General features: G+C 27.3%; 40 protein-coding genes and 1 pseudogene. 8 read left to right on the top strand and 33 right to left on the bottom strand.

The genetic code is table 11. From position 1 onward, the window contains the following. Positions 1-223, top strand: a pseudogene (locus BT993_RS02300) (hypothetical protein); the annotation flags it as partial. Positions 224-283: 60 nt separating this feature from the next. Here BT993_RS02300 and BT993_RS02295 read toward each other — a convergent pair. Continuing rightward, entirely contained in the window at positions 284-2,080 is a 1,797-nt protein-coding gene (locus BT993_RS02295) for an endonuclease/exonuclease/phosphatase family protein (protein WP_072593042.1), read from the bottom strand. Between the two features lie 157 nt (positions 2,081-2,237). On the opposite strand from BT993_RS02295, the gene BT993_RS02290 reads away from it, so the two are divergent. The 6 genes from BT993_RS02290 to BT993_RS02265 all read left to right on the top strand — a co-directional run bounded on the left by BT993_RS02290 (position 2,238) and on the right by BT993_RS02265 (position 9,616). Then, positions 2,238-3,191 (top strand): alpha/beta hydrolase fold domain-containing protein, encoded by a 954-nt coding sequence (locus BT993_RS02290; RefSeq protein ID WP_072593041.1) that lies wholly within the window; start codon positions 2,238-2,240, stop codon positions 3,189-3,191. Positions 3,192-3,193: 2 nt separating this feature from the next. Further along, positions 3,194-4,624: a UDP-N-acetylmuramoyl-L-alanyl-D-glutamate--2,6-diaminopimelate ligase gene (locus tag BT993_RS02285; RefSeq protein ID WP_072593040.1), complete on the top strand. Its 1,431-nt coding sequence runs from the start codon at positions 3,194-3,196 to the stop codon at positions 4,622-4,624. 1 nt (position 4,625) lies between these two features. Further along, positions 4,626-5,678: an extracellular solute-binding protein gene (locus BT993_RS02280; RefSeq protein ID WP_072593039.1), complete on the top strand. Its 1,053-nt coding sequence runs from the start codon at positions 4,626-4,628 to the stop codon at positions 5,676-5,678. 143 nt (positions 5,679-5,821) lie between these two features. After that, on the top strand, positions 5,822-6,448 hold the full coding sequence (locus BT993_RS02275; protein ID WP_072593038.1) for a hypothetical protein: 627 nt from the start codon (positions 5,822-5,824) through the stop codon (positions 6,446-6,448). Positions 6,449-6,456: 8 nt separating this feature from the next. Further along, complete coding sequence (gene recJ / locus BT993_RS02270; protein WP_072593037.1) at positions 6,457-9,108, top strand: single-stranded-DNA-specific exonuclease RecJ; 2,652 nt, start codon at positions 6,457-6,459, stop codon at positions 9,106-9,108. A gap of 10 nt (positions 9,109-9,118) precedes the next feature. Further along, positions 9,119-9,616 (top strand): flavodoxin, encoded by a 498-nt coding sequence (locus BT993_RS02265; protein WP_072593036.1) that lies wholly within the window; start codon positions 9,119-9,121, stop codon positions 9,614-9,616. Positions 9,617-9,699: 83 nt separating this feature from the next. On the opposite strand, the gene BT993_RS02260 is transcribed toward BT993_RS02265, so the two are convergent. From BT993_RS02260 to tsaE, 7 genes are all read right to left on the bottom strand, one after another. Beyond that, complete coding sequence (locus tag BT993_RS02260) at positions 9,700-10,773, bottom strand: hypothetical protein (protein WP_072593035.1); 1,074 nt, start codon at positions 10,771-10,773, stop codon at positions 9,700-9,702. A 585-nt stretch (positions 10,774-11,358) separates the two neighbouring features. Continuing rightward, a complete protein-coding gene (locus BT993_RS02255) occupies positions 11,359-11,883 on the bottom strand; it encodes a hypothetical protein (RefSeq protein ID WP_072593034.1) in 525 nt (174 codons plus the stop codon). Positions 11,884-11,933: 50 nt separating this feature from the next. Continuing rightward, positions 11,934-13,127: an acetate/propionate family kinase gene (locus BT993_RS02250; protein WP_072593033.1), complete on the bottom strand. Its 1,194-nt coding sequence runs from the start codon at positions 13,125-13,127 to the stop codon at positions 11,934-11,936. Between the two features lie 11 nt (positions 13,128-13,138). After that, positions 13,139-14,164 carry a phosphate acetyltransferase gene (gene pta / locus BT993_RS02245; RefSeq protein WP_072593032.1) on the bottom strand — a complete coding sequence of 342 codons (1,026 nt, stop codon included), beginning with the start codon at positions 14,162-14,164 and terminating at the stop codon, positions 13,139-13,141. A 73-nt stretch (positions 14,165-14,237) separates the two neighbouring features. Beyond that, a complete protein-coding gene (ftsY, locus tag BT993_RS02240) occupies positions 14,238-15,131 on the bottom strand; it encodes a signal recognition particle-docking protein FtsY (RefSeq protein WP_072593031.1) in 894 nt (297 codons plus the stop codon). Then, complete coding sequence (gene tsaB, locus BT993_RS02235) at positions 15,118-15,789, bottom strand: tRNA (adenosine(37)-N6)-threonylcarbamoyltransferase complex dimerization subunit type 1 TsaB (protein ID WP_072593030.1); 672 nt, start codon at positions 15,787-15,789, stop codon at positions 15,118-15,120. The genes ftsY and tsaB overlap by 14 nt, the downstream gene beginning before the upstream one ends. Beyond that, entirely contained in the window at positions 15,758-16,228 is a 471-nt protein-coding gene (gene tsaE / locus BT993_RS02230) for a tRNA (adenosine(37)-N6)-threonylcarbamoyltransferase complex ATPase subunit type 1 TsaE (RefSeq protein ID WP_072593029.1), read from the bottom strand. Before tsaE ends, tsaB begins: the two co-directional genes overlap by 32 nt. Before the next feature lie 210 nt (positions 16,229-16,438). Here tsaE and BT993_RS02225 point away from each other — a divergent pair, with 210 nt between their 5' ends. Then, positions 16,439-16,816 (top strand): hypothetical protein, encoded by a 378-nt coding sequence (locus BT993_RS02225; protein ID WP_072593028.1) that lies wholly within the window; start codon positions 16,439-16,441, stop codon positions 16,814-16,816. A gap of 128 nt (positions 16,817-16,944) precedes the next feature. Here the strand turns inward: BT993_RS02225 and dnaJ are convergent, their stop codons facing one another. From dnaJ to ulaG, 25 genes are all read right to left on the bottom strand, one after another. After that, entirely contained in the window at positions 16,945-18,096 is a 1,152-nt protein-coding gene (gene dnaJ, locus BT993_RS02220; protein ID WP_072593027.1) for a molecular chaperone DnaJ, read from the bottom strand. Continuing rightward, positions 18,096-18,962 (bottom strand): aldose 1-epimerase family protein, encoded by an 867-nt coding sequence (locus tag BT993_RS02215; protein WP_158007923.1) that lies wholly within the window; start codon positions 18,960-18,962, stop codon positions 18,096-18,098. Before BT993_RS02215 ends, dnaJ begins: the two co-directional genes overlap by 1 nt. Before the next feature lie 40 nt (positions 18,963-19,002). Further along, positions 19,003-20,811: a molecular chaperone DnaK gene (gene dnaK / locus BT993_RS02210; protein ID WP_072593025.1), complete on the bottom strand. Its 1,809-nt coding sequence runs from the start codon at positions 20,809-20,811 to the stop codon at positions 19,003-19,005. 33 nt (positions 20,812-20,844) lie between these two features. After that, positions 20,845-21,405, bottom strand: coding sequence for a nucleotide exchange factor GrpE (locus tag BT993_RS02205; protein ID WP_072593024.1), 561 nt, complete (start codon positions 21,403-21,405; stop codon positions 20,845-20,847). An 8-nt stretch (positions 21,406-21,413) separates the two neighbouring features. Then, positions 21,414-22,445, bottom strand: coding sequence for a heat-inducible transcriptional repressor HrcA (gene hrcA / locus BT993_RS02200; protein ID WP_072593023.1), 1,032 nt, complete (start codon positions 22,443-22,445; stop codon positions 21,414-21,416). Between the two features lie 52 nt (positions 22,446-22,497). After that, entirely contained in the window at positions 22,498-25,020 is a 2,523-nt protein-coding gene (locus tag BT993_RS02195) for an ATP-dependent Clp protease ATP-binding subunit (protein WP_072593022.1), read from the bottom strand. 139 nt (positions 25,021-25,159) lie between these two features. Continuing rightward, a complete protein-coding gene (locus tag BT993_RS02190; protein ID WP_072593021.1) occupies positions 25,160-25,789 on the bottom strand; it encodes a bifunctional 2-keto-4-hydroxyglutarate aldolase/2-keto-3-deoxy-6-phosphogluconate aldolase in 630 nt (209 codons plus the stop codon). Between the two features lie 2 nt (positions 25,790-25,791). Next, positions 25,792-26,616, bottom strand: a complete 825-nt coding sequence (locus BT993_RS02185) for an SDR family oxidoreductase (RefSeq protein ID WP_072593020.1) — start codon at positions 26,614-26,616, stop codon at positions 25,792-25,794. A 2-nt stretch (positions 26,617-26,618) separates the two neighbouring features. Further along, complete coding sequence (gene uxuA, locus BT993_RS02180) at positions 26,619-27,662, bottom strand: mannonate dehydratase (protein WP_072593019.1); 1,044 nt, start codon at positions 27,660-27,662, stop codon at positions 26,619-26,621. A 3-nt stretch (positions 27,663-27,665) separates the two neighbouring features. Next, the gene (gene uxaC, locus BT993_RS02175) at positions 27,666-29,066 is read right to left on the bottom strand and encodes a glucuronate isomerase (RefSeq protein ID WP_072593018.1); all 1,401 of its coding nucleotides are present in this window, start codon (positions 29,064-29,066) and stop codon (positions 27,666-27,668) included. Positions 29,067-29,081: 15 nt separating this feature from the next. Next, a complete protein-coding gene (locus BT993_RS02170; protein ID WP_072593017.1) occupies positions 29,082-30,071 on the bottom strand; it encodes a LacI family DNA-binding transcriptional regulator in 990 nt (329 codons plus the stop codon). A gap of 87 nt (positions 30,072-30,158) precedes the next feature. Next, positions 30,159-31,601, bottom strand: a complete 1,443-nt coding sequence (locus BT993_RS02165) for an MFS transporter (RefSeq protein WP_072593016.1) — start codon at positions 31,599-31,601, stop codon at positions 30,159-30,161. Positions 31,602-31,613: 12 nt separating this feature from the next. Beyond that, entirely contained in the window at positions 31,614-33,380 is a 1,767-nt protein-coding gene (uidA, locus tag BT993_RS02160; RefSeq protein ID WP_072593015.1) for a beta-glucuronidase, read from the bottom strand. 13 nt (positions 33,381-33,393) lie between these two features. After that, the gene (locus BT993_RS02155) at positions 33,394-35,118 is read right to left on the bottom strand and encodes a glycoside hydrolase family 3 protein (protein ID WP_072593014.1); all 1,725 of its coding nucleotides are present in this window, start codon (positions 35,116-35,118) and stop codon (positions 33,394-33,396) included. 11 nt (positions 35,119-35,129) lie between these two features. Beyond that, the gene (locus tag BT993_RS02150; RefSeq protein ID WP_072593013.1) at positions 35,130-35,921 is read right to left on the bottom strand and encodes an HAD family hydrolase; all 792 of its coding nucleotides are present in this window, start codon (positions 35,919-35,921) and stop codon (positions 35,130-35,132) included. 245 nt (positions 35,922-36,166) lie between these two features. Continuing rightward, positions 36,167-36,715 carry a hypothetical protein gene (locus BT993_RS02145; protein ID WP_072593012.1) on the bottom strand — a complete coding sequence of 183 codons (549 nt, stop codon included), beginning with the start codon at positions 36,713-36,715 and terminating at the stop codon, positions 36,167-36,169. A 15-nt stretch (positions 36,716-36,730) separates the two neighbouring features. Then, positions 36,731-37,267, bottom strand: coding sequence for a hypothetical protein (locus BT993_RS02140; protein WP_072593011.1), 537 nt, complete (start codon positions 37,265-37,267; stop codon positions 36,731-36,733). 153 nt (positions 37,268-37,420) lie between these two features. Beyond that, entirely contained in the window at positions 37,421-38,455 is a 1,035-nt protein-coding gene (locus tag BT993_RS02135) for a VCBS repeat-containing protein (protein WP_072593010.1), read from the bottom strand. 17 nt (positions 38,456-38,472) lie between these two features. Further along, on the bottom strand, positions 38,473-38,895 hold the full coding sequence (locus BT993_RS02130) for a helix-turn-helix domain-containing protein (protein WP_244147534.1): 423 nt from the start codon (positions 38,893-38,895) through the stop codon (positions 38,473-38,475). 6 nt (positions 38,896-38,901) lie between these two features. After that, a complete protein-coding gene (araD, locus tag BT993_RS02125; protein ID WP_072593008.1) occupies positions 38,902-39,597 on the bottom strand; it encodes an L-ribulose-5-phosphate 4-epimerase in 696 nt (231 codons plus the stop codon). Beyond that, on the bottom strand, positions 39,591-40,460 hold the full coding sequence (locus BT993_RS02120) for an L-ribulose-5-phosphate 3-epimerase (protein ID WP_072593007.1): 870 nt from the start codon (positions 40,458-40,460) through the stop codon (positions 39,591-39,593). The genes araD and BT993_RS02120 overlap by 7 nt, the downstream gene beginning before the upstream one ends. A gap of 22 nt (positions 40,461-40,482) precedes the next feature. Beyond that, positions 40,483-40,935 (bottom strand): PTS sugar transporter subunit IIA, encoded by a 453-nt coding sequence (locus BT993_RS02115; protein WP_072593006.1) that lies wholly within the window; start codon positions 40,933-40,935, stop codon positions 40,483-40,485. Beyond that, complete coding sequence (locus BT993_RS02110) at positions 40,936-41,217, bottom strand: PTS sugar transporter subunit IIB (RefSeq protein ID WP_072593005.1); 282 nt, start codon at positions 41,215-41,217, stop codon at positions 40,936-40,938. Between the two features lie 51 nt (positions 41,218-41,268). Then, positions 41,269-42,726: a PTS ascorbate transporter subunit IIC gene (locus BT993_RS02105; protein ID WP_072593004.1), complete on the bottom strand. Its 1,458-nt coding sequence runs from the start codon at positions 42,724-42,726 to the stop codon at positions 41,269-41,271. A gap of 19 nt (positions 42,727-42,745) precedes the next feature. Next, on the bottom strand, positions 42,746-43,807 hold the full coding sequence (gene ulaG, locus BT993_RS02100; RefSeq protein WP_072593003.1) for an L-ascorbate 6-phosphate lactonase: 1,062 nt from the start codon (positions 43,805-43,807) through the stop codon (positions 42,746-42,748). Positions 43,808-44,032 lie beyond the last annotated feature (225 nt).

Genomic DNA, 44,032 nt, shown 5'->3' with positions numbered 1-44,032 from the left:
AGATGACTTAGCTAAAGCAATCCATTCATTAACAGTTAAGCCAAAGATATCAACAAAATTTAGTTATGCAAATGGTAAATTAATGGTAATGCCATGGATAGGAGCAGAGTTTAACTTAGAAAACAAACCAACTACTACTAATGGTAATCAAAACAATGACAACAAAGACTTCGTTTTAAGAAAGATTGTTGGTAAGGCTGGTCTTGGGATTAATCTAATTTAGACTTTTTTCACACTAGCTAAAATATAAAAATGTTCCTTAAATTAAGGAACATTCTTATTATTAATCAACTTTAAATTGTATGAATATAGGGTCATGGTCGCTAAATGAACCTTGTTCTTTTAGAAATTCTGAATTTACCCTAATAACATCAATATTTACATTATCTTTATATTTCTTATTAATCATTATATTATCAAGAGTTTGAGATGCACCTTGATATACATAAGTGTATCTTTCATTTTTAGGTAATTGTGATATTACATCTATTAACTCATCACCATTAATATTTTTTGTAGTCTTAGAAAATTCAAAATCATTCATATCTCCTAAAACTATTACTGTAGCCATATCATCTTTAGCTAAAATATCTTTAACAAAATTATTAATATATTTACCCTCCGGTATTCTTACATCTTCTGATTTTCTAATAACCGGGTGATTAACTCCATATATTTTATCATCTGATCTCTTAGATTTTAAATGATTAGCTATTACAAATATATTTTTACCATTATATTCAAATTGAGCTACTAAAGGTTTTCTAACTTCTTGCCATATTCCATCTTGATTTCCTATTCTTCCAGGATTATATGTTAATCTAACATTATCTCCATCTTTTATTACTTCTGTATCAGTAATTGCATCTCCTTGATTAAATCCAACTACATTTAATCTATCTTTTCTATATAATATTACATTACGTATGTGCATTTCAGGCCAACCACCATCTTTACCATGAATAGGGTCTACACTAACGAATCCATAATCTATACCTGTTTTATCTTTTATTGCCATAACAAGTGTTTCCATATTTTCATTTGAAGATACTACATCACTTCCTTTTGAGCCATCATCATCTCCAACTTCTATTAACCCTAAAACATCTGGTGTTTGAAGTATAGTTGCAACTTGATTTGCAAGTTCTCCTATTCTTTCAGGATTATCTACATGTGAGAAGTTTTCTATATTATATGAAACTACATTTAATAATTCTTCATTATATGAATATTTATTTTTTTCAGGTTTAGTATTTTTATCTAAAATTCCAGGGAAAGGTGATGTTGGGTATAATCTATATTCTCCATGTTCATAAAATACTATTCCCTCTATATCTCCTTTAAATTCATCTCCAGGATTTGGACTTAAATTATCTTTATACTTACCGTTTTCAAATATATTCCATGGAGTTATATTTACAGTTATTCTTTGAGTTTGTTCTGTTTCATAATTATTATACACTACTCCACCATTAATACTTCTTAATCCTGCATACATTCCCTTACTTGGAACTACTGTAATATCTCCATATTTTTGATTAGCTCCTGTTACAACTGGATTTTTAATTTTTATTAAAACTCCCTCAAGTGCTTCATAATAATCCATAGCATTTGTTTTTACATTTAACACTGGGTTATTATCATCACGAACTTTGATAGGTATATTTTTTCCAGTATGCTCTAAAGGTTTAACTTTTTGTTTAGATTTCATAACCTTTACAACATTAGCTTGTATAGAAGTAATAGGTGGTTGAGTTTTATCAGGTTTATTTAAATAAATTTCTTTTACTTTTCCATCAACAACAACTAAATCACCAACTTTAACATCAACACCGTTAATATTTTCTACATAAATTCCCTCAGAAGTTCTCATGTCTTTATCATGTTTTATTGATTGCATGAAGAAACCATTATTATACTTAGTTTTTCTAATAGCAGTTACTACTCCTTTAACTTTAGTTACATCTTTATCTTGAAATTTAGAAAGCATTTCATTTCCTTGTATTTGAGAAATTGTTTCTGAAATTGAAATTCCAGATAATGCCATAACTAACGATAAAAATAAAAATTTTCTTTTCATTTATGTTCATCTCCCTTTAAATTAACTATAAATATTATATCTTATTTTTTTTATTTATCAAGACTATTTTACACACTATTATATATTAAACCTTTATTTTTTGTTCTAAAAATTGTATAATACACATGATATAAATGTAACAAGAAAGGAACTAAATATGAAAAAAATTATTTTTATTTTTTCTACTTTAGCAATTGTTAGTTGTTCATCAATAACTACCACACTTTTAAAAACTACCAATTTCATATATAGAGGAGAAAAAGAAACATTTTTAAAAATAGGTAGAACTGGAGCTTATTATGAATTGCCTTGGAAACATAAATCTGACATAACTCATGAAACTATATTATATAACGGAAATGTAAAATTAGAGTTGATTAAAAAAACTGAAAAGAAAAATGATTCAGTAATTTATTATGCCCATGGAGGTGCATTTATTTATCCTCTATCTAATATTTATAGAAATCTTGCAGAATTTATGCTAAATATTAATGATAATTATGATATTATTTTCGTTGATTACAGACAACTTCCATATAGTTTCTATCCTAGTGGACATGATGATTATGATAATGGTTTAGAATATGCATTTGAAAATTACAAAAATGTATATACTTTTGGAGATTCTGCTGGTGGAAACCTAATAGTTTCTACATTATTAAAAAGAAGAGATGAGAAAAGAAGATTACCTGATGCAGTAGTTCTTTTATCTCCATTTTTAGATATATCAAATACTTTAGAAAGTAGAAAAACAAATGTTAAGACAGATCTTTTAATAGGTTCTTCTGTTGAAAATTATGATCTTTCTAAACTTCTTAAAGATAATGAATACTTTAAATATGAGAAGGATAAAAAACATCCATATATTTCACCAGTTTTTGGAGATTTCAACGGATTCCCACCTACTTATATAGAAGTTAATAATGGCGAACTATTATATGATGATTCTAAAATAGTTAAAGAAAAACTTGATAGCGAAAATATAGAAAATAGGTTTGTTACTGTAGATGGGCTTTACCACGTTTATCACTTATTAAGATCAAGTGAAGCTACAACATCTATAAAATCAATATTTGATTTCCTTGATGAAAAAAGACTTGGAGGAAAATAATAATGAACCTACAAAAATTATTTAAAAATGTAGATTATAGGGTGCTTACATTAGTTGAAGAAGATAATTTTAAAGATATGTCATATAATTCTAAAGAAATTAAAGAGGGAGATATATTTATTGCGTTAATTGGTAATGTTGTAGATGGACATAACTACATACCATCAGCCATTGAAAATGGTGCTAAAATGATAATAGCAGAAAGAGAAGATTATCCTTATCCTAAAGATATTACAGTGGTTTTAGTTAAAAATTTAAGAGATAATCTTGGATATATTTCAAGTAATTTTTATAATCACCCTCAAAATAAATTGAAAATTATAGCTGTTACAGGTACAAATGGTAAAACAACAACAACTTACATTTTAGAATCTATATTCAAAAATTCTGCAAGAATAGGGACTACAGGTTATAGGGTGCTTGATACTGAATACGAAGCAAAAAACACTACTCCTGAATCTTTAGACTTAATAAAATTAATGAAAGAAGCAGTAGATAAAAATGTAGAATATTTTTTAATGGAAGTAAGTTCTCACGCATTATGCCAAGGTAGAGTTAAGATGTTAGAATTTGATAGTGCAATTTTTACTAATTTAACTCAAGATCATCTTGACTTCCATGAAACTTTAGAAAAATATTTTGAGGCAAAAGCTTCTATAGTTAATCATTTAAAAGCTAATGCACGGCTTATAATAAACAAAGATAATGAATATTGCAAACGTTTATTAAATATTTCTGATTCTTTTTCATTAAAAGAAAATGCAACAATTAATGGAGAAGTATTAGAATATACATTAAAAGGAATGAAAGTAAAAATATCTAAGGATAACAAAGAGTATATTTTTACAACAAAATTAATGGGAGAGTATAATTTACAAAATCTTTTAGGAGCTATACTATCGGCATATAACTTGGGGATAAGTTTAGATGACATTATTAAATCAATTCAAGAAATAAAATCTATAGCCGGAAGATTTGAAATAATTGACAATGATAAAGATGTTATGGTTGTAGTAGATTATGCACATACAGCAGATGGATTAACAAATATATTAAAAACACTTTCAGTAATGAAAAAAAATAGGCTTATAACCCTATTTGGTGCAGGTGGAGATAGAGATAAAACTAAAAGATCAAAAATGGCTAAAGCTGCTTGTGAATACAGTGATTTAATATATTTAACTTCAGACAATCCAAGAACTGAAAATCCAGAAATGATATTAAATGATGTAGAAAAAGGCATGGATTCTTCTATTCCATACTTTAAAATTTGTGATAGAGAAATTGCAATTAAAACCTCTATACAAAACCTACAAAAAAATGATATACTACTGATTGCTGGAAAAGGTCATGAAGATTACCAAATTATAGGTAGAGAAAAAATACATTTCGATGACAGAGAAATGGCTAGAAAATATTTAGGAGGTAGATAAATTGAAAAAAATACTATTTACAATTTTTACTTTTATTATGTTATTAAGTTGCTTTGGAAATAATGAAAGCGATGAAAATGTTTTAAACATTTATACTTGGACATATTTTGTTCCTGATAAAATTATAGAGGATTTTGAAAAAGAAACAGGAATTAAAGTTAATCTTAGTTACTATGATAATAATGATACTATGATAGCTAAATTAATGATAGGGAGTGGCGATGGAAATTACGATATAGTTTCACCATCAACTGACTATATACCTATTATGATACAATCAGGATTATTAGAAAAATTAGACAAGTCTAAATTAGGGCAAACTTTTGAAAACATGAATGAAAAACTAAACTTAATGGAAATTTCTAAAATATATGATGAGGGATTAAATTATTCTATTCCTTATTCATTCATGGCAACAGGAATAACAGTAAATAATGAGATTGTTGGTAGTGATTTTGTTAAAACTCCTGATATATTTTTAAATAAAGAATTTAAAGGTCGTATGACTATGTTAGATGATGGACGTGAAGTGATAGGTCTTGCTTTACAATACTTAGGTTATTCATCTGATTCAAAAGATATTAATCAATTAAAAGAAGCAAAAGAAAAAATACTTTCTTGGGCAGAAAATTTAGCTAAATTTGATTCTAATGCTGCTGGTAAAGGAATAGCAAGTGGAGAATTTTCTATAGTTCATGGTTATCCAGATGTATTTTATGAAATTGAAAAAGAAGAAGAAAATAAATTTACTTACTTTATACCAGAGGGTGCTATGATGTATATAGATTCAATGGCTATACCTGCAAATTCTAAACATAAAGATAATGCTTATAAATTCCTTGAATTTTTATACAGACCTGAAAACTTCATAGAAGTGTTAAAAGTATTAAGAAATCCAAGTATAATTAAAGGTGTAGAAGAAAACTCTGAAATTAAACCAATAATTTCTGCTGAAGAAATAGTTAATAAATCTAAATTACCTAGTGCTTTAGATGATGAAACTAAGGAATTACACGATAAAATATGGACAGAAATTAAATCAAGTGGAAAATAATAGCTCTTTTAGAGCTATTTTTATTTTCTTGATTTTACCTGTTATATAATATCATTTTACAATTCTTTTATAACACTTAGTTCTGTTGATTTTTTTCATAATTTAGTATATACTTAATATATATCAAACGAAGAGGTGTAAAGATGAAATCAATAAAAAAATTATTCATAATTAGTGTTCTAGCACTTGGATTTTCAACTATTGCTAACGCTAGTTTTACTTTTAATGGTTATTCATACGGAAGTGAACCATTATTAACTATAACTCAAGAAACAAATGAAAAATTTGGAATATTAAAATTTACTGCTAAAGAAACTAAAATTTCAGATAAAATAAATGCTAAAATAGAAAAAACTATAAATGATTTAATTAAAGATGAAAATACTAAAGCTAATGTATTTTTAGCTGCAAATAATTCAAAATTTATGTCTATAGTAATTATTTCATCTAAAACAAATCCTGATAATAGTAGTGTAGAAAATTCATACAGAGGTATGGTATTTGATAGTAATACTGGTAAAGAATTAAAATTATCTGATATTTTCGTTGATCAATATAAGGATATATTAAGACCAACATTAAATGATAAAATAAGAGCTTTTGGAATGAAAGTAAATAAAAAATATGCAGATTGGGATTCTGTAAGTTCATTTTACTTAGAAGAAGATTCAATTACATTAATATTTAATAAAGGAAAAGCAACTGATTCATTTGATGGTGTACTATTTATTCCATTTTTATTACCATCAATACAACAATTACTTAAATAGGAGTATTTATGCAAACTAAATGGATACTTTCTGAAACTAAGTCTAAATTAACTAACTTTGATTTACCTATAGATAATAATATACTTAATATATTAGCAAACAGAGGTATAGTTGATGAAAAAGATGTAGTTAATTTTATTAATCCAAGTCTTGAAAATCTTGAGGATCCTTTAAGACTAAAGGACTTAGGATTAGCTGTTTCATATATATTAGATGCTATAAAAGAAAATAAAAATATATGTATATATGGTGATTATGATGTAGATGGTATTACCTCTACATCTCTTTTGTATTTAGCATTTAAAAAAATTGGAGCAAAAAATGTAGACTACTATATCCCCCTAAGAAATGAGGGTTATGGTTTAAATAAAGAGGCAATACAAGAAATTAAAGATAAAGGTACAGACCTTATTATAACAGTAGATTGTGGTATTAGTTCTTATCATGATGTTGAATTTATTAATTCACTATCTATGCAAGTCATAATAACAGACCATCATGATTTACCTAGTGATAAAAAACTTCCAAGAGCCTTAGCTTGTATTAATCCCAAAAGATTAGATAATGAATATTCATTTCCAAATATTGCTGGAGTAGGTGTTGCATTTCTTTTAGCATATGAACTTTTTAGAAGACTTAATATGAAAGATGAAATTTATACATATTTAGATATAGCTTCTCTTGGAACTATAGCTGATATTATGCCTATAATAAAAGAAAATAGGATTATAGTAAAATATGGTTTAGAAAGACTTAAAAATAGTTCTAATCTTGGTTTAAAAACTATACTAAATAAGTTAGAATTAAAAGATAAGGACCTTACTACAGGAGATATATCATTTAAAATCGCCCCTATATTTAATGCAGCTGGTAGATTATCTGATGCAAAACTAGGAGTAAAATTATTAATCAGTAATAATCAAAATGAAATAAATGTACTTGCAGATAATCTAATTTCAAATAATCTTGATAGAAGAAAAATACAAGATGAAATTATTGAAAATGTATTAGATGAAATGAAAAATAAGGATTTAAGTGATAAATATATATTAATATCACATTCTCCTAATTATCATCATGGTATTATTGGAATAGTGGCATCAAAAGTTCTTGAAACATATTATAAGCCATGTATAATTATGGAAGAAAATTTAGAAGAGGGAATAGCTGTAGCCTCTTGTAGATCTGTTGATGGATTTAATATTACAAGAGCCTTATCATCCGTTTCTAATCTTCTTATTAAATTTGGTGGTCATGCTAATGCAGCAGGATTTACAATTAAACTTGAAAATCTAAATATTTTTAAAGAAAAAATAGAACAGTATGCAAAAGAACAATTAGAAAATATTAAACTAACTAAAAATATTAAAATAGATATGAAAATTCCTGCTCAAAAAATTAGCTATGAATTTATACAAAGTTTAAATTTATTAAAACCATTTGGATTTGGTAATCCTACTCCTCTTCTAATGACTGAAAATTGCATAATACATAACCCAAAAACAGTGGGAAGTAATGAGCAACACTTAAAATTTGATATGGATCAAAAAGGATTTTCTGTTAAAAATGCAATTTGGTTTAATGGAGGAGATAATTTAAAAGAATTAAGAAAAAATCATATATTTTATGATGTAGTATTTAAACTTGAAACTAATGAATATAAAGATAGATTTTATCCTAGTATAATGATAGAAGATATGAAACAATCTAAATTAAAAGATGATAGATTCCAATATTATCATTCTATGTATAATACTTCTTTTCCTATGAAATCAGTATTTTACACAACTATAGATTTAGATGATATTGAACTTGATAAAATATATCTTAAAAGAAGTTTTAATTCATATTCTATTATGTCAGGTCAAAAATCTATTTCAAAACTTGATTCAAATGTATCTACTTTATTATGTAATTTAAGTGATTTTTATGGTTTTAATTTTGATATTAAAATTGAAAACATTGAAAATAGAGAAAATCACAAAATAGTACATATACTGATAAAAAGAAACTATAATATATTAAATTATTCTAATCAAGATAAAGTCCAATTTAGAAATATTAAAAACTATATTCTTGGTGCTCAAGAATACAATGATGTTACTAAAGAAATATTATCTAAGTATTATAAAGAGAATAAGTCTGTATTTATTTCAAGAGAAAATATTTCTTACTCTATTGAAAATGAAAAAATAAGGATAAAAGATAAATTTTTCTATTCTCTATTTTTAACAATAGGTATTAAATATTATTTTGATAAAAATAAGAAAATGATTTTCTATACTAAGAATAAATACTTTATTAAAAATCCTCATTTAAAAAACTATTTTGAATTTAAAAATAGGGTAGATATTTCAGATAAGATTGATAATTGTATTTTTGATTTTAATAGTATAGAAATGCCTATATTTAAATTAAAATATGAAAAAGCTATATTTTTTTGTGATAAAAACTATACAAAAGGCAAATTATATGTTATAAAAAAAGAGGTTGAATTACCACCTAATATATTAAAATTACAAAAAAATTTACTAAGTAATTTAAATTATGATAAAATATTCTTAGAATATTTACCAATTAATAATAAGCTAGCATTGATAAAAGAAGCTAAAAACAATCAAGTTATATATACTGATGAAAGTATAATTGAATATTTTTAAGGAGGATACAATGAAAACGGGAATTTATTTTGGAACTACTACTGGTACAACTGAAGATATAGCTAATAGAATTTCAAATAATTTTGATGATGTCGATGTTATTGAAGTATCAGAGGGTATAGATACATTTAGTGATTATGATTTATTAATCTTAGGGTCGCCAACTTGGGGTCTTGGAGATTTACAAGATGATTGGATGGCATGTGTAGATGAAATCGATGACATGGATTTAAGTGGAAAATATATAGCTTTATTTGGAACAGGAGATCAGGCATCATTTGCTGATTCATTTATAGATGCTATAGAAATACTTTATAAAAAGGCTGAAAAATCTAATGCTAAAATCATTGGATTTACTGATACAGATGGATATGATTTTACAGATTCATTAGCTATAAGAAATGGAAGATTCGTTGGTCTTGCAATTGATGAACTAAATCAACCTGAATTAAGTGATGAAAGAATAGAAAATTGGTGTAATCAATTAAAAGAAGAGTTTGGAAAATAAGGTATATAAAAGGGAGTGTATTACAAAATTACACTCTCATTTTTTTAAATATATAAAAATATAGATGACAGTTTAATATTAAACTACCATCTATACTCTAAATTTAATCCCATTTTTAAGATAATTTTTTTAAATACAATACTGAAACGAGCTACTTTTCTTGGTATTTTTCTTGTTGGTTCAGAATTACTTCCTGAATTAGAATTCTTCATACTATCACTATTAGATGCTGTTTCAGATTTTTCAGATTTTTCTGTTGTTGAAGTCGATGATTCTGTTGTTGAATTTGCTGTATTTACATTATTAAGTCCTGGAACTTCAGTTGATATATCAATTTTTAACATATGATTTATACCTAGCTCTAAACTTGGTTTTATTAATAATTTATCATCAATATATCTCATTTCTGTTTCTATTCCTGTAGCTATTAAAAAGTTTTCATCATTAAAACGTTTAGTTTCTTCATCTATAATCTTAATATCTTTAGAACTAAATTCTCTTATTCCATTTTCATCTATTTGTTCTCTTTTTAAATCTTTTAAGCTATTGTATAATTTATCTGATTTTAATTGACTATATCCTATAGATAATTTACCTTTAATGTCTATATTATCTTTTATTTTATAAATTATTTCACTTTCATTATATAGCTTAAGTATATATTGTGAATCTATTTTTAATTTATCTGCAATTTCATTTTTACTTGATTTTGCAGAGCTTGGTTGTGAACTTTGATTCCCTGCTCCCGAATTAGCTACACCTGTTTCTTCTGGAAAATAAGAAAACAAGATAATATTTTTCATTTCTAACTTATTATTAAATGTAAGTTTAGGATTTATATGATACTTTAAAATTCCTTTAGCATCTAATAATAGTAATAATTCATCTTCTTTAGAATTTCTATTTAATATTCTAAATCTATTTGAACTAGTTAAGTTAAATTCACCATTAAGATATAATTTTTCATTCAATTTATGTTCTATTTTATTATCAGACCATATATTTATTATTGAAAATGGTTTTTTATCTACATATCCAAATACATATCTTAAATCTGAACTATGCTTTATTTCTGCATTTAGATAATTTTTATTATAGTCTATACCTACACCTGTTGAAAGTAAGTGTTCTAATCCACTATATTTGTCTTTTTCCATATGTGCCGATATTCTATATTTTGATATACCTTTTATATCAAAGTCATTAAATCTATATACTAATTTATTATCAGTATAAACTGATGCTATATCTGTATTTATTTTTTTAGATTTATCATATCCATCTTCATATATTTTTGAATCTTTTATATATAGTCTTCCTTTTACCTTATTACTATTTTCTAATAATAATTTATCTTTATCATATTTTATACCAAAAGCTAATTCTGGTTTATATAGTGTTTTTAAATTTTTAGAATTTTCTACTTCCTTTAAAGCTACTTCACCATTTATTCCAGCCTTATACTCTATATTACCTTTTTTAGTATTTAATTCATTCTTACTTATTACTAAATAATCTTTTTTATCTGGTAATATTGTTGTTAAATAAGTTCCAAGTTCATTATATGTTTCTATATCATTTATTTTACCTTTTACTTTTATAGATCCTTTTAATCTTCCACCTTTATCATAATTATTTTGATTTTGATTATTATCTTTCTTTAATTTATGATTTAAATCAAATTCTATATTATAATTTAATCTTTTAGTGGCTAATTTTATGAAACTTTCTAACCTTAATTTTTATATATTAAATCCTTCTGAAGAATATATTACTCCACTATATCCCTTTACTTTGTCATCATCATAATTTACTATACTTGAAAGTAATAAATTCTCTTTTCCTTTAAATCTTAAACCTTGAGTATGATAATATTCTTTTAACAATTTTTTATCTTTTTCAAATCTACTATCCCATTCTCCTCTTAGTTTAATTATTTCCTTTATATTATCCTCATATCCCTCATTATATTCATAACCTGTATTTAATATTATACCTATATTATCTGATAATTTTTTCTTAAAATTAAATCCTAAATTACCAGAACCATCTATTGTATGTTCAATACTAGGTTTTACTTTACCTCCTAAAAAAGTAAATATTTCATTTTCTTTAAATGATGCTCCAAAATTTGCATCTATCGTGCTTTTAACCAAGATGCTACTTCCATTATGATAAGGCTCAAATGTATTATTTGATTTAAAATAATACTCTGCTCCAAAACTATATAGATTTATCATCGACAATATTAATAATTTATTTCTCAACTTGTATTTTTCACCTCTTATTTTATTACATACTCTTAATTATTATCATATTATTTTGATAATCTATATGTATCCATTGCTATCATTAATTCTTCTGCTGTTTCAATTTTAAATACTTTAACTTTTGAAGTTGGTAAAGAATAATCAACATTTCCTGAAATTCTTTCCATATTCTTAACTTTATCAAGTTCTACTCCTAAAAACTCTAAACCATCACATATTCCTTGACGTGCATAGGCTGCATTTTCTCCTATTCCTCCAGTAAATGCTATAGCATCTACTCCACCCATAGCAACTGCATAAGAACCTATATAGCTCTTTACTCTATAGCAGAACATGTCATATGCAAGTTTAGCTCTTTCTTTACCTGATTCTACACCTTTTTGTATATCTCTAAAGTCTGAACTTTCTCCAAAAATTCCTAAAAATCCTGATTTTTTATTCATTCTAGTATCTATTTCTTTAGGTGTTAATCCTCTTTTTTCCATGATGTATAAAACTGCTGCTGGATCTATATCTCCACAACGAGTTCCCATCATTATACCTGCAAGTGGAGTAAGACCCATAGAAGTATCTACTACTTTACCATTTTTAACTGCTGATATTGAGGCTCCATTTCCTAAATGACACACAATAATTTTAGATTCATCTTTACCTAACATTTCTTTTGCAACACCTGAAACATATTTATGACTAGTTCCATGGAAACCATATTTTCTAACTTTTAATTCCTCATAATCTTCAAGTGGTAATGGGTAAGTATATACATGTTTTTCCATAGTTTGATGGAAAGCTGTATCAAATACTGCAACATTAGGTTTACCAGGTAATAATTCTCTCATTACCTTAATTCCCATAACATTAGCTGGATTATGTAATGGTGCTAATTCTGAAATATTTTCTAATTTTTTTATTACTTCTTCATCTACTAAAACTGAATCATTAAAGTATTCTCCACCATGAACTACTCTATGACCTATAGCATCAATCTCATCTATAGATTTTAATACTCCGTTTTCTCCTACTAATTCTTTTAATACTAAATCTATAGCCATTTTATGATTAGGCATTTCTTCTGGTCTTTCTTCTATTTTAATTCCTGTAATTAAATTTTTTAAAGTAAATATTGAATTTGAAATCCCTATTCTTTCACAAATACCTTTGATTAAAGTATTATTATCTATTGTATTTATTAATTCAAACTTTAAAGACGAGCTTCCACTATTTATTACTAATACTTTCATTTTTCCTCCTATTATAATGTTAAAATTTCACAAAATACTGCACATTCTGCACATGTTATTGCAACTACATCAACTATATCTTCTACATTACATCCTCTTGATAAATCATGTACAGGTCTTGCAAGTCCTTGAATTAAAGGTCCTAAAGCTTTTGCTTTTGCAAATCTTTGAACTAATTTATACCCTATATTTCCTGAACATAAATCAGGGAATACTAATATATTTGCTTTACCTGCAACATTAGAATCTTTAACTTTTTGTTCTGCAACGGCTGGAACTATAGCAGCATCTAATTGTAATTCTCCATCAAATTCAAAGTCTACTCCTCTTTCTTCCAGTATCTTATATGCCTCTCTCATTTTAGTTACTTGTTCTCCCTCAGCAGAACCTTTAGTTGAATAAGTTAAAAGTGCTACTTTAGGGTCAGTAAATTTAGTTATTAATCTTGATTTTTCAACAGCTGATATTGCTATATCTGCAATTTGTTGAGCAGTTGGATTTGGAAGTACTCCACAATCTGAAAATAGCAATGTTCCATCTACTCCAAATTCTTTAGTTTTTGTTTGCATAATAAATGAGCTTGAAATTGTTTTTAGACCTTTTTTAGGACCTATTACTTGTATTGCAGCTCTTAATACATTAGATGTTGGTGAATTAGAACCAGCAACCATACCATCTGCTACACAGTTTCTAACAAGCATAGCTCCAAAAAATCTTACATCATTTTGAATTATTTCACGTGCTTGTTCTTCTTTCATTCCTTTTTTAGATCTTAAATGTACAAATTGTCTAATAAATTCAGGTGTCTTTTCAAAAGACATAGGATCAATAATTTGTACACCACTTAAATCTACACCTATTTTTGCAGCATGTTCTCTTACTTGGTAATCTTTACCAACTAATATGATATTAGCAAAACCCTCTTTAGTTATTTGTTCAGCAGCTCTTAATACTCTTTCATCTTCAGCTTCTGGTAAAACTACTGTTTTTTTATGCTCTTTTTCTTTCTCTTTAATTTGTTCAATTAAATTTGACATTTTATTCATCTCCTCATTTTTTTTAACTCCATTTTTATTTTAACATAAATAAATTAAAATTCAAGTAAAACTATCAATTAAACATTTCACTAATAAATTCTTTAGAATCAAAAACTCTTAAATCTTCTACTCCCTCTCCAACTCCTAAAAATTTAACTGGTTTATTAAGTTCTGAAATTATAGAAAATATTATTCCACCTTTAGCTGTACCATCAAATTTTGTAAGTATTATACCTGTAATATTAGAAATACTATTAAATATTCTAGCCTGTTCTAAACCATTTTGTCCTGTAGTAGAATCAATTACTATTAATGACTCATATTCTTCAACATTTTGTTTAATAATTTTATCTATTTTTTCTAATTCTTTCATTAAATCTACTTTATTATGTAATCTTCCAGCTGTATCTATTATTGCTACATCAACATTTTTAGATTTAGCAGTGTTTATTGTATCAAATACTACAGCTGCTGGATCTGAACCATGTTTTTGTTTAATTACTTCTATTCCTGCTCTTTGTCCCCACATTTCAACCTGTTCTATAGCTGCTGCCCTAAAAGTATCTGCTGCACCTATTATTACAGATTTCCCCTCTTTTTTTAACTTCATAGCAATTTTTCCTATAGATGTAGTTTTTCCTACTCCATTTACACCTATAACTAAAATTACATTTAATCTTCCTTTTTGTATATTTAAGCTATTATCCTCAAATACTTCCAACTTTTCTGAAAGTAATAATTTTAGTTCCTCATACATTAATTCCTTACTTTTAATCCCCTTATTTCTTACATTTTTTTCTAATGTTTCAACTATCTCCATAGTCATTTTCATTCCTAAATCAGACTGTATTAAAAGTTCTTCTAATTCCTCATACATATCATCAGTAATAGCTTCACCAACAAAAAAATCTTTAAGTTTCGTAAAAAATCCTTTTTTAGGTTTAATTAATAAATCAGATATTCCCATTTTTCTCCTTTTCTGCCTGTGATTTTTCTAAATAATCAGGCACTAAATTAAATAAGTCTACCTCTTTTAGTAAATCCTCTTTAAACATTGCATAGAATATACTAGAGTTTATTCTTAAAAACACATCTGGAACTAATATATTTATTCCATTTTCCTTTATTTTTTCTCCATATGATATTACGGCATCTCCTATTAAATTATATCCCTCATTTTTAACTAAAGATATGACATCATCTAATTTTCCAACTAAAAGTTTATCAACTCTTTTACCATTTTCATATTTACCATAATATATTTTTTCATTATTTGAATCTATCATAGCTATCAACTTGTCTGTGTATATCTTATTTCCTTGATATCCTAGGGCATCTAATTCATTAACTTCATATATTTTAACATCTCTACCTACAAACATTCCCTTAACAACTGAAATAGCTATTCTAACACCAGTAAATGACCCTGGTCCTATAGATACTAATACATTTTGTATATTTTCTATTTTAGTTCCTGTCCAAGATAATAAAGAGGAAATTTGATCTATAATATAGCTTGAATGTGTTCTTTTTACATTAACATTAATATTCCCTAACATATTTCCATTATCATAAATTGAAAGAGAGGCAAGTTTAGTTGAAGTTGTAATTATCAATGTCGACATATTTAACTTCTCCTTTCTTAATTTCATATAATGAAACAAATCTAGTGGTTTCATCATTATGTTTTAATTCTATGTATAAAGTATTACTTGGTATTGCTTCAGGTACATTATTAGCCCATTCTATTAAAAATATATTACCATCTAATATATAGTCCTCATATCCTATTTCATATAGCTCATCTATATTTGATAATCTATAAAGGTCAAAATGTACTATAGTTCTATCTCCTAAATCATATTCTAAAAGGTAAGTAAATGTAGGACTTTTAACATTTTCCACAACACCTAAATTTTTACATATTCTTTTTGAAATATGAGTTTTACCTACTCCTAAATCCCCTATTAAAGCTATTGATTTAAATTTATTATCTTTTAAAATTTTTTCACTAATCTTATCTGCTAGTCTATCAATTTCTTCAAATTTAAGTATTTTATTCATTGTACCTCCATTATAATAGTATAGCATAAAAAACATTTTTTAGTAAGAAAAGAGGTGTACAATATTTGTTATTGTGATAGATTATCTATTAAATTTTAAAAATAAAAAAAGAACTTTTGACACCTATAATTTTATGAGTTATAATTATCTCAGAAAGAATAAGTAACCACTTTATTCAACTCAAATAATAAAGGAAGGAGTTTATGTAGGATGAATATAAAAAAATATAATTTTTTAAACATTATACTCTCTATAATAGGAGTTGTTGGTATAACATTATCTAATACTATTATTAACTATAAATTTAGTCATGGATACGACATTGTACACAAAATACTAATAATATTAGCAATTGGTATTTTATTCGGTTTAGCTGAATTATTAATATTAAAATTAATAAAAAAATTTACAGAAGAAAATGTAACAATTGTACTTTTTTCTATTGAAATTGTTATTGTTTTACATATTTACAATGAATTAAGTCATGGTTATAGTGCATTATACAAACTATTAATACTATTAGCCCTTGCTATTTTAGGTGGTTTAATATTATCATTAATAACAAGAGTTATATCTACAGATAAATAGAAACTGGGTTTCTATAAAAGTTGTAGTTTATAAGTTGTTATGTAATAAAATAAAAATAGAGAGAATTTCTGAAATTATATGAATTCTCTCTTTTTTAAATTCTATTTTTTATGACCTAATCATTCTAACTAATCTTTAAAAAATTCTTTTATCTTATCAAAAAATGAAGCAGTTTTTTCTTCATTTTCTACACCTATTGTTCCATAAAACTCTTTTAACTTCTCTTTTTGTTTACTATTAAGATTTTTAGGTACTTCTACAGTAATTTCAATAATTTGTGAACCTTTATATCCATTATGTTTTATACCAGCATCTCTTATTCTCATCTTAGTTGAATTTTGTGTCCCCTCAGCTATTTTAATCTTAGTTTTACCTCTTAATGTTGGAACTTCTAACTCTCCACCTAAAGTAGCAGTTAAGAAACTAATAGGTACTTTACAATATATGTCATATCCATCTCTTTGGAATAATTCATGTCTTTTTTCTCTAATTTGTAAGTATAAATCTCCAAAATCACTACCAGGACCATCATAGTTTCCACCATCTCTAATAACTAATCTTTGTCCAGATTCTATACCAGCAGGTATTTTAATTTTTTTCTTTACTTGCTCTCTCTTATTTCCCTCTCCATGACAAACATTACATTTATGTTCTGGTATTTCTCCTACTCCATGACAACTAGAACATTCAGCTCTAACATTACTCATACCAAATATTGTTCTTTGTGTTTTTGTTACATAACCTCTACCATTACATGTGCTACATTGCTTAGTTTTAGAATCCTTAGCACCAGTACCACTACAACTAGAACATTTACCTGTTCTACTGTATTCTATTTCTTTTTCAACTCCATCAGCTATTTCTTCCAAACTTAAATCTAAAGTGTATAAAAGATCTTGACCTTGTTTTCTTCTTTGATTAAAGCCATTTCCTCCACCAAAGCCTCCAAAATCAAATCCTCCTCCACCTCCGAAAAAGTTTGAGAATATATCACTAAAGTCAAATCCCTCAAAGCCTTGTCCACCAAAACCTCCTGCACCTTGTTCAAATGCAGCATGACCATATTGATCATATAGTTGTTTTTTTTCTGGATCTGAAAGAATTTGATATGCTTCATTTAATTCTTTAAATTTCTCTTCTGCTTCTTTTTTTTCTTTTTCATCAGCATTTGCCATTCTATCAGGATGATATTTCATGGCTGATTTTCTAAATGCCTTTTTTATATCTGCTTCACTTGCATTTTTATCAACACCAAGTAATTCATAATAGTCTTTTTTCATTAGTTACCTCTCTTAAATTCAAATACTAATTTAGCTCTAAATTCTCCCTTAGGAGCTAATCTTTGTATTCCCTCTTTTAATGTAATGTCCTTACTTGCTCCAACAATATCTGTAATACCAAACCATGGCTCAATACAAATAAATGGTGCATTAGACATTTTCCAGAAAGCTATATATGGAAAATTTTCAAATGTTACTTTTACTTCTTTGCTAGTACTTCTTGATTTAAGATAAACTGATGAGGAATTAGTATTTTTAAATGCTATAGCATCTTCTTTAAAATTATCTTCTGTAATATTTATTATCCTATTATCTATTAAATTAAATTCTACTCTATCTTTTCTAAAAAATCCTGTTTCATCCAATTTATATTTAAGACATTTTTCTTCTTTTTCAAATTCTAAATAAGCATCTTTTTCATAATTTTCATTGATAATAAAAGCAGGGTGTGCTCCTATAGAAAAATACATTTCATCATCTTTTCTATTTTTTACAGAATATTCTAAAGTAAAACCATTTTCTATTAACCTATATGTTAAATATAGTTCAAAGTCAAAAGGATATTTTTTTACACTTTCATCATTAGAATAATATCCAAGTTTAACAAAATTTTCATCTTGCTCCACTATTTCAAATATATTATCTCTTGCAAAACCATGTTTAGTTAAAACCGTATATTCTTCCCCTTTATATTCATAAGTTCCATCTCTTAAGCCCCCTACAAAAGGGAATAAAATAGGAGACGTTTTAGCCCAAAATTCTTTTCTATTCCAAAAAAATTCTTCTTGATTTATAGTAAATGATTTTATTTCTGCTCCAAATTCCTCTATTTTTAGTTCTATTAAACCTTTTTTTAGTACTATCACAATTTCCTCCTTACATACACGAAGAAAATAGGTCATAGACCTATTTTACTTCTTCTGCTTCTACTACATCTTCATTATTACTTGTGTTTTCAGAAGCAGTTTGTGCTTGAGATGCTTGTGCTGCTTGATATATTCTCATAGCAAATGCTTCACTTGCTTTTGATAGTCCCTCTATTCCTGCTCTAATTTCTTCAATATTTTCACTATCTTTAACTTTTTTAAGTTCTTCTATAGCTTTTTCAATATTTTCTTTTTCATTACCCTCTAATTTATCTTCATTTTCTTTTATAGTTTTTTCTGTAGATATTATTAAATGGTCAGCCATATTTCTTGCTTCAATTAATTCTCTAAATTTATTATCTGCTTCTTCATTTGCTTCAGCTTCTTTTTTCATTCTTTCTACATCATCTTTACTTAAGTTAGATGACCCTGAAATTGTAACTTGATTTTCTTTACCTGTTCCTAAATCTTTAGCTGTAACATGTACTATACCATTAGAATCTATATCAAATATAACTTCTATTTGAGGTATACCACGTGGTGCTGCTGGTATTCCCTCTAAATTAAATTGTCCTAAAGTATGGTTTTGAGAAGCTTGTGCTCTTTCCCCTTGTAATACATGTATAGTAACTGCTGTTTGATTATCTACTGCTGTTGAGTATACTTGAGATTTTTTAGTAGGTATAGTTGTATTTCTTTCTATCATCTTAGTAAATACTCCACCCATAGTTTCTATTCCTAGAGATAAAGGTGTAACATCTAATAATAGAACATCTTTAACATTTCCAGATAATACTCCACCTTGAATTGCAGCTCCAACAGAAACTACTTCATCTGGGTTTATAGATCTATTAGGTTCTTTACCAAAGTATTCTTTAACCCATTCTTGAACTGCTGGTATTCTTGTTGAACCTCCAACTAATAGTACTTGTTCTATATCTCTAACTGTATATCCAGCATCTAATAAAGCTTGTTTTACTGGTTCTTTAGTTTTTTCTACTAAATGTTTAGTTAATTCGTTAAATGCTGCTCTAGTTAATTTCTTTTCTAAGTTCTTAGGACCAGTAGCATCCATAGCTATAAATGGTAAAGAAATAGTTGTTTCTAAAGTAGAAGATAATTTTTTCTTAGCATCTTCAGCTGCATCTTTAAGTCTTTGATAAGCTTGTGGCTCATTTCTTAAATCAATTCCTGTTTCTTTTTTAAATTCATCAGCAAGCCAGTTTATAATAGCAGTATCAAAATCATCTCCACCTAAATGGTTATTTCCAGCTGTTGCTTTAACTTCTACAAGTCCTGACCCAACTTCAAGTACTGAAACATCAAATGTTCCTCCACCTAAGTCAAATACTAATATTTTTTCTTCTTTTTCTTTATCCATTCCGTATGCAAGTGCTGCAGCAGTTGGTTCATTTATTATTCTTTTAACTTCTAATCCTGCAATTTCTCCAGCATCTTTAGTAGCTTGTCTTTGTGCATCAGTAAAGTATGCTGGAACTGTAATTACAGCCTCTTTAACTGTTTCTCCTAAATAGCTTTCAGCATCTTTTTTTAATTTTTTTAATATCATAGCAGATATTTCTTGTGGAGTATAATTTTTTCCATGAATATCTACTTTATAATCTGATCCCATGTGTGTTTTAATTGAAATTACTGTTTGTTTAGGTTCTGTTATAGCTTTTCTTTTAGCAGTAGATCCTACTATAATTTCACCATTAGATTCAATTGATACCACTGATGGAGTAGTTCTTTCTCCCTCTGCATTTGGTATTATTGTAAATGTTCCACCCTCCATAACTGATACACATGAATTTGTTGTTCCTAAATCTATTCCTATTATTTTACTCATTCTATTTTCCTCCTAAAATTCTATTTTTTCTTTTTATTCTTCATTTTTGTTTATTTCTTCATCATTCTTTGTTTCTTCAATTTTATTTATTACTACCATAGCAGGTCTTATTACTCTACCTTTAAGCTTATATCCTTTTTGAAGTACCATTAATACTTCATTATTAGCTTTTTCTCCATTACTCATAACTTGAACTGCATGTTGCTCATAAGGATTATATTCTTTTTCTAATGCTTCTATTTCTGTAACTCCCTCATTAGTTAGCATTTCAGAAAAATTCTTAATAGTCATTTCTAGTCCCTCTACAAGTTTATTATAGTCTTGTGTAGAACGAGAAGCTTCTATTCCTCTTTCTAAATTATCCAAGTTTTCTAAAACTTTTAATATTATATCTTTTGAAGCATATTCTTTATACTCTTGTAATTCTTTTTCTTTTCTTTTAGAAAAATTTTGAAATTCTGCAAGTTTTAATGTATATGCTTTTTTATAGTCCTCTAATTCAGCATTGAGTTTTTCTATTATTACATCAGTTTCTTCAATGTTTTCTTTATTTTCTTGTTCTTTTAATTCCTCTTCTCTAATTTCTTCTGACATTTCATCTCCTAATCTTTATAACCTATAAATTTATTTTCATAATTTTGATTTAACATTTTCTTTAACATATCTATTACTAAATCAAGTAAAGCTACTGTTTTTGAATAATCTATTCTAGTTTGAGCAATAATTGCTAAAACTCCTTTATCTTCTCCAAATTCATAACATTTAAATATAAAGACGGATTCTTCAAACCCTTTTATATCTAAATCACTTCCAAAAACAATATTACTTTCTAAATCATACTCAACCTTAGATATTAAATGTTTAAATAAAGCATTCATTTCATTTTCATTATTTATCATTTTAATATTGTCTATAACCTTTTCAATAGGTATGTCCTCTCTTGAAAGAAAATTTTCTGCACCATCTACAAAGACCTTATTATTCTCAAATATTCTTTTTTCTTCAAATCTAAAGTCATTGCTACTAATGTTTTTTAAAAATCTTTCCATATCCTTTAAGGTAAATCTTTTGTGAGTAGTATTCATCAAATCAGATATATATGAATTTAAATTATTTACATTTTCTTCTGTTACATATGTATTCATAAGTAAAGTAGATGTTTTTATAATATTATTTTTCATCACTACTACAACAAATACTTCTTTTTCAGTAATTCTAATAAACTGTATTTTTTTAATACTTTCCTCATCTGATGATGGTTCTATTGCTATTGCAACAGCTCCAGATAATTCAGATAAAAGTTTAACGGTTTCCTTAAATATTATATCTGTCTTATTTATCCTTTTTTGATAATGTAAATATATTTGTTCTTTAGTTTCCTTATCAACCTCACTTACTTGAAGTAACTCATCTATATACTTTCTATATCCATCTAAAGTTGGTATACGCCCAGATGAAGTATGTGTCTTAGTAATTAGTCCCATTTCCTCAAGATCAGACATAACATTTCTAATAGTAGCCGATGAAACCCCTATATTATATTTCTTCTCTAAAGTTCTTGAACCAACTGATTCTCCACAACTTAAATAGTGATTTATAATCATACTAAAGATTTCTCTTTCTCTCTCATTCATATACTTCACCTCCTGTTAGCACTCCTTGTGTTATAGTGCTAGTATACATCATTTACTTAATTAAGTCAAGTCTTTTAAATACCAATTTATCTTCAATTACATTAATAACTATATCAACATTACCATTCATATTTTCTTTTAATATTAATTTAGATAAATCTGTTTCTATTTGTTTTTGTATAAATCTTTTTATAGCTCTTGCTCCATAATTTTCATCATAAGCATTTTTAAACACATAATCTATTACATCTTCTCCATAAACTATATTTATCATTCTATCCTTAAGCTTATTATTCATTTTTTCTAATTCTAATCTAACAATACTCTTAATTGCAGTTTCTCCTAAAGAATTAAATGTAATAATCTCATCTACCCTATTTAAAAATTCAGGCTTAAATCTAGCTTTCAATTCTTCCATTACAAGCTCATTTTTACCCTCAAGTATAAAATGGCTCCCTATATTTGATGTCATAATGATTATAGTATTTTTAAAATCTACAAGTCTTCCTTTACCATCAGTTAGTCTTCCATCATCTAAAACTTGAAGCAATACATTAAATACATCAGAATGTGCTTTTTCTATTTCATCTAATAATATTACTGAATAAGGTTTTCTTCTAACCTTTTCAGTTAATTGTCCACCCTCTTCATATCCAACATAACCAGGAGGTGCTCCTATCAGCCTAGCGACTGAATGTTTTTCCATATATTCACTCATATCTATTCTAATTATCGCATTTTCATCATCAAATAGATTTTGAGCAAGTTTTTTAGTTAAATATGTTTTACCAACACCTGTAGGCCCTAAGAATATGAAAGAACCTATAGGTCTATTAACATCTTTTAAACCTGCACGTGATCTAAGTATAGTATCTGAAACAGCTAAAATAGCTTTATCTTGTCCAATAATTGATTTTTTCATATGTTCTTCAAGTAAAAGTATTTTTTCATTTTCACTTTGAACAAGTTTACCCACAGGTATACCTGTCCATTTACCAATAATTTCAGCTATTTGTTCTTTTCCAATAATTTGTGAAACAAGAGAATTTTTTTCTGATTTTTCTCTAATTTCATTTAATTTTCTTTCTATTTCAGGAATAATCCCATATTCATATTCTGCTGCCTTAGCATAATCTGCCATTCTTTTAGTTTCCTCTAACTTAATCTTAGCATCATCTAATTCTTGTTTTAACTTCTTAAGTTCTATAACATTTTCTTTTTCTGCATTCCAATTTAAAGTTAAAACTCTTTTTTCTTCTCCTAATTCTTCTATTTCTTTAATAATATCTTTTAATCTTTTAACAGAAATATCATCTTCTTCTTTTTTTAATGCTTCTCTTTCTATTTCAAGTTGTGCATATTTTCTATTAATCTCATCAAGTTCTACAGGAACTGAATTAATTTCTGTTTTCACCTTTGCACACGCCTCATCTATTAAATCTATAGCTTTATCAGGTAAAAATCTATCTTGTATATATCTATCTGACATAGTAGATGCTGCAACTATAGCATTATCAGATATTCTTATACCATGATACTTTTCAAATTTTTCCTTAAGTCCTCTAAGTATAGAAATAGTATCCTCAACAGTAGGTTCAAATACTTGTATAGGTTGAAATCTTCTCTCAAGTGCAGCATCTTTTTCTATATATTTTCTATATTCTGCTAAAGTTGTTGCTCCTATAACTTCTATTTCTCCCCTTGCAAGCATAGGTTTTAATAAATTAGAAGCATTCATAGCCCCATTATTTCCACCAGCACCTACAATATTATGTATTTCATCTATAAATAGTATAATTTTACCCTCATTTTTTTCTAAAGTGTCTACTACACCTTTTAATCTTTCCTCAAACTCACCTTGATATTTAGCTCCAGCAATCAATGCTCCCATATCTAAGGAAAATACTGTTTTATCCTTTAAATTATCAGGTACATCTCCACTAAATATTCTTTGAGATAATCCCTCAACTAGAGCTGTTTTACCTACTCCAGGTTCTCCTATTATCATAGGATTATTCTTATTTCTTCTCGATAATATTTGTATAAGTCTTCTAATTTCATTATCTCTCCCTATAACAGGATCAAGTTTTCCTTGAGAAGCTAATTTAACTAAATCTCTACCATATTTTTCTAAAGATTCTAAACTTTCCTCAAAACCATCACTATTTACTTTTCTTCCCTCCATCATATTATCAAGTATTTCATTAACTTTTTTTACATCTAATCCAAAGTTATTTATTTTTAATATAGCTTTTAATAAGAAAATTACTGAGATATATTCATGTCCACCATTACTTGCCATATTAGAGGCATCATTTAACATAGTAGAAAATTCTCCAGAATAACTCACGTCTCCACCACTCATTTTAGGCATAGAATTTAATTTAGAATATATATCTTGTTGTAATTCATTTCTATCTACACCCACCTTATTTAATACCGATATTGTAGTATCATCATTAGAAACTAACTCTAACATTAAATGTTCTAATTTAACATTAGAATTTTTAAAGTTCATTGCAAATTTTATTGCATTTTCTATTGCTAACATAGCCTTTCTTGTAAAATTTTTCATATATATTCATCTCCTTTAATTTTATTGTTAGCACTCTATCATATTGAGTGCTAATTGTATTATATATTAAAAAAATTTATTTGTCAATAAAAATGTTATAGGAATTTAGGGGCAAATAAAAAGAAGACCCTTAAGTCTTCTATTTCTTTAATTCCATGTATTTATCTACAAACTTTTTAGTTTCCTCTTTTACACTCTCATATCCTCTTGTTGGTATGTGCTTTGTTAAGGCACTACCTATGCCTAAAGCATAGGCTCCTACCTCTAACCACTTATCCATATTCTCTATACTTACTCCTCCTGAGGGCATCATATTTGCATGTGGCAATGGTCCTTTTGTGTTTTTTATAAATCCTGCTCCTAACATATCTCCCGGAAATAGTTTTACTAAGTCTACTCCACTTTCTAATGCTTTTACTATCTCTGTTATTGTTGCACATCCAGGTAAATATGGTACTTTATATCTATTACACACTCTTGATATATCTTTATCTAAATGAGGAGATACTATAAATCTTGCCCCTTTCATTATTGCTATCCTTGCTGTAATATCATCTAGTACTGTTCCTGCTCCTATTAATACTCCAGATATATTCTCTTTACTTAATCTCTCTATTGTATTTTCTACAAATGGTGTTGAAAAAGTTAATTCTATTATCCTTATTCCACCCTCTATAACTTTCTTTGATATTAAATAAGCATCTTCTTCATCTTTGCCTCTTATTACTGCTACCAGTTTTTCATCACCAATTTTCTTTAATATGTCCATAACTATACCCCTGAATAAGCTGAAAATCCACAATCTACTGGTATACATATACCTGTAACAGCACTTGATTTATCGCTATCAACTAAAAATTCTAAAGCTCCATTTAATTCCTCTGGTTTTACAAATCTACCCATAGGAGTACTATTTAAAATCTTTTCTGTTCTCTTAGTTGGATTTCCATTATCATCAAACAGTAATTTTTCATTTTGCATAGTTCTTAAAAATCCTGGAGCAATAGCATTACATCTTAATCCAACATGTGAAAAATATACAGCTGTCCATTGTGTAAAGTTACTTACAGCAGATTTAGCTCCTGAATATGCAGGTATTTTAGTTAAAGGAGTATAAGCATTCATACTTGAAATATTAATAATATTAGCTCCTTTTCTTCCTATCATATCCTTAGCAAATATTTGTGTTGGTAATATAGTTCCTAGAATATTTAAGTTAAATACAAATTCTATACCTTCTTTTTCTAAAGCAAAAAAATCTTTAGTTTCATCTGGAAGATTTAATTCATGATATTCATTTTCTGTTGTTGCCTTAGGACTATTTCCTCCTGCACCATTAATTAATATATCACAACCTCCAAAGTATTTATCAACTTCTTCTTTTGCTTTTCTTATACTTTCTATATCTAACACATTACACTTAACAGCTAAGGAATTTCCACCACTTCCATTTATTTCATCTGAAACTTTTTTAGCCATTTCAAAATTTAAATCAAGCAATGCAATTTTGCACCCTTTATTTGATAAAAACTTAGCCATTTCTGAACAAATTATTCCACCTGCCCCTGTAATAACTACAACTTTATTTTCTAACACTTTTATTCTCCTTTAATTTTTTTACACATTTCCCATAATCCATTAATATATGTAGCCCCTAAAGCCCTATCATAAAGTCCATATCCTGGTTTTGCTTTTTCTCCCCATATTTCTCTACCATGGTCAGGTCTTACATATCCTGTAAATCCTGCATCATAATATGCCTTAACTATTTCTGCAAAATCAAGAGAACCCTCACTAGATAAATGTGCTGATTCTTCAAAACTTCCATCTTCTAAAATTTTAACGTTTCTCAAATGTGCAAAAGGGACTCTTCCCATTCCAGCATATTTTTTAACCATCGCAACAAAATCATTTTCAGCATTGCAACCAAGAGAACCTGAACATAATGTAAGCCCATTATTTTTAACATCATAAAGAGATAAAAATCTATCTAAGTCTGCTTCATTTTTAATTATTCTTGGTATCCCAAATATTGGCCAAGGCGGATCATCTGGATGTATACCCATATCTATATCACATTCAATTGCAACAGGAATTATTTCATCTAAGAATAATTTTAAATTACTCCATAATTCCTCTTCACCTAATTTTTGATATGCTTCTATTAATTCTTTCACTTGCTCAGGACTATATGATGAATCCCAACCAGGAAGTGCAAGTTTTGTTGGGTCAAGTTTTTCTATTTGTGATTTATAGTAAACCAATGCTTTTGAACCATCATGTAAAACCTTATCTAATTGACTTCTAGTCCAGTCAAATACTGGCATGAAGTTATAGCAAATAGTTTTAACTCCAACTTTTGCACATCTTCTAATATTTTCTTTGTAATTTTCTATATATTCTTGATATTTCCCTCTTCTTAACTTAATATCCTCATGAACAGGAATACTTTCAATAACTTCCATATCAAGATTATGACTATTTACCATTTCTTTTAATTCTATTAAATCCTCCATAGGCCAAATTTCACCTACTTGAACAGTGTATACTGCTGTAACTACACCTGTCATTCCCGGTATTTGTCTGATATTTTTTAGTGTTACAGGATCATCTTTCCCATACCATCTAAATGTCATTTTCATTTCTTACTCCAATCCAAAATACTCTAAAGCGTTTCTATATGAAATATTTTCTATTAATTTTGTAAGTAACCTATCATCATTAGGTATTTCACCCTTAATTACTAAATCACCAATAAATTCACAAAGTATTCTTCTAAAATAGTCATGTCTAATATATGAAACAAAACTTCTTGAATCTGTCAACATTCCCACAAAATTCATTAATAATCCTTGGTCTGCTAGTGATTTAAGTTGTCTTAACATACCCTCTTTAGTATCATTAAACCACCAACCTGAACCATATTGTAAATATCCTTTTGGAAGATTTGAACTAAAATTAGCTAAACTACATGCTACCATGTTATTTTGACTAGGATCTAAGTTATATACTATAAATTTAGGTAATGTCCCATTTGCTTTCATCAATGAAATTAAAAGGTTTAGATTTTCTGCAACATTTCCTTGATCCATTATTGAATCAGAACCTGCATCAAATCCTATAGTGTCAAGTAATGTTGCATCATTATTTCTAATTGCACCAAAATGAAGCTGCATTACCCACCCATATTCCTTATATTTCTTAGATAAGTCTACTAAAAATGATGTTAAATATTTTTTATACTCATCATTAGTAATATTTTCTCTATTTAATATCTTATTAAATATTTCTTTTACTTCTTCTTCACTATATTTACTAAATTCTAATTTAGATATTCCATGGTCAGATACAGTACAACCCTTATCATTAAAATATTTTATTCTTTCATACATAGCTTCAATATATTCTCTATATGTACTAATATTTTTTCCTGTAATTTCAGAAAGTTTATTAACTAATGATAAAAAGTTATCGCTATATATATTAAAAAACATATCAGGTCTAAATCCAGGTTCTACCCTAACATTAAAATTAATATCTTTTTTAATTTCATCATGATATCTTAAATCATCAAGTGGACCATCTGTTGTACAAACATATTCTACATTTGACATTTCTATTAATTTTTTAGGACTTAATTTTTTTTCCTTAATTACCTTATTTGATTTTTCCCATATTTCTTCCCAATTTTCTTTATTCAACAAATCATCTATATTAAAATATTTTTTCAATTCCATAGCTGACCAATGAAATAAAGGATTACCTACTGTATTTTCTAAAGTATATGCCCATGCTTTAAACTTTTCCTTATTACTCACATTACCAGTAATATTATTTTCATTTACTCCATTTGCTCTCATGGCTCTCCATTTATAGTGGTCGCCTAATAACCAAATTTCTGTAATATCTTCAAATTCTTTATCTTCAGCTATTAATTTAGGATCTAAATGACAATGATAATCTATTATCTTTTTATCCTTTGCAATGTTATATAGCTTTTTTGATATGTCATTATGTAACATAAAATTATGATTTATAAAGCTCATTTTATGTTATCCTTTCTATTTTTTTGTAGATTCTCTAACTATTAACTCTGATGCAATTTCAAAGCTTTTATCTATTTTATTTTCATTTTCTATTTTATCTATTAATATTTCTAATAGTTTTTTAGCAATTAATTCAAAATTTTGTTTTATTGCCGTTATAGATGGTGTAAGTGCAGAACATATAAAGGTATCTCCAAAGGTTAATACTTTAATATCTTCTGGACATTTAATACCTAATTTAGTAAAGGCCCTTAATGCTCCAAATACTGGATAATCTGAATCTAGTAATATTGCATCTGGCAATTTATTTTTAATATATAAGTTTGAAATGTATTGTTCTACACTTTCAGGAGAAGAAAAACCATCTATAACATTTTCTTCAAAATATTTAATACCATTCGTTTTCAATGCTTCTTTATATCCTTGTATCTTCTTAATTGCTGTAAAACTCTTTTTATTATCTAATAAAAAGAGTATATTTTTACAATTTTGTTCTATCAAATGTTCTGTTGCAATAATACCACTTTGAAATTGATCTGTACCTACATAACTGTAGTTACCATATATCCCTGAAATTACAAAAGGTAAATTACTTTTTTTAACATATTCTATATCTTCAATATATTTAGGATTTAATAATATTATTCCATCATAATAACCTTTTGATATTCCACCATATGGATTTTCTTGTAAATCTTTTACAGAGTTATATACTATAACCTCATAATCTTTTATTATTTCTAAAATATATTGCATAATAATATAGTTTTTATTAAGTGGATGTTTTTTAGATATATTAGCAACCAATGCTATATTTCTTGATTTACTCTCAGATAATCTTTTAGCATTGTAGTTTATACTATAATTATATTCTTTCATGATATCTAAAACCTTATTTCTTGTTGAAAGTTTTACTCCACTTTGATTATTTATTACTTTTGATACTGTTTTTGTTGATACTTCTGCAATCTTAGCTATAGTTTTAATCGTTACTTTTTCGTCCATAAATTTACACAATCTTTCCTTACTAATATTTATATACCAATATTATAACTTATTATAGAAATTGTCAACAAAAAAGTACAACGTTTACTATTTAGATTGTTTTAAATCACTTATATGTTTTTGTATCTCTTGCATCTTTTCAGCTGTTAATGGATAGAACTTTAATGCAATAACTGATGCTAGCCACCCAAGTATAGGCATTCCTAAGAATAAGAACATAGCTGCATAAAATAATTGTGGAGTATTAGGATCTCCTATTTTAGGGAATCCATTTGTATATCCTATCATAGCAATTACAACTCCTATTACAGTTGTTGAAACAGATGATATGATTTTATCTACAAATGAGAATAATGTTCCCATCATACCAGGTACATATTTTCCTGTTCTATATGTTTCATAATCTGCACAATCTGCTATAGCATTAATAGTTAATCCTCCACTTGCTCCTACAAATCCTCTACCTATACACCATAAGATAATGAACGCTAAAGTTTCAAATCCAAATAAGTTATTTGCACTAATTTTTGTAGGATCTCCAAACTGGAATAATAGGAATAATAATGTATAAGTCATAATTGCTCCCCAAGCAGTAGTTATCATACCTTTTCTGATTCCAAGTCTTCTTGAATACTGAGCAAAATATTGTAAAAGTACAAATGCTGGTATTATAGTAATTAATGCAAGTTTAGATTGTAAAGTATTATCTCCCATAATAATACCATAAATCATTATACCTACTGCTGCATTTCCAGCTGTAGTTAATGCTATTTTATCTGTTGAAGCTGCCACTATTAAAGTTTGTATAGCTCTATTATTTTTTATAATATCAACATAATCTCTAAATTTAATTTCTGACTTAACTTCACCTGAACCAAAAAATTCCATTCTATCCTTTTTATATATACCTATAAATGATAATATTGTTAATACTGCACTTGCAAACATAAATGTAAATACAAATTCTCTAAATAAATTTAAAGTAAATGCACTATTATATTTAGGTAATAAATACCCATTTACATAAGTAGGTAAAATCAATGAAAGAAATACTAATGTATATCCACCCTCAAAACTTGAAAATAAAGGTCTTTGTTTAGGGTCATTAGTAATACAAGCTTGACCTGCCTTAGTTACTGCTGTTTGACATGTATATCCAAGAATATATATTATGTAAACTACCAAGAAAAATGGAAATCTTACTGATTCTGGTAATGTAGGTGTAACTATGTATATTAATGTCATAGTAACTGCCATAATTACATTACCTATAATCATATATGGTCTAAATTTACCAAATTTACCATTAGTTTTATCTATTAAATATCCTATTAATGGATCTGTAATACCATCAAAAATTCTCATTGCTGTTAATACATTTGATATTAATACTGTTGCAACTCCCATAAATCCTGTTGCAAAATATCCTAAGTAAAATGTCAACGCAAAAAATATATTAGTTGCAGTGTTATTTAATGAAAATAAAGCTATTTGCCATATTTCGGCTTTGTTGTATTTTATTTCTTCCATTTTATCCTCCTATTATTTTAACTTATAATTAAATTCAGGTATATTATTCCATCTTTTTCTTAAGTGATGGGCTACTAATTTTGGTGCTCTTTCTCTTGTAAATACACCTTTTTTATTTCCTTGAACTCTAAATATTCCAAATTTTGTTTGAAAATCTGCAAAGTTCCATGTTTGTTCCCCTACAAAATAATCTAAACTATCAAATACTTTTTCATTCATTTTGTAATATTCTATTTGAAATTCCTCTGTAAATGGTGTTCTAATATCTATATCGTGCATTCCTGAAATAGTATCTGCTCCATATTCTGTAAACATTATTGGTTTATCTGGGAATAATTTATGCCAATATTCCAATTCTTTTCTCATATTTATTTCTGCTGTTTCTAAGTCAGATAAATCTACATACCAACCATAATATCTATTTAAACAAATTACATCACATAAACTAGAAGCTAAACATTTTCCAGCTGGTGCAAGCATGATATTTATAAATGTACATGGTCTATTTTGAGCATCTAATTTTCTTGCAAGTTTAAATAATGGTTCAAAATATTCATATGCACCAACTTCAGCAGTAGATGATTCATTTGCTATAGACCACATAACAACACAAGCATGATTTTTATCTCTTTTAATCAACTCCTTTATTACTTGTTCATGTGCTTCTTTTGTATTTAAAGTTTCCCATGTATTCTTCTTTTCTGGATTTCCCATAAGATTAAATCCAAAATTTTCCATTAGTCCTACAGCTGTTGTTTCATCTATTACAACAAAACCTTCTCTATCTGCAAGTCTCATCATTTCTTCAGAATATGGATAATGTGAGGTTCTAAATGAATTAGCTCCTAACCATTTCATTCTACTGATGTCTACTACATTAGCCACTTCATCTAATCCTCTACCATGTAAATATGTATCCTCATGTTTACCAAATCCTTTAAAATAAAAAGGTTTTCCATTGATTAAGAATTTATTATCCCTAACTTCAACTGTTCTTATACCAAATTCTTCTATGTATTCATCTTCTACTTCATCAGATTTATTAATTAACTCAACCTTAGCCTTATATAAATAGGCATTTAAAGGTTGCCATAATTTTACATTTGATATATTTAAATTATTTCCTCCAGCAACTATATTATTTTCTTCATCTAAAATTGTTACTCTTATTTCCTTTGCTTCTCCCATAAAATCTACTTTTACATTTACTTTTGCATTTTTATCAAATACATCATATGTAATAGTTATATCTTCTATATGATTTTTAGGTTTAATCCATAACTTTACAGGTCTATGTATTCCTGCATAATTAAAGAAATCAAAATTTTCATCTACTAATTTTTTTACTACATTACCATTTTCATCTTTAATCTCTTTATAGTTACCTACTGGAAGTGAACTATAATCTAGTACATTTGAAACTAATACTTCTAAATTATTTTCTCCTAATTTAACAAATTCTGTAATTTCAAACTCAAAAGGTGTAAATCCACCTTTGTGTTCCCCTACAAAAATATTATTAACATATACTTTTGCAATATGTGATACGGAGCCAAATCTTAAATAAATTCTTTTTTCCAACATATATTTTGATACAATAAAATCTTTTTTGTAGAACATATTTCCTACATAATGTTTCTTTTCAAACTCAGAAAATTGATCATTAAAAGATGCAGGAACACTAATCTTATATTTTGTTAAATCATTTTCAAAATTAAAGTCCCATATACCATTTAAATCAATAATTTCCCTACTTAATGTTGATAATGGATATAGCATGTAATCACCCTCCTTATAATTTAGATTGCCATTGACCAGCCCATACATTTTCATTAAAATGTTGACCTTTAAATTCTGATTCTCCCATTAATTTTTCTATTAAAGCATCTATAGTTACCTCATTATCACAATATGCGTTTATATAGCATTTAACCATAGTAGCATCATGTAAATGATTAGTGAAATTAAAGGATACCATTACTGTTGGAACTTCATGTACATACCATGGAATTTCATTAGACATAGGTCCACTCCATTTTATTCTCATATTATTTGCTTCAGCATATCCTTTGATATTTGCAAAAACTAATGCTGCATCTACTTCACTTCTGTATTGTTCTATAGAACCTTTTTCTCTTTTTCCTGATTCATTTACCGTTACTTCAAATCCTTTTTCTTCTAATTTTTTAATACAGTATTCTTGAAATTTTTCATTAGGTCTATATATACCGTTTTTCTCTCCCTCAAGTATATATAGTCTGATTTTTTTATGTGTTTCAGGTCTAATAGGTAATTCAAATTTAGTATTTTTTATTAAACTAATTCCTTTATCAACAGCATCTTTTTGCATCTTAAGATGTTTTTCACAACCTATTACATCTAAGCCTTTTTCATCTTTTAATAAAGTATTTTCTTTTTGTTTAATATGTAAATTTAATTTTGCTTTTAAACCTAATATTCTTCTAACTGCATCATTTAATCTTTCCTCTGTTATTACTCCATTTCTATAACCCTCTAGCATATAGTTAAAGTCTTCATCTATGTCATTAAAGAATAAGAACATATCACAACCTGATGCTATTGCTAAAGGTACATAATCTTTTCTTCTCATACTAGCTGTCATACCTAACATATGAGAAGCATCTGTTATTACAAGACCATTAAAGTTTAATTTATCTTTTAATAAATCTTCTAATAATTCTTTAGATAATGTTGCTGGTAAAATATCTTTATCCTCAAGACTTGGATTTATTAATTTTTGATAATGTGGAAGTGCAATATGTCCTGCCATTATCATTTCAACACCATTATTAATATGATTTCTATAAACTTCTCCAAAAGATTTTTCCCATTCTTCTACTGTAAGTTCATTTACTCCTAAAATTAAATGTTGATCTCTTTCTTCTGTTCCATCACCAGGAAAATGTTTAATACATTTAATAATATTACTTTTATCTAATCCTTTAAGATATGAATTAGTATGTTTAATAACAACATCTGCATCTCTACCATAAGCTCTTGTATTTACTATAGTGTTTCTCCAATTTTTAAGTATATCTACACATGGATCAAAATTAACATTAATTCCTAATGCTTCTTCCTCTACACCACTTACATATCCTGCGTTATATGAAACTTCTAAATCTCCACTTGCCTCACACATAGCGGCTGTTGCAATATATGTTCCATCTGAACATGCACCATTACCACCTGAATCACAATTGGCAGCAATAAGTAAAGGTATTTTAGAGTTCTTTTGTAAACTATTTAAAAGATTCATTACCTCATATTTATTTCCACCTTGGTATCTTGCACCACCAACTTTAAACTTCGTAACAATCTCCTCATTTGAATATTTTGATTCTTCAGGTCCTAAATTACCTAACCAAAATAAATTAAAGAATAATTGTCCAATTTTTTCTTCATCTGTGATACTAGCTAAAGTATCTTCCACCCATTTAATTTGCTCATCATTTAAACAGTATGGTTTTTCTCTTAAATTAACTAATTTTGACATATTACCTCCTCCTATAATTTACTGTTGTATTCATCAATATATTTTTGATCTTCATATTGGTTATTAATAAACTTATCTAAAATTTCTTCTTTAAATCTAATCCAACTTCTTGCTTCATCATCAAATATTATTGGATAAAAATATACATTGTTTTCTTTTGCAGCAGTAATATCTCCAGGAGAATCTCCTATCATTAATACATCGTTTACATCTATACCCTCATCTAATATTTTCTTTATGCAATCTTTTTTTGTACCCATATCTTGACCCATTACTATATCTACATATTTAAGTAAATCATGTCTTTCCCATTCAGAAAGTATAGCCTCCTTATTTGCAGATGATACTATTACTATTTTTACTTTATCTTTCATTTCCTCAAAAGCTTCTTTAACCTTTTCAAATGGTTTATCCATACCCTCTAAAGAAACTATTCTTTTATTAACTTCTAAACTCCAATTTAAGGCTTTCTTTAATTCCTCTGAATTTTTAGTCTCTATTTCCCTAATTAAAGAATTATTAGATAACTCATTAGTAGTTTTTATCCAATTATCAACATCATTAAGTTTTGAATATTTAGGATATTTTTCACTAAATATTTTAAATATTTCATTTAATCCTTGAAACCTATTTATACCTCTAGTTTTTGAATATAGGTTAATATTATTCCATAATGTTAAAAATTCTTCTCTTTCTTCAATGTTCCACAAATCAGCTGCAAGAGGACCAAAACATTCTATATGCTTATAGTTCATTGTATCCATTACACAACCATCAGAATCAACACATACAATTTTTTTCATAATTTCTCCATTCCTTCCATTTTTAGTAATCGTTTACCATAATAAGTTAAATAAAAAAGGTTATGATAAGTAACCGTTTACCAAATATAACTAAATAAAATAAAGTAAGAACATTTACTTTATAGAAACCGTTACACTTTTTTTCAAAAATAGTATACCTTGAAAATTTAAATAGTCAATACCTTTTTTAGTTTTTCATAATTTTTATTGTAAAATAAAAAGGCAATACATTCTGTACCACCTTATTAAAATGTATATCCTGCCTCTATTCCTAGTACTCCCTTTATATTTCCTGTATAAATAGCAACATTGTATTTCTCATCTATCTTAATTCCTAATGATATTTTACCCACTGTTATAAGTTCAGCTTTTTTTAATGTTCCATTCTCTATTAAAGGTCCTACTCCTAGTCCAAGTTCTGCACCAGCATATAGCTTAAGTCTTTCCTTTAAATTATAGTTAAAGTCTACTTCTCCACCTAAAGCTATATTAGGGGTAACCTTTTTTGTTCCTGTTGATTGTATAATTGTAGCAACATTTAAATTAACCTTTGGTCCAAAAGTAACATAAAATTTCTCATTAACATCAGCTTTCCATTCTGCTAAAAATGAAGTTGATGTAGAAATGTATTCATTTGCTTTAACATCATTTTTAGTACTAATGGCTCCCAAAGCTACCTCTACTCTATATCTTGGACCAGATAATTTAGTAAAGTTTCCATCAACTTTATTATCTTCTACTGAAAATGAAGTTAATCCAGCAAATAAGATTATTGATAATAGTATTTTTTTCATATTTTTTCCTTTCTATTAAAAAGTGTAACCTGCCTCTACACCTACAACTCCCTTAATATCTCCTGTGTAAAGTGCTAAATTAAATTTATCTTTTACTTTAATACCTACTGAAAGTTTGATTTCTGTTTTAAATTCAACTCCTTGAAAATGTTTACAGCTAGAACCTGCAAAAGCTTGAAATCCTATTCCTGCTCCAACTTCCATACCAGTATATATTTTAACATCTTCTATTACTTTATAGTTAAAATCTATTTCTCCTCCTAATATTATACTAGAGTTAATAGTTGTTGCATTTGAAGTTCCTATGAAATTTTCAAAATTTAAACTAACCTTAGGTCCAAAACTAATATCAAATTTCTTATTAATCTTAAGTTCCCATTCAGGTAATACTGAAACAGACCCTGAAAAAAAGATATTACCATTAGTACGAGCAAATCTTCTATCATCAACAAATCCTGATGAAACTTCAACTCTATATCTTGGTCCAGTAAAACTGTTTGAGAATGAAAATAAACCTCCTATAGATAATATTAATAACATTAATTTTTTCATTACTATTCTTTTCTATTAAAAATAATATTGTATATTGTTTTTTTTACTTTTATTTTTACCAAAGAGATTATACTTTATTTTTTTAACCATGTCAAATTTTTTAATTATATAAATTTAAAAGGTATAAAGACTGAGCTTTATACCTTTTAAATATTACTTAATTCTATATATTGCTGATTCATTTTTAGTATGATTTGCAGATATAATTATATCTTCATCTTCTAAATTGATAGCATCTAAATTAGCTGTTCCTACTCCTTTTTCTATAATAGTAGAAACATATTTACCATCTACATATTGTATATAGAATAATTCAGATTCTATTCTTCTAACTCCACAAACAAAAGTATTTACTCCTCTAAACTTAGTAGCAACTAAAGCATGTGCAAAGTCTATCTTATTTTCATATTCATAAACTTTAACTAATTTTCCAGTTGTTTGATTATATATTCTAATTTTATCTCCATGGAAAGCTTCTATAGTTATTATTTCATCTACTCCATCGCCATCTAAATCTGATACAGCTATTTCTCCTGTTGGAAAATCGCATATTCTTTCAAATTTCCAATTAGATGTATCACCATTGATATATAGCTTGTCTATTCCTTGGTCACTTCCAAAATATATTTCATTATGACCCTCTCTAGTGTCATGGTAAAATCCATGATTTCTATATAAATCTGTTTTAATTTCTTGCAATTCAATTTTTTCATTTAAATCTTTAGGTAATTTAGCTGCAAATATAGAACCTGGAACTCTCCAATCTTCTTTGTGTTCTTTTTTATTTGATATAGTAGCCAGTACTATATAAACATCTTCATCAACTTTAGCTAAAGAAAATCTATGTATATATTCTTTTTTTATTATATCTTTGAAAGTCCATTTTCCATTTTCATAAACTCCCCAAACTATTTTTGATCTACTTGGAGATTCTTTTAAATAGAAATCTTTTATAGCTATAATTTCATTTTCTTTACCAGGAATTTGGACGATAGACATACATCCACCACCACTTTCCCACATTGTTTCTACTTCAGAAAAATCATTACCTCCATAGCTATAACATGGTCTTCCCTCATCAACATAAGCTTCACTTGCAACTATTATCTTATACCCATTAGAAGTTTTTAAATGACTAGCACAATAAGCTCTATCTAAATCTCCTAATCTTTGTTTTATTATTTCCATATTATTCCTTTTCTTGATTAAGTTTTCCTAATTAATTTAACATACTGTTTAACCAAACTTATTTGACTTGAGGTCATTTTACTTAAATCCTGCATGATATCTATGATTTTTTCATCAGAAATATCTTCTATTATTTCATTCCATATTTCATTTCTTAGTTCACGCCTATCTTTATCTGTATACCCTATTATTTTATATAATTTCAGATGATCAATTTCTAATATCCTAGCTATATTTTTTAATAATAAAGGATTAGTCATATTATGTTTTCCTAATTCTAAATTAGATAAATAAGCAGGGCTGATGTTTAATTTATCAGCCATTTCTCTAAGTCCTATTGATTTTTTAGTTCTTTTATTTCTAATATATTCTCCTAATGCTATAACTAAATTAGGATTCGTTTTTATATCAAATTTATCACACATAAAATAAAGCCTCATTCCAAATTACTTTTGTCCATAATACGCATTTTTACCATGTTTTCTTAAAAAATGTTTATCTAACAATTCTTGTTGCATTCTATTAACTTTTGGGTTAATAGTTTCAGTCATTATTGCCATTTTTGCAACTTGTTCTAGTACTACAGTATTATGAACTGCTTCAGCTGGATTTTTACCCCATGTAAAAGGTCCATGACTATGTACTAAAACAGCAGGCACATATAAAGGATTAATATTTCTTTCTTCTAATGTTTCTATTATAACACTTCCTGTTTCTTTTTCATAGTCATTTTTTATTTCATTTTCAGACATTTTTCTAGTACATGGTATATTTCCATAGAAATAATCAGCATGAGTAGTTCCATATGCAGGTATATCTTTACCTGCTTGAGCCCACATAACAGCGTGAGTAGAATGAGTGTGAACTATAGCTCCTATTTCTTTATACTTTTTATACAATTCTATATGAGTTGGTGTATCTGATGATGGTTTTAAATGTCCTTCAACTACATTTCCATCTAAGTCAACTACAACCATATCACTAACTTTCATATTTTCGTAATCTACACCACTAGGTTTAATTACTATAAGGTTAGTTTCTCTATCTATTCCACTAACATTACCCCATGTATAAATTACAACACCTCTTTTAGGTAATTCTATATTAGCCTTAAAAACTTCTTCTTTTAATTTTTCTAACATAAATATCCTCCTTTTCTCATAGCCTCTAAAACAAACTCTCTTGCTTTTTTAACTTCTTCTTTACCTTGTTCAATATCGCTATAATTTTCAGTCCACATTTCTATTAAAAATGGACCTGAATAATTTAAAGAGAATAACTTTTTAAAACATTTAACAAAATCTACACAACCAGCACCAAAATCTACTTCCTTAAATTTCCCTGGGAAATTATCTGTTACTGCAAGAGTATCTTTAACATGTATTGCTACAATTTCTTTATTAAACATTCCTAATTCTAATTCTTTTGATATATCATTTTCTTGCCAAGCACTTAAATTTCCTAAGTCTGGATATACTTTAAGGTATGGTGAATTTACTAATTTTGAATATTTCATATATTTAGTAATTGAGTTTATAAACGGATGATCCATAATTTCTATAGCTAAACATACATTATATTCCTCAGCCATTTTTAAAGCTTTAGATAAATTTTCTATAAAATACTTTTCAGTTATTTCATCACTTTCTTCATAATAAACATCATAACCTGCTAACTGAACTATTCTAATCCCTAATCTATCTGCTAAAAGTATAGCCTTTTCCATCAGTTCCATAGATTTTTTTCTAATATTTTCATCATGAGAACCCATAGGATACCTCCTATGACCACTAAAGGTCATAGTTGGTATTCTCATATTATTAATATTTAACTCACATTTTAATTCATTTATTGTATCTATATTCCAATCAAGTCTAGCAAGTCTTTCATCACTTTCATCTACAGAAATCTCTATAAAAGTAAATCCTAGTTCTTTAGCAAGTTTTATTTTTTCTTTAAAACTATATTTCTTAGGCAAAGCCTTTTCATAAATTCCTAATTGCAAATTTTTCAACTCTTTTCTAAATCTATTTAATAACTTCTTCTATATATGCTAATAATTCTTCTGGTGTTTTTTTATCTCTAATTCTATCAAAAGATTCTTCATCGTCAAATAAAGTAACTATTTGTGGAATAACTTCTGCTATATGAGTTTCTGAATCCGTAGCAGAAAATCCTATTAATATATCTATCATTTCTCCTGTTGGAAATTCTATTGCATCATTTAAAGTTAAAAATGTAAAAGCATTTTTTATAGCTCCCATTTCTCCTCTTTCATGTGGCATTGCAATTCCTGGACCTATGATATAGAAAGGACCTATTTCATTTGTTCTTTCTATTATAGCCTTAGGATATTCTGGTTTAATTGCTCCATTTTTCAATAAAGGTTCAAAAAGTAATTCTATAGCTTCTTGCCAATTAGACACATTTTTCCCTAATTGTATAGATTTATTATCCTTTAATGAATCTACTATGTTCATTTATACTCCTATTCCAGCTAATTTTAATTTTTCTTCTAGTTCAGCTTCATTTAACATATTTTGTACACCTATTAATATAGTTGGAGCTTTAACATTTAATTCTCCTACCATATGAATAGAACTAATAACTATATCGTAATTATTTAATCCTGATTTTGCTTCTCCAATACTACAAGAACTAACATCTGCAGTTATATTTAATTTATCAAGAACCTTTTTCATCTTCATTTTCATAATCATACTAGTTCCCATTCCACTTCCACAAACTGCTAAAACTTTCATATTTCCCTCTTTTCTGAAATATATTCTATTTTTATGAAATATATTCTATTTCTATTCTTCTTCAACTATTCCTTCATAATATTGCTCTTTATTCTTACATCTTCTATATTGTAATATAGGGATAGCTAACATAGATACTACTGCTATAATATATCCAAATAATCCTAAATATTTAATTAATAGACCTTGTGCTAACCAAACTGTTGATTGATCTATATTTCCATGCCATCCACCAAATCCAATTAATCCAAATACGATTACTGCAACTGCACCTAATAAAACTTGTAATATACCTGAAATAAATGTTGTAATTGCTACAGCTTTTACTCCACCACGTTTATTAGCGAATACTGCTATAGTCGCATTATCAAAGAATACTGGAACAAATCCTGTAACTATTAATACTGGTACTAAAAGAGGATTAAATAATCTTAAAACTATTAAACCTCCTATTGCTAAGAATTGTCCTAAAACACCGAATAAGAATCCAAATAATATTGCATTTTGTGATCCAAATCCATATGTAGCAGCACAATCAACTGCTGGTATAGCTCCAGGTATTATAGTATTTGAAATACCTTGGAATGATATTGTTAATTCTGAAACAAACATTCTTACACCTTGTTTCAATATTGATAAGTAAACAGCAAATTTTAAAGATGTTTCAACTACATATATTAAGAATGATTTATTTCCACTCATATATGCTACAGCTTTTTCTCCTAATAAAACTTCTGCTCCTAATATATACATTATTATACCAAAGAAAACCATCATTAAAGTTCCTGTTGCAACTATATCATCATGGAATATTGATAGCCATTTAGGTAATTTAATTTCATCAACACCTTTTTTAGGATCTCCTAATTTAGGTGAAATTCTATCTGCAAACCATACTGCAAACATTTGTTGATGTCCTATAGCAAATCCAGCATTACCAGTTAATCTTTGAGTAGGTTCTACTGATAAATTAGATGCTACTGCCCAATAAACTCCTGAAAAAATACCTATTAATGCAGCACCGTAGAAGTTTCTAAACATTGGTAATAAGAAAAATATTAACCAAGTAGCTGTAGTAGCTTGTTGTTGCATTATATGACCTGTAATAAATAGAGTTCTAACTTTAGTGTATTTTCTAAATAATACTAATAAAATATTTATTCCAAACCCTATAAGTAATGAAAACATTACCCATGCTACTGTTAATCCTATAGTTTCTAAAGCAGTATTAACTGCATTTAATCCAAAATATGGGTCTATAACAGAAGCACTCAAATTATATTTAGTATTCAATCCTGCAAGTATAGGTCTAAATGTTACTACTAATCCACCTGCTCCAACATTTAAAATTAAATACCCAACTGTTGCTTTTAAAAAACCTGCAAATGCTTCATAAAATGGTTTTTTTAGTAATAAATATCCAATAAATACTAATAATCCAACGAAAAATGGTGGGTTTGTTAAAACATTACTTCCAAACCAAATCAAAGCTTTAGTTAAAAATTCCATAAATATCTCTCCTTATATATTACAATATTGATGTAAACGGTAAATCAGGTTCTATTGTGAAAGCATCTTCAAATCCTCTTGGATACATATATTCCATATCATCTTTGTTATCAGGGAATACAAAATGCCCACCTGGTTGCCATATATATGGTTTAAATGTATATTTTAATCTATCTTTTCTATAATTCCATAATAATGTAATTTCTTTAGGATCAGCCATAAAGTTAGACCATATGTCATGATGTATAGGTATTACAACTTGTGTTTTTAATCCTTCTGCAACTCTTAATACATCAGAAGCAGTTAATTTATCTGTCATTCCTCTAGGATTTTCTCCATATCCAACAAACGCAACATCAACCTTATTTTCATTTCCATGTTTTACAAAGAAATTAGAATGATGTGAATCTCCTGCATGGTATATATTTCCACCTGTTGTTTTAAATAAGTAATTTACTGCCATTTCATCCATATCAGGTGGTAATTTATCTTTTAATACAACATCATCATCTACTGTTAATAACATAGTTCTATCAAAAGATTCTAACATTTTTATTTTAGTATCTTTTATTTCTATTTCATCTCCAGGCTTAACTGTAACTAATCTTTCTTCAGGTACTCCCCATTTTCTCCAAATATCTGTACAACTTTTTGGTCCTACAAATTTAGTATTAGGGCAATTTTGTAAAACTGCTGCCGCAACATTTATATCTATATGATCACTGTGAGAATGTGTTGAAATTAAAGCATCTAATTCTTTTATACCAAATGGATCTATAACACATGGTGTAGTTCTTAAATTTGGTTGTAATGCTACACATCCTACTGCTCTTTGGTGTTGATGTTTAGCTTTCATAAGTTTATTAGATTTTGTTTTTTTACCTGTTGAAACCCATAAATCTACACAAAGATTAGCTCCTCCTTCACTTTTAATCCAGATTCCCATGTTTCCTAACCACCACATTGAAACTGTACCAGGTTTAACCTCTGTTTCAGCAATCTCTTCATTTATCCAAGTCCCCCATTCTGGGAATGTTTGTAAAATCCAAGACTCTCTTGTAATTTCATTAACTTTTGCCATTATATCCTCCTAAATAAAAAAAATAAAGTGTTAATAATTTGCTAACAATATATTTTACCTCAAGAAATTAAATAGTCAATAGGTCTTAAAAATTTTTTTTAAATATTTATTGAATATAATTTGAATTATTTATTTGATTTGTAATTAATTTACAAAAAAACTGCACCTCTAATCTTGCATTTAAGATTTTGGGTGCAGTAAATATATTTCCTAAATTCCAAAAGT

The organism is Streptobacillus ratti (assembly GCF_001891165.1).
GTDB classification, from domain to species: domain Bacteria; phylum Fusobacteriota; class Fusobacteriia; order Fusobacteriales; family Leptotrichiaceae; genus Streptobacillus; species Streptobacillus ratti.
The sequence above is the reverse complement of the archived record's forward strand: the minus strand, read 5'-3'. Positions and strand labels throughout refer to the sequence as shown.

Coding starts and splice junctions, on each gene's coding strand:
- BT993_RS02105 (WP_072593004.1), bottom strand. CDS start 42,726: ATGGAATTTTTAACTAAAGCTTTGATTTGGTTTGGAAGTAATGTTTTA.
- BT993_RS02155 (WP_072593014.1), bottom strand. CDS start 35,118: ATGTCAAAATTAGTTAATTTAAGAGAAAAACCATACTGTTTAAATGAT.
- tsaE (WP_072593029.1), bottom strand. CDS start 16,228: ATGAATAAAATACTTAAATTTGAAGAAATTGATAGACTAGCAGATAAG.
- BT993_RS02190 (WP_072593021.1), bottom strand. CDS start 25,789: ATGGACATATTAAAGAAAATTGGTGATGAAAAACTGGTAGCAGTAATA.
- BT993_RS02145 (WP_072593012.1), bottom strand. CDS start 36,715: ATGAAAAAAATACTATTATCAATAATCTTATTTGCTGGATTAACTTCA.
- hrcA (WP_072593023.1), bottom strand. CDS start 22,445: ATGAATGAGAGAGAAAGAGAAATCTTTAGTATGATTATAAATCACTAT.
- BT993_RS02205 (WP_072593024.1), bottom strand. CDS start 21,405: ATGTCAGAAGAAATTAGAGAAGAGGAATTAAAAGAACAAGAAAATAAA.
- uidA (WP_072593015.1), bottom strand. CDS start 33,380: ATGCTATATCCATTATCAACATTAAGTAGGGAAATTATTGATTTAAAT.
- dnaJ (WP_072593027.1), bottom strand. CDS start 18,096: ATGAAAAAAGACTATTATGAATTACTTGGTGTTGATAAAAATGCAAGT.
- BT993_RS02285 (WP_072593040.1), top strand. CDS start 3,194: ATGAACCTACAAAAATTATTTAAAAATGTAGATTATAGGGTGCTTACA.
- uxaC (WP_072593018.1), bottom strand. CDS start 29,066: ATGAGCTTTATAAATCATAATTTTATGTTACATAATGACATATCAAAA.
- BT993_RS02165 (WP_072593016.1), bottom strand. CDS start 31,601: ATGGAAGAAATAAAATACAACAAAGCCGAAATATGGCAAATAGCTTTA.
- ulaG (WP_072593003.1), bottom strand. CDS start 43,807: ATGGCAAAAGTTAATGAAATTACAAGAGAGTCTTGGATTTTACAAACA.
- BT993_RS02290 (WP_072593041.1), top strand. CDS start 2,238: ATGAAAAAAATTATTTTTATTTTTTCTACTTTAGCAATTGTTAGTTGT.
- BT993_RS02110 (WP_072593005.1), bottom strand. CDS start 41,217: ATGAAAGTTTTAGCAGTTTGTGGAAGTGGAATGGGAACTAGTATGATT.
- BT993_RS02260 (WP_072593035.1), bottom strand. CDS start 10,773: ATGGAAAAAGACAAATATAGTGGATTAGAACACTTACTTTCAACAGGT.
- BT993_RS02170 (WP_072593017.1), bottom strand. CDS start 30,071: ATGGACGAAAAAGTAACGATTAAAACTATAGCTAAGATTGCAGAAGTA.
- BT993_RS02250 (WP_072593033.1), bottom strand. CDS start 13,127: ATGAAAGTATTAGTAATAAATAGTGGAAGCTCGTCTTTAAAGTTTGAA.
- BT993_RS02195 (WP_072593022.1), bottom strand. CDS start 25,020: ATGAAAAATTTTACAAGAAAGGCTATGTTAGCAATAGAAAATGCAATA.
- BT993_RS02275 (WP_072593038.1), top strand. CDS start 5,822: ATGAAATCAATAAAAAAATTATTCATAATTAGTGTTCTAGCACTTGGA.
- BT993_RS02295 (WP_072593042.1), bottom strand. CDS start 2,080: ATGAAAAGAAAATTTTTATTTTTATCGTTAGTTATGGCATTATCTGGA.
- pta (WP_072593032.1), bottom strand. CDS start 14,164: ATGTCAAATTTAATTGAACAAATTAAAGAGAAAGAAAAAGAGCATAAA.
- recJ (WP_072593037.1), top strand. CDS start 6,457: ATGCAAACTAAATGGATACTTTCTGAAACTAAGTCTAAATTAACTAAC.
- BT993_RS02225 (WP_072593028.1), top strand. CDS start 16,439: ATGAATATAAAAAAATATAATTTTTTAAACATTATACTCTCTATAATA.
- araD (WP_072593008.1), bottom strand. CDS start 39,597: ATGTTAGAAAAATTAAAAGAAGAAGTTTTTAAGGCTAATATAGAATTA.
- ftsY (WP_072593031.1), bottom strand. CDS start 15,131: ATGGGAATATCTGATTTATTAATTAAACCTAAAAAAGGATTTTTTACG.
- dnaK (WP_072593025.1), bottom strand. CDS start 20,811: ATGAGTAAAATAATAGGAATAGATTTAGGAACAACAAATTCATGTGTA.
- BT993_RS02135 (WP_072593010.1), bottom strand. CDS start 38,455: ATGGAAATAATAAAACAAAGATTAGGAGATTTAGATAGAGCTTATTGT.
- BT993_RS02265 (WP_072593036.1), top strand. CDS start 9,119: ATGAAAACGGGAATTTATTTTGGAACTACTACTGGTACAACTGAAGAT.
- BT993_RS02115 (WP_072593006.1), bottom strand. CDS start 40,935: ATGAACATAGTAGATTCATTAAAGGATAATAAATCTATACAATTAGGG.
- BT993_RS02130 (WP_244147534.1), bottom strand. CDS start 38,895: ATGAGGCTTTATTTTATGTGTGATAAATTTGATATAAAAACGAATCCT.
- BT993_RS02140 (WP_072593011.1), bottom strand. CDS start 37,267: ATGAAAAAATTAATGTTATTAATATTATCTATAGGAGGTTTATTTTCA.
- BT993_RS02150 (WP_072593013.1), bottom strand. CDS start 35,921: ATGAAAAAAATTGTATGTGTTGATTCTGATGGTTGTGTAATGGATACA.
- tsaB (WP_072593030.1), bottom strand. CDS start 15,789: ATGTCGACATTGATAATTACAACTTCAACTAAACTTGCCTCTCTTTCA.
- uxuA (WP_072593019.1), bottom strand. CDS start 27,662: ATGAAAATGACATTTAGATGGTATGGGAAAGATGATCCTGTAACACTA.